This is a genomic window from Candidatus Omnitrophota bacterium (assembly GCA_040755155.1).
Taxonomy (GTDB): Bacteria; Hinthialibacterota; Hinthialibacteria; order Hinthialibacterales; family Hinthialibacteraceae; genus JBFMBP01.
Genome location: JBFMBP010000097.1, coordinates 66,102 through 109,884, shown reverse-complemented (window position 1 = coordinate 109,884; position 43,783 = coordinate 66,102). Strand labels below are relative to the sequence as shown.

Here is a 43,783-nt window from a genome sequence, read left to right as displayed (position 1 = left end):
GGGGACGGGGTGCATGGTCTGACGACCTTTTGCCACGACGCTGGAAACGGCTGATACATCGGAAGTCGTTGACCTAAACATTACCGCACCTGCTCCTTACTCGGCGATTCAACGCGACGATCATAATTGACTCCTCCAACTATTTCTTTCGCATAACAAGGATTAATGTAGAAAGAATAGCCGCAAGATATTCGTCCTGATTTATTCTCTTCTCATATAAACTGCAAACGCAACCGCTGCTCCGCCCGCAAGCAGTGACGCGATGAGGAGGGCGTAAGCGTAGCTGGCCGTCGCATCGTAGATCCAGCCGCCCGTTGTGGGGCCAAGAGGACCTGAGAGGCCATAGGAGAGGAAGACGAGAGGATAGATTCTTCCCACGCTGTTCTCGCCGAAGCGATTGGCCGCCGCCGCTGCGTAGATGACGAAATTGCCCCCGAATCCGAAGCCGATCAACGACGCCAGGATCACGAACGGCCAGCCGAAATGGGACAAGGGAATCATGGAGAACATAAATATGCTTAACAATCCCAACAAAAGCGGAATCGATTTTTCTTTGATGCGGTCGGCGATCAATCCCCATATAATACGGCCAGATGCGTTGCCAATGGCGAAGGAACTGATCGACAACGCCGCCAGTGATTGAGAAACCCCGCCCGCCAGGCCGATAAGTTTCAGGTTGGAAACGGTCATCAAACCGGAAAACGTGCCAGCGAATAGGCCGAGAGACAACATCCAAATTTTCGGATGGCGCAACAAAAGATAATATGGAATGTCAGTTTGCATAATCGTGGAAGATTTCTTTGGAATGGATAACAGCATGGAAGCAATGACGATGAGGGCGCCGTCTACTATGCCGATCCAACGGAAAATGGAGAGAACCTCCCACCCCCTCGCAAAGAGAATATCCGCTATATATGAAAGAACGATGGCGCCGCCGCCGAAACCGGCTACGGCGAAGCCTGCGGCCATGCCCTTGCGTTCGGGAAACCAACGGATGCAGGAAGCGATGGGGCAAACGTAGGCGAAGCCGATGCCAGCCCCGGCGATAACGCCGCATCCTAAGAACAACGGAACGAAGCGTCCGCCGGAAAACGAAGCGGCGAAATATCCGCCGCCGAAGAGCAATCCGCCTAAAGCGGAAATCCAGCGCGGGCCGAATCGATCCTGCAACCTTCCGGCGAAAATCATCATCAGCGTGAAAGCGGCGATGCAAACGCCGAATACCGCTTGGATGCGCGCCATCGACAATCCGAAGTGTTCATGCAGCGGAGCAGCGAAGGCGCTCCAGGCGTATATGCCGCCAAGCCCAGCCTGGATGATGATGGACGCGATAAGAACAAGATATCTTCTCATATAATCGTTCGCTCAAATTCACTGCGCCGCCGCGCCTGCCTGGCGTCCGAAACGCAATGGGAGACGGCCCAATTCGAAAGCGCCGAGATCCGGCGCTTTTCCGGCGTAATCGTCATTGAAACCGGGAATCGGCGTTCCGGCGTCGATGATGGGATTAGGAACGACGATCACGGGATCGGTGATATGGATTTCTTTACCGCCGCGTTTAAATGGAATCCGGCCCCATTGAATCGCCGTCGTCGTAGGAGCGGGATAAAACTCCAGCGATCTGGACGGCTCGATAGCCGGTTTGCCGTGAAGGCCGTGCGGCTCCTTGGCCAGTCCCTTATCCATGCCGGTAAAGAGATCGTAATCGTAATCGCCGGGAGGATCGGCGGGCGTCCTTGATGCAAGCTGACCGGGACAATGGAAAATATTATTGCGCGTTACGACGTTTGGCGCGATATGGCCGCTGAAGGCGCTAAACGCGCCTCGAGGCTGGAGCGCCGTGTTGTGAAAAATGAAGCGCCGTCCGCCGCCGAATTCGTCCCGTTCGCCGGTTTTTATCATGGCCCCGCCCAAGGGATCGGCGTGGGTGCGGCGGCTGACGCCGAAGATGTTGCGGAAAATGTAAATGGGGCCTTTGGATACGCAGGCGGTGGCGATGGGATGATAGTAATAATCGAGGAAATTGCCCCAGATGCGGACATTCATATTGGCGCCCTCGCTTTCGATGGCGTCGTCCCATACGTTGGTGATGATATTGCCGTAGATATCCGAGTCGCGGTTGGGGCTGCCCTCGAAGCTGAAATTGGAACCGCCGCCGAAGCCGTCGTTGAAGCCGTGATCCTCCGTTGAACGGAGTTCGTTCCAGCGGATGACGTTGCCGCCGCTGGAATCGATCAGCGATATGCCTTGCGGGCCGTTGGGATGTCCTGTATCCCAATCGTTGGATGCGCCGCGAGGATGTTCGATCAGGTTGCGTTGGATGGTTAGATTCCCTGCGCCTTTTTCCGCGAAGACCCCGCTGTCCATGATGCCGTCGTTGCCGTAGGTTATTGGGCCGCCCATGCGTCCCCAACCCGTGATGCGGCAATCTTCCACGACGATGTCATGGCGTCCGCGCTTGATTAATACGCCATGCCGCTCGGCGTTTTTCAACTCCAAGCCGCGCAAGACGATATAGTCCGCGTCGATGACGACGTTGCAATCTTCGGAGTTCATTACGTCGATGACGGCCGTCTCGCCCGATGCCGAAGCGATGAGATGATATGCGCCGGGAACTCCCGATTCGGAAATCGACAATGGAACTGGACTCACGCCGCCGGATAGAACCGTTGTTTGTCCAATGGGGATATGGTTGTTTTTCGTGCGGCATTTTAGAGATGGACGCTCGTTTCCGCTAATCAATTCGATCTCATATTCCGCATCCGGCGTCAGTCCAACCAGGCTGCCCCGATATTCTCCATCTCTCTTGTCGTAAACCAGGCCAAGGCTTTCCCGCCACGAATCCTTTCCCCCCCGGCGATAACGGATTCGGCATTCGCCGCGATCGGGAGATTGATAATAGACGCCGATGCACTCGTAAGTCGGAACGGCGTATGGATTATCGTCAGCGGCGGCGGTATATGGAATTAAACAAAACACGATGACGAGTAGTATTGGCGCTGTTTTATCAATATACATAAGAGCATCCTCCTATCGTAATATTTTATGAAAATGATTGCATCCAAAGATAGTACTAGATAAAATCGTCCATTGTATTATTGCATTTCATAGGCAAAAGCAAAGGATGGAAGGCGAGGCAACGCGGCGAATCTGGAAATCGGCTGAGAATGGCTGGATATCCAAAAAAAACCCCCGTCTTTGGACGAGGGGCGCACTAGCAGGATTCAGTGCATTGTGAAATCAGGCAATGCCAACTTTTGATGGAGAATCGCGGCATTAGATGAAAGTAACAGTATGGAAAAAAAAGATACCGCCTAATCGGTGGAATGATGGGGACGCGGAGGGCAAAGCGATCGTTAACGCGTGGAACGCTTCATTTGCATTCGATTTATAATGTAAGGGGAATGATCCACATCAATGCTTTTCGCCCTATGCTCCCTTACAATGCAATGTCAGTCATTACATGCGCAATCGATTCCGGCCATGCGCCTTCCCCGGAATCCATTCATTGATCTTTTACGCCAAATAATTTAAAAGAACATCCCCCACCATGCCCTTCGATCCGTCGTTGCGGGTAAAAGACGCCGTCTTGACCAAGCGGTTGCCGCCGGAGATCGTTTCATCCACAGATCGATCGTTAAGGCTTATGGATTGGATATTCGCTTCTACAAGCGACCGTAGTTCGTTGAATTGAGAAACGCCGTCGCGGTTGATATCGTTATAAAGCAGGAGATTGTTGTAAGCGGCGTCATTGACATCGATGACGCCATCCTGGTTTTCGTCCAATTTTCTTAGTTCTTCGAAACCATCCTGAGCGCCGTTTTGATCGCCGAAAAGTTCCTTGCCGTTATCGATGCGCCCATTGCGGTTGCGGTCAATCGCCAAAAAAGCGTCGCCGCTGGCGACGAAAGCGGTTTGGCTGGCTTGTCCCGTTCCCGCGATATCGAAAGAGACGCCTTCCTCTGCGCTTGTCAGATCGACGCCGCCGCCATCAAGATCGAGAACCAAAGGATCGGATGTTTGGATTTGCTGCTGCTGCGTCTGACGAATTTGAGCGGAAACAGCTTCGACAGATTGGCCGTCGGCATAATGAACTTCTAGTTTGGCCTGAAGCTCTTGCGCGCTCATCGCGGCGAATTGGATTGTCGAGGAGGAACTTGCCGCGCCTGAGGTTGTGCTGGAGCCGATATTGGCGGACGCCTCGACGCGATCGATGAATTCCTGGACGGAAGCGTCATCCTTGGACAATTGCTTGATCATTTCCAAATAGGCGGCGAGATCGGGAGGCAGGTTGGTGGTCAATGACTCCGCCGCCGCATTGGACGAGACGGCGGCGCTAGGAGAATCTACGGCGAAAAGGGGTAGTTGCGTATTATCGACTCCGGAAAGCGGCGCCATCGATTCCGTGATGTTGGCGTCTATCTCTTGCGGAAGAGTATTTTCAACTTCGCCGGCGAGGCTACGAAGATCAATGGGAGTATCGCTGGCGGCGTCATCCGCGGCCGCCCGAGTTTGCGCAAGCCATTGCGCTTGCTCCGAGACGGAGTATTGACCTTCAACGGTTAGACGGACGCCGCTGTTCACTCGGCTTATGACGGGTTCAAGGTCATTAGTGAGAGCGACAGTGTCTGTAGGAGGGGGTGAAGATTCCTGACCGCTTTCTTCACCACTCGGTTTTAAAGATACAGGATTTGCGCCTAGTTGTTTTGAAAAGAGACGTTCGCTTGGAAGATGGTCAAACTTACCAGAACGGACATCGATTGCAGGCAGCGGCTCCATTTTTCCCTCGTACCCTCGACCGGCAAAGATCCGTCCCTGGATCCCTTACAAGCCTTCCCTGGCTAAGTCTCTACTACTATCGTCAACTTGAAGGAAACCTTTAGAGCGGGAAGCAAAAATAGCAAAAAGAGGACGCATTTAACTGGCGTCCGATTGAGGATTTGAACGTCATGCCGTTAGCGCCGCTTATAGTCGTTCTTTCGGCGCAGCAAATATGGATTGGAAGCCGCCCATAGAGGCGGCAAGATGAGAAGTGCTTTTTGGTTGGGGGATTATACTTTTCCTTCCTCGACAAGTTGCGTTAATTTCTTCTTTACGCTGCTGGGATTGGCGGAATGATGTTTGAAAAGCCGCTTGTTGGTTTCCTTGGCGTAACTGGCCGCTTGCAGAATGCCCGGATCGGCGATGGAAGCGAGCGTTACGATCAGGTCGGCGCGGTCGACGGCCTCGTTGATCTCATCCTTCGATTTATTGTCCATTTCGAGATGCCATTCGCAGGTTCCGCCCAACTCTTTTACGATTTTTTGATACTCTTTTTCATGCTTCTTTTCGCCGCCAAGGAGCAGGATGCGGTCGCCATTGAAAATCTTCTTCGATCCGCTTTTTTTCTCTTCTTTATCCAGTTCTTGCAGAACATCGAGATCCAGACCGAGATCGTCTCCCAACGATTCTTCGCTAATCTCTTCGCCTAGGAGCGCCTCATCCAAGGCGTCTTCGTCCAGTTCTCCCATTTCCAAGGAATCCTCGCCTAAATCGAGGGCATCAAGATCCAGTTCATCTTCCCCCCCAGCGATTTCTTCTTCCTCCTCCGATTCCGCTGCCGTATCTGCTTCTTCTTCCTCCTCGCCCATTTCGACGAGAGCATCCAAGTCCAATTCGTCCAGATTCAAATCGTTTCCTGGCAATTCCAAATCTTCGGAGACTTCTTCTTCTAACGATTCCGCCATCTCATCGTCGGCTTCTTCTTCAGCGGTCTCCGTCTCTTCCTCAAGAAGTGCGTCGAGATCGCCGCCGATATCTTCGGATAGAAGTTCGTCCAGCGCCGAAACTCCACTCTCTTCCTCTTCTTCCAGCGATTCATCCAAAACCGCCTGGGGAATTTCCTCAGGCAGAGGTTCAAGCTCTTCCGTCTCAATGTCGTCAAGAGAGAGAGCCTCTTCGGCGATATCGCCTTCCATTTCCTTCTCCGGTTCCGGCTCTTTCGCTTTGGGGAGAGGCGGAGGGGTTGGAATTACTATGGGAGCGGCGGGAAGAGGCGGACGATGGACGAGAGATTCGATCCGCTTCTCCAATTCGACGATTTTGCGATTCATTCCATCGATGGCGCTCGGACCCGCTTGGCGGGGAGAAACGATTTCCGCTTCCAAATCCGGTCCCACCCAAGGAGGCAGAGACGTCTTGGTAATGGCGTTGCTGACGACGGAAAGCCCTGTTTGTTTGCCTGTAAATACTATAATGCCAGCGGAGAGCAAATCGGGATCGGGAACGAGTTCCACTTCTTCGTCGTGAATTTTGGACAGAGCGGCCCGTAGACTGACGGGAGAAATATCGATTGGCTCGCCCGATTGTTCGTAGGAAGTCTGTGCGGGTTCGATCTTATAGCGAGGTCCCTGAAGAACATAGAGGCCGCATCGTTTTCCGATGACGACGATCTTGTCCTGGCGGGTAAGGTTTTCATCCGTGACCAGCTCGACGGGTTCGTTGAAGACGCGTTCGCATGCTCGTTGAAGCGAATCGAGAGAAATCTCTACTCCGCCGATAGGAACGGTGGTTACGCCTTTTCGGACGGACGATTTATCCTCTTCTTCCAAAGCGGCGATCAATTTGTCCACTTCTTCCATTCCTCGCGACATTTCTTCGTCGATGCTTATGGGAGATATGTCTTCTTCTTCCTCTACGAGTCGATCGGATAGATCCAAATCGATCGATTCTTCATCTTCGTCAAGAAGAGATTCGTCGATCAATCCGGCTATATCCGGCTCTTCTTCGATATCCGGCTCCACATCGAGAATTTCGATATTTTCCAAGGCTTCCTCTTCCGGAAATTCGATTTCCACGCTGGAATCTTCCTCATCCGGCGCAGTCTTTCGTTCTTCCTGTTCCAATTCGGCCAGAATGCGCTCCATATCCAAGTCTTCGTCGGAAAGATCAGGTTCGTAAGCATTTTCTTCCTGTTCCTCGAAACGAAGTTCTTCCGGTTCTTCCGCTTCTTCCCGATCTTCTTCGATCTCTTCCGAGATTTCATCCAAAATTTCACGGGCTTCGGGTGAAAAACTCCCCATATTGAAATCGATGACGGCCTCCTCTTCTTCTTTTATTTGGGATTCGGTGAATTGAACCGCGATTTCTCGGGCGAGCGTGCGCGCGCTTAACCGGTCGTCGCGCAAGAGCGCCCATAAAATCAGGCCGAGTTTTCTGCCTGGCTCCAAAAAATCGACGGAAAAGCCGCTGCGCAGTTCGCGGGCGGACATAGAGCGAATCTTCTCGCGTTGATTTTCCGATTCCCGGTCGAGAATGCCGGCGATTTCGGCGCCCGCCTCGCTATCGTTTAAAATCGCCTCCACCGCCGAATCGATCAATTTCCGTCCCTTAGAGACGTCGTGAAGAATTCGTTGCAGCTTTTGAGGGGTAAAACAGTTTTGGAGAATGAGCCGTAGTTCGGTTGTTTCCATCTTCAAATGAAACCACCTTTCTCCCTCATTGGATATCGTTTTTCTTCAGCAGCGAAGCGGACTGTTTTTTCAGCAGGGATAGCCGTTCCGTTACTTCGATGATCTTAGGATGCGCAAGAGCGACAATCGCGGTAACTTGCAAACAATTGAAGAGTATATATAACCATGGATTATCGATCTCCCCTTTACCCTGATACGTTTTCCATATTCGGTCTAAAACCGTAACGACGATATCAATTTCCAATAAGCGGCAAAGGGCGACTCTTGCCCACTTATGATAACGGAAAAGCCAGATCGAGCAAACAATCACTCCATTCCAGACGACGATATTATAGAAATTCATGGCCAAATAAGGAAATGGAGACTGCTGGACCTCCTCAAAAATAGAGTACATTTTCGGATACAGAGCGGGGTCGACTTTTCCCGCCAAATAAGCCCAATAATAAAAAAGGCCAACGACGGAATCCAGGACGCTGAAAGCGGCGAGATAAAAACAGACGATAATAATGGCGTGTAGCCATATCGCCGCCTCGAAACCGGTTCGATCCTCATCCATATCCAATCTCCGTCTCAGAATTTCTCGAAGATATACTTTTTCCGCTTGCGCTAAATATCACCTGCCAGGAGGGACGCCGCCGCAATTCGTTCTATTGTCTTACGGCGCATCCTCCATGCCATGAATGTTCGATGCTTATAAATTATAAACTAATTTTGCAGAGATTCATGAGGTTGTCGCCGTCTTCTTCCGTCTCCTTATAAACGAAGATTTTTCGACCGGCGGATTCCCCTCGGCGTCATCCCATTCATTATCGGAGCGCATCGTAATATATTTATACTTAATCCATACGATTGCTAGGCGTTATTGACAATAACTGTTGTTTTAATCCGTTTCGTTCTAGGCAACGGCGAAGCAAATAGTAAGGCCAATAATTTTTAAGCCATCGAACTTTCATGTCTATCGATTGAATTGATTCGGCGGCTTGCAAACAGAAAAATGTATAACGATCATCGCAAAATCGGTTTAGCCATCACCGGCGCCAGCGGCGTTATTTACGGTTTGCGCTTGTTGGAAGAACTGGCGCAAAGAAACGCCGTCGTCCATCTCACCATCAGCGAAAACGCCCGGCATACGGCGCGGTTGGAGATGGGCGTGGAGATCGACTTGGAAAATGGCAGGATTGCGGGATTGGACGACCGCTTGTACGAATGGGTGATTTATCATCACTATTCCCATGTGGGCGCTGCGCCCGCTTCCGGCTCCTACGGCCTGGATGCGGCGGCGATCGTTCCTTGCAGCATGGGGACGTTGGGACGCATCGCGGCGGGCGTTTCCGAGACCTTGATCGGACGGATGGCGGACGTGATGCTCAAAGAACGCCGTCCCTTGATCCTTGTTCCCCGGGAAACGCCGTATAATCTAATCCATTTGCAAAACATGCTGACGTTGACGCAGGCTGGAGCGACGATTCTGCCCGCTAGTCCCGGTTTTTACCATCAACCCCGCACGATCCGGGATTTGGCGGATTTCATCGTGGGAAGAGTATTGGAGCATTTGGGATTCGATGGGCGTCCTCTGATTCAAGGCGGATGGGGAGAAATCCATCCCACAGCGACAAAGCCCCATATCGAGCCGCGCAACGCAAAACCTCACAGCGAAGAAGGCGGCTGAAAATTGCATAAAAAAATCAATCATGCTAAAACAATTATGAACGGCGGAATCTTTGCCTCATCAATGGAAAGGCTGAAAAATTACCTGGGCTTGGTGCGTTTTTCCCACACCGTCTTTGCGCTCCCCTTCGCTCTCGCCAGCGCGGCGGCGGCGGCGCGCGGGATTCCCGGCTGGCGGGAGACGGGATGGATCTTGTTCTGCATGATCGCGGCGCGCACCAGCGCCATGACCTTCAACCGGATCGTGGATTGCGATATCGACTGGCAAAATCCGCGCACCCAAATGCGGCATCTGCCCGCCGGAATTGTTACGAAGAAAGAAGCGATTCTTCTATGGTTATTCTCTTCATTGCTTTTCGTCCTGGGAGCGTATTGTTTGAATGCATTGGCCTTCCGGCTTTCTCCGTTAGCGCTGGCGATAATTTGCGGCTATTCCTATTGCAAGCGCTTCACATCCCTCTCGCATTTCGTGCTGGGCTTGTCGCTGGGCATTGCGCCGATTGGCGCGTGGGTGGGCGTAACGGGAACCATTGGCTGGACATCCATCGCTCTGGCGGGAGGCGTGCTGTTATGGGTGGCGGGTTTCGACGTGATCTATGCGTTGATGGACGAAGAATTCGACCGGCGCATAGGTCTGAACTCGCTGGTGGTGCGGTTCGGAAAACGCGACGCGCTGCGCATCGCCTTCGTTTTGCACATCCTCAGCGCCGGATTGATTTTCCTCTTTGGATGGCTGGCGGGATTGAGTTGGATATTTTTCGTTGGGGCCGCACTTTTCGCCGCCCTGATTCTCTACGAACATAGTTTAGTAAAGCCGGACGATCTATCCAAAGTGAACATCGCCTTCTTCAACGTCAACGGAATCGTCAGCATCGGCTTGTTCGTCTTTACGCTGGCGGATGTTTTGTGGAGGGGGTAATGCGAATGGAAGGAAATATGTTTTGAGTTTATTGATTCATTTGGTTGTGGATGCTTTGCAAAGACGATTTTAAATTAGGAAGATCGTTTTGGATAATTCGCCAAACGAGCATGGAATCGATTCCAAAATACTCATGTACGATTCGGTGGCGCAAACCAATAATCTTTCGCCATTCGATCATAGGATATTGCTCTAAGAAACTATCTGGCATCCTATTGGCAGCTTCTCCAATGATTTCCAAATTCCAAGTTACCGCATTCGAAGTTTTATCATCCATTAAATACTCCTTAAAGGATAAGTTTTGCGTAAAGCGTTCGATTCTTTCGATCGCATCCAATATATCTTCCAATAAGAGTATGACGGACCGTTTAGACATAAATCAGGTCGTTTTCAATCTCTTTCCAATAGCGTAGTTTGATCGCCCTTTTGGATACGACGTCAGCAGGTACTCCCAACGAAGATTCAATGCTATCCGCTAAAGTTACGAACTCTAGACCGATGCTTGGATCGACCTCGACCAGTATGTCAACATCGCTTTGCTCAAGTTGATCCCCGCGGGCGAACGAACCGAAAAGAGCCAGGCTTTTGAGTTGGAAACGCTTTTCCCATTCCGGCTTCTTTTGGGATAATATCGCTATAATCTCTTCACGGGTTTTCATCATTTGCCTCATGACTTGGACGAATCGCATTCCCCGCTCGCTTTGAGCTTACGGCCAGAGTACGCCATAAAACCGCTGACGCTCAAAAGAATCAAACCCGCGCCTAAGTTCGTTATTTTTCCGATGAACGTATCCGTAAAGAAAATCGAAAGCAAAACAATAAGGGAGAAGAAACACAAAAAACATCCCATCGCTATGTATATTTTTCCCAAACTGATATTATGCTCCGTATTCTCGTTCATTGCGGTCTTTCCCATTCTGTTTGGCTTTTCTTTTGTCTCTATGATATCGATTTTTTGTTTAATGTATATTCTCGCATGAACACTAAAAAAGCGCATATACCGCTAAGATGAAAATCAAATCGCCGATAGCCCAGATTTTAATATTATGATACCATCGCGGATTTTCGACTCCTTCGTAAATCGATTCTTTAGGTATAAACAAAACCAATATGCCGATGACGACGAATAAAATATAAAAAATCCATTTCGCTTCGGCGGTGGATACGCCGATCAACCAATCGAAATTCAACATGCGGCTTCTCCTTTTTCAGGCGGAATGGCGGTTGTCCACCAACTGATAAATCAAGCCGTACAGTCTTTCCCGCGGATGGGGCTGCGTAAATAAGGAAACCGCGACGGCGATGAAGAAGGCGGCGACGAAAGACCACCAGGAAATATAAAGAAACGGATCTTGAATCGTAAAATAATCGCTTTGAAAAATATGCAAATAAAGAGAGATCAACATCCCGCCCGTCAAGCCAAATAATCCGCCCCACTGCGTCGTTCTCGTCCAGAAAATGCCTAGCAAAAGAATAGCGAAGGTCGGCCCTTGGAAAAAGGAAAGAAACGTTTGGACGGCAATGTATATCCCTTCGAACATCGTGCTGACGGGCGCCGTAATCACGGCGAAAATAAACAACAGCGCCGTCGTAACTTGGCCCACGCGCAAATAGTGTTTGTCCGTCGCGTTCTTGTTGATATATTTTTCGTAAATATCTTTCGTCCATAAAGTCGCCGTGGAATTAACCAGCGAACTGATGCTCGACATGAGTCCCGCCAGAAAAGCGGCGAACATTAATCCCAACAAGCCGGGAGGCAAGACGGCGCGGATCAATTCGGGAAAGGCCTGGTCGCCTTCCGCGAGGTTGGGATGCGTTACGTTCGCGATGAGGCCGGGCAGCAAGACCAGCACGGGAATGAACATCTTCCAAAAAGCCCCGGTAATCATGCCCATCTTGGCGTGCCATTCGTTCTTGGCGGAAAGGCAGCGCTGGACGATGGCTTGATTGCCGATCATGTACGCATTGGACATGACCAGCGTCAATCCAAACAATATGCCGGTCCACGGAAACGGCGTATTCGTATCGGCGGGCAGGATCAAATCGAAATGGCTTTGATAGTCCGCTCCCATGGCGTGGACTTTATCGTACAATCCCACGAAGCCGCCGACGTGATAAAGCCCCAAAAAGACGACGGCGATGCCGCCTACATACATAATAACGAATTGCACTACGTCCGTCATCATGACGGCGGTCAATCCGCCGAGGAAGGTGTAAATTCCCGTAACGAGCGCCGTCGAAACAATCGAAAACCATATGTTCCAACCCATGATGGACTCGAAGACTAAAGCGCTGGCCCAAAGCATTATTCCAAGATCGAAAGCGAAAAACACGATCCACGTCAACGAAGCGATCAAGCGCACGCCTTCATTGTAGCGTTTGCCTAAATATTCGGGGATCGTGTACATGCCCCCTTTCCAGAAATAGGGGATGAAGACGAATCCGGCCAACAACATGGCGGGAACGGAGCCGATCCAATCGAAGTTGGCGGCGGAGATTCCGTAACGATAAGCTTGGCCTGAAACCGCTACGAAATCCTGCGCTCCGATGTCGGTAGCGACGATGGACATGCCGATCACCCAAAAGGAGTGCATTTTGCCGCCCAAAAAGAAATCCTGCGAGGAACTAACGAATTTCCCCAAGTACATCCCCAGAACCAGAATCCCGATCAAATACCCAAATACCACTACATAATCGATTCCATTTAACATAAACGAAGGCTCCCGATATAAGTTCGATCCAATGCGGATACTATATCGATTTAATTGAATTCAGGAAGAGTATTGTCTTAAGCCTATCTCGCAGCAACCGGCGATTATTCTTTCTTTGGCGATTCGACTTTCTTTCCCCATAGAAGGATATCGTCGACATCGCCTGTATCGTCGAAGGAGCCGACGCCAATGCGGCCAGACGAATAGGTTTTATCTTCCGCCAACATAATGGGATTCTTCATATCCTCAAAGAAGACTTTGATCGTTCCCGTTTCCACTTGGCGCTCCACTCTTACCGAGTAATAAGTATTATCGCGCCATTCCGTCCCATTATTGCGCTTGGCGGCGATGGATTTGCGCGGTTCGCCGTTAACGAGGAAAATGGAATTGGCGTGCGGGTCCGTATCGGGCGCGGGGGCGATGTGGACGTAATAGAAATGGGAAACGTCCCGCCAGCCAAAAATTACGCACATGTCGCGATGGCCATACTGGCGTCCGGTGGATTTCATTTTCGCGTCCAAAACGAAATCAGATACCCATATATCCTTCGCCAACGATATATTGAATGGCGAACGGACAGGCGGTTCGTAATGGCTCTGCTTGAACAGCGAATAGATCGAGTTGCCATTTTCCACAACCACTTTCCAAGCGTCTTTGTCTGTCGGTTCCCAACGGTCGCATCCCTGCGAGAAATTCTCTTCCAGGAGTAAGGGCAAACCGTTCTTTTCCTTGGGAATTGCTTCTTTTTCGGCGGCTTGCGTCCAAGAGACAGCGCCGATGGCAAGGAATAGAGATAGAAAGACGATGCTTTTCTTCTTCATGTTTCTTTCTCCTTTTCGTATTGACAAAATCGCCAAGATTGCCGAACCTGGAGTATAACATATACGACGGGAATAAATAAACAGGAGGAGGACATGAATCATGACGCGATGCGATCGGCGCGGCTTTTTGCGAACCGCCGCCTGTGGAACGGCGGCGGCTCTTTCGGGATGGCGGACAGAAGCGGCGGAAAAGCCGAATGTAATCATTTTCTTCGCCGACGATTTGGGATACAACGACATTGGATGCTATGGCGCGGAGGATATGCGAACGCCCAACATAGACGCTCTCGCTGCGGCGGGGACGTATTTCACCCAGTGGTATTCCAACGCGCCGGTCTGTTCCCCTTCGCGGGCGGCGCTGCTGACAGGCCGTTACCCGCAACGCACCGGCGTAGCGAACAACGTGCCCTCCGGACTCGATTCGGCGGGCTTGAAGCCGGATGAAATCACCCTGGCGGAAGCGATGAGGGGACTGGATTACCGCACCGGCCTCTTTGGCAAATGGCACCAAGGCAGCCGCCAAGATTCGCGTCCTCAGGCGCAGGGCTTCGAGGAAAGTTTTGGATTTCTCAGCGGCTGCGTCGATTATTACTCCCATATTTATTATTGGCATCAATCGGGATATCAGGTTCCTTATCATGACCTATGGCGCAATGGCGAAGAGGTCTGGGAAAATGGAGAATACCTGACCCACCTCATCGCGCGGGAAGCGTCGCGTTTCGTTCGGGAGAATAAAGAACGTCCCTTCTTCCTCTACATCCCCTTCAACGCGCCCCATTATCCCATGCATGCGCCGAAGGAGTATTTCGAACGGGTGAAGCATATCAACGATCCGCAACGGCGGACGCAAGCGGCGATGGCGGCGGCGCTCGACGATTCCATCGGGTCGGTCATGAAGGAATTGGATCGGCAAGGCTTGCGCGATAAGACGTTGATTCTCTTCATCAGCGATAATGGCCCCTCCAGCGAGCCGCGCAATCTGCTGGACGATTCGCGGCAAAAATATCATGGCGGGAGAGCCTATCCTTTTAAAGGCTGCAAGGGCGGGCTGCATGAGGGCGGCATCCGCGAACCCGCCATCGTTCATTGGCCTGGGGTTATTCCCAGCGGTCAGGTTATTGACGAGGTTGGGGCAACTATGGACGTTTTCCCCACCGTTCTCAAATTAGCTGGCGGCGAATTGCCCACCGACCGTCCCATCGACGGCAAAGATATTTTTCCCATGATAACGCAAAAAGCTAAAAGCCCGCATGAGGAAATTTTTTGGGGCTTGGGCGAACAACGCGCGGTCAGAGCCGGGGATTGGAAATTATTGCTCAATGGAAAACTCGATTTCGAAGAAAAGAGCGAAAGCCCCGTTCTTTTGTATAATCTAAAAGACGATCCCGGCGAAACCAAGGACTTGAAGGAGCAACATCCCGATTTAGTCGAAAAATTAAAACAACGCATCGCGTTTTGGGAAAAAGATGTGGGAGCGGGATCATGAAAGGGCGTACGCGCCGCCGGATTCTTCGGTCTTGATTGCAGCGTCGAAAGGGGCGAATTCGTCCCTCGAGATTAGAGACGAAGAATTGTCGAGTATCCGCCGGAGGAGTGACGATTATTATGAAATTTAGAATACAACTCAAAAAACTCCCTTCCGGCGGGTATATCGCCCGCTCGATCGACAAACCGGAATGCTCCGTTCAAGGAACGACGCGGGAAGAAGCGCTAAACGCAATCAAAGAAGAAATCCGCTACCGCTGGGAATTCTGCGCCTGCGCCTGGGTAGAAGAAGATTTCGTGGAATTGGCGGTAGAAGAAATTAGGAATGATGAATGATGAAAAGGGGATTTAGGAAGAGATTTTATTCTTGGGAAAATTCCAATTCGAATTTTTTTTTCGGACCGTCGCATGTTAAAATATACTGAGATAAGATGTCGCGGCCTATCAGGCCGTATTCGGGATTATCGGATCCAATGATTTCCCTATCCATAAATGTGTTTCCAAGAATCTTAAGGTTTACTACAAATAACGGCATACTTTTTTTATCCCCGTTATAATCGAAGCAATTGATATCTTTTATTTTTCTTAAATTGATAAATTCATTTAAAATCTTTTTTGGAATTACTGTCCGGGAGGAACCCGTATCAATTTTCATCATAACTGTTGTACTGGTATTTGTTGCAGCATTACATATTTCTATTTCAAGGCATGGACCTGGCTGGATGTCGTTTATTAATGTAACATAGTTTTTCTGTTGAGAGAGCATGAGTTTTCTTAGCTAATTGGAAAATCGATATATTCAATTCGATCTTCGCCAGGAACCGATGCGTAAAAGGGAATATTTCCATATTGACGGTAAATCCGGCCTGCTAAAGACCCAAGTTCTTTTCCTGTATAAAGAATCATGTCGTTATGAACGGCGACATAGAGTCCAGGATGTTTTTCTTTCCATTCTTGTTCATGGTTTTGGAAATAAGCGCGATTATTTTCCCATACGGCGTCGGCATCCGTTGCTGTAGCCGGTTTTTGTTTAGGCATGGGCGAACCATCCGGCGTTGATTCGCTTACATTAGCTTTAGATTGCTCTTCAAGTAAGCGCTTCAATACGATTTTTTGATGGGATTCATCCATATCGAGAATCATATTTACAATAGTATCAATTGTATTTTCTCTTGCGTCATCGATGTTCTGGCGCAAATGATTTATTAGCCATTCGTAGGTTGGAATCGTTTTTGCCATGACAATTATCTCTACGATAGTATAACCGAATAACGATGCGCATCGATGAGAAACAAAATCAATAGCGCCTATAATTTATATATAACTCAATTGTTTCATTTCATCAAGCAAAGACCGTAAAAAGCCTTCATTTCAGCGCATCGGCGATGATTTGCCGATGGTCGAAGCCGATATCCAGCTTTTTGTACTCTTCGCTCTGCGGGTGGACCCAGAGCACCTCTCCGGCATCGTCGCCCGCTAGGGCTTTTTGCGCTTCGATCATTACGATGGGCTTGGCGAGGTAGGCGGCAGTAACGTTGTGCCAGCGCGGATCGCGTTTGGGGTGGGAGTAGACGCCGATGAGGCGGTCGATCTCGACCTTCAGGCCGGTTTCTTCTTCCGCTTCCCGCAAGGCGCATTCTTCCACCGTCTCCTGGTGCACTTCCAGAAAGCCGCCGGGGATGGCGTAACAGCCCTTATAGGGATCGTTATTGCGCTTGATGAGCAGGATTTCGCCTTTCTCGTTGGGGATGAGCATATCGGCGGTAACGTTGGGGCGGGGAAATACTTTTTCCGTCATGACAATAGTTCCCGAGTCTCTTTCGCAAAGAAAAAATAGGACAGCGTTCCCGCCAGGGGAAGAACAGTAATTACAACCGTCCAAAATAACTTTTGGGAAAAGGGCAGGGAACTCCTCCAACACGAAACGGCACCAATGGCGAGGCAAAGCAACAGAAAAATATAGGTTCCCAATGCCCAAATATCCATGAGCCGTTATTCGTCCATCGCCGGCGCAGGCGTTGAGGATTCCGCAGGCGCGTCATTACCGTTATCCCGCGAGGCGGCGTTGGAGTACTTCTCGATGAATTTTTTGATGAAATCGGCGCCTTCGCCCGGCCGATCGTCCTGGCGCGAATAATTGCAGCCTTTTTGGGGACATTTGATCGTGGGGCCTTTCCGCTTGTAGTCTTTTTTGACCAAGAACAGATTGCCGCATTTGGGACAAGTTTCGACGATCGGATAATCCCAGGCGGCGAAATCGCAGTCGGGATATTTGTCGCAGCCGTAGAACAGTTTGCCAAAGCGGGAGCGCCGTTGGACGATATTGCCGCCGCAGTCCGGCTTGGGGCAGATAAGACCCGATGGAATCGGCTTGGTCGTCTTGCAGTCCGGATAGGCGGAGCAGCCGAGGAATGGGCCATATTTTCCCGGACGAATCACCATTATCTTTCCGCATTTATCGCAGGGAATGTCGGTGGGGATGACCTCGGTCTCTTCCAACGGGGCGGTATAGTCGCAGTCAGGGTAGTTGGTGCAGGCGATGAACCAACTTGTCCGTCCCCATTTTTTGACCAACTTGTTTTGGCATTTGGGACAGATTTTATCTTCGATGGGCTGCTGCAAATTGCGCAATACCTCCCCCATGCCTTTAGGAGCGTTGGAGAGGTCTTTTTCGAACGGTTCGTAAAAGTTTTTGAGCAGCGAAACCCAGTCCGCTTTGCCCTCTTCGACTTCATCCAGCTTAGCCTCCACTCCCGCCGTAAATCCCACTTCGAAGATGTCGGGGAAATTCTTCACCAGCAGTTTGTTGACGATTTCGCCAAGATCGGAGGGATAAAAGCGCTTCTCCTTGCGTTCGATATAACGCCGATCGACCAGGGTTTTGACGATGGAGGCGTAGGTGCTGGGGCGTCCGATGCCTTCGCTTTCCAACTCTTTGATGAGAGAGGCGTCGTTGTAGCGGGCGGGCGGGCGCGTAAAATGCTGATCGGAATCCAACTCCATCATATCCAGTTTTTCTCCCTCTTTCATCGGAGGCAACAGCTGATCCGTATCGTCATCGGGATCGCGATAGATGCGCATGAAGCCGTCGAACGTCAGCACCGAGCCAGTGGCGCGGAAGACGAAGCGATCGTCAACGATAGTGATTGTAGTGGCGAGGTATTCCGCCGAAGCCATCTGGCAGGCGAGAAAACGCTTCCAGATTAGATCGTACAATTTCGCCTGATCGGATTTAAGATGTTTTGAGACCTTATGAGGGGTATGGGAATCGTCGAGGATGGTAGGCCGGATGGCTTCGTGCGCTTCTTGCGCCGATTTGCTGCTTTTGAAAAAATTGGGTTTGTCGGGTACGTACTCTTGGCCGTATTTATGAGAAACGTATTCCCGGCATTTGGCGACGGCTTCCCCGGCGATGCGGACGGAGTCCGTTCTCATATAAGTAATCAAACCTACGGTTTCAGAGCCGATGTCCACGCCTTCGTAAAGCGCTTGGGCGGCGCGCATGGTGCGGTCGCCGGTGAAGCCGAGAAGGCGCGAGGCGTCCTGTTGCAGCGTGCTGGTGATATACGGAGCGGGAGGGCGACGGGTGCGCTTGCGGCTGTCGATCTGGCCGATGGAATAAACGGCCTTATGTAAGGCTTCGATCAATTCCTGGGCTTGCTGCTCGTTTTGAATGTGGAATGTTTCTTTGTCTTCTTTTTCTTTGCCTTCGCCTTGATGGTTGATTTTATCGCCGCCGACGCTGTACAGTTCGGCTTGAATTTCCACGCCGTCGGCGTTCTTGAATTTTCCTAGAATCGTCCAATACTCCACGGGAACGAAAGCGCGGATTTCCTCTTCCCGCTCGCAGATCAGGCGCAAGGCTACCGATTGCACCCGCCCCGCTGATAGCGCGCTTTTATTGCGCGTAACCAGGCGGGTTAGCAAGGGGCTGATTTTATAACCCACCAGCCGGTCGAGAATCCGGCGCGCCTGCTGGGCGTTGACGCGATCCATATCGATCTCGCCGGGATGCAGGATGGCGTTTTGGATGGCTTGTTTGGTAATTTCGTTGAAGGTAACGCGCCGAATCGTTTGGCCGTTCAGTTTCGGCCCCAATATCTCCGCCAAATGCCAGGAGATGGCTTCGCCTTCGCGGTCGGGATCAGGCGCGAGGTAGATGGTTTCGCTTTTTTTGGCGAGTTTATGCAATTCCCGGATGGTTTTTTCTTTATCCGGCGATGTTTCGTAAGTGGGTTGGAAATTGTTGTCTACGTCGACTCCTAATGCCTTGGGCGGCAAATCGCGGATATGGCCCATCGACGCCGTCACTTGGAAATCCGGTCCCAAGAATTTATTTATGGTCTTCGCTTTCGCGGGAGATTCGACGATTACTAACGATTTCGGCACAGTATACTCTCCATGAGGCAATAGGTTATGAATGGACGATGGAAGACTAGAGCAGTTTCTTTTATGCGGATTGGCAATTTCAAAGGCGGAAAAGATGTTACCCTTTTCCCCCGGCCTTGATTTCCATACGCCCGCTTCCTCACCATTATACTTTCTGAGGAAGCAATTCAAGCCCGCGAAGTATGGCGCGAAAAAAAAGCCGGGTCAAAGGGTTAGAATCAATCGCCCAGATGGAAGACGGTTTGCGTTTCCTCCGTCGTCAGCGTTCTCCAGGCGCCGGATGGCAAATCTCCTAATTCAATCGGACCCACGGAAAGGCGTTTCAGGGATAGAATATTCAATCCGGCGGCGGCGCACATCCTGCGTATTTGCCGGTTGCGTCCTTCGCGGATGGAGAGGTGAAAAACGGTTCCGCTGCATGAATCTTTTGCAGGATGCGATACGCGGGCGGGTAAAGTAGTTTTTTCTTCCAGTTTGACGCCTTGGGAGAATTTTTTGCGAATGGTTTCCGTCATAGGTTTATCGGTTTGCACCCGGTATTTTTTCCAGACGATATGGCGGGGATGAAGCAGAATCTGGCTCCAATCACCATCGTTGGTTATGAGCAGCAAGCCCTCGGAATCGTGATCCAACCTCCCCACGGGAAAAACTCCCGCCTTTCTATGTTCCGGGGATAAAAGATCCATGACCGTTCTACGGCCTTGGGGATCCTGGCGAGTGGTTACTACGCCTTTGGGTTTATTGAGAGCGATGTAATAGATAGCGGGCCGTTCGGTTAAGAGTACGCCATCCACCGCAATTTGCTGCGTTTCCGGATCCACGGCGGCTCCCAATTGACGGCATACGAGTCCATTGATGGAGACGCGCCCCGCCGCAATCCACTCGTCCGCCTTGCGGCGGGAGCAAAGGCCATATTGTGCCAGAAGCCTATTCAATCGGATCGACTGGTTATCGCCGGGATTATTCTTCATTATCTTGCGGAGAATTGAAATTCTCCTCCTGAGATTCTTCAGCGTCGCTTTCGACATTTGCTGATTCGTGGAGGTTTTCTTCCGGGGCGCCGGAATCATCTCCAGTAATCTCTTCGATTTCGTTATCCAAAGCGGAAACGCTGGAGAAGGTTTCAGAGATGTCTTCGATAGGGGGCAGGTCCTTGAGCGAGGAGATGCCGAAATATTCCAAAAAATACTTGGTCGTGCCGTAAAGATTGGGGCGTCCGGGAACCTCTTTGACTCCTTTTACCTTTACAAGCCGCTTATCCAACAGCGATTTCAGTACGCCGTCGATGCCGACGCCGCGAATGGCTTCGATCTCAGCGCGGGTGATCGGTTGTTTATAGGCGATGATGGCCAGGGTTTCCAGCGCGGGACCGCTGAGGGTAGTTTTCCGCTTGCGTTCCAAAAAACGGTTGATGTGAACGCTGTAAACGGGACGAGTGCGCAATTGAAAACCGCCCGCCACTTCCATAATTTGCAGGGCGGAAGCGTTTTCCGCATAACGTTCGCTTAAGGCGTCGACCGCTCCCTTAATCTCTGTCTCTTCTTTTTCCAGCAGTTCCGCCAGCCGTTTCAGAGGCACGGGATCGCCGGAAACGAAGATCAACGCTTCGACGGCGCCGATGAGGTTTTCTTGTTCCATAGTCATATTCAAATGTAAATTAAATATTCGATTCGATCAAACGCGATAGGCGGCAAGGGATTATGCCTTAGTAACTCATGTTACGCAGTTAGTACTATCACGCCATCGAAAAATCGTTCATGAGAAGCGTCAAGGTTTTTATGTTCTTTGCGCTTTTGAATCGCGAAAAGGGTCAATTGCCCGAAATTCCTCATCCCAGCCTTGAACGGCTGGGCTACTTTAAATGCCCCTTTAAAGGGGCAAATGACAATAGCCCGCCGTTTCAACGGCGGGTTTGCTTTATCCATTCTATTATAACTCGTCTTCGCCGTTTTCGTCCTTCGTTTCGTCATCCAATTCGTCTTCATCCATAAGAGGGATTTTCTTTTCGCCTTTTTCCAAGAAAATTTCACCGTGGGTGCTTTCCTGCATCGCCCGTATTTCTCTCAAACGAATCATTTCCAACAGGGCGAGGAAGACGACGATAATTTCCAGTTTCGAATTCAGCGTTATTAAATAATCCGAAAGAACGATGCGGCTATTATGGGCGATCAATGCTTCGATTTCCAGGATTTTTTCGTCTACGGAGTAGGTTTCGCCCGCGACGAGATGAGATTCTTCCGTTCCGATATCTTCCAGGATTTTCTGGAAAGTGCGGAATAAATCGTAAACGCTGACCTCGGTATATTCAACCACCTGCGCCGGACCTTCCGGCGAGGGGCCTACTCGCGGGAAATAATCGGCGTTTTCCTCTTCCCGCTGCCGCAGCCGATTGGCCAGTTCCCGGAAGCGTTCGTATTCACGCCGCCGTTGTTCCAGAACTTGATCGGAAATTTCTTCTTCTTCCGGCTCCGTTTCCTCGCGAGGAATCAAAGCCCGCGCTTTATAACGGATCAGGGCAGCTGCTAGAACCAGATATTCCCCCGCAAGATCGAGGTCTTTATTCTCCCAGTTATTGATGATATCAAGGTATTCCTGAGTAATGGCAGATATAGAGATGGAACAAACGTCGAACTCATGCTTGGAGATGAGATGGACAAGCAGTTCCAACGGACCGGAGAAGCCGGGAGCAGAAACGGGCAGCCGGACAACGGCGGATTCCGGCGCATTTTCCGCATCCACTGCATCGGTCGCCGATTCCTGGGCCGTCTCGGATGTTGTCTGCGGCGTAGGGGCGGCTGTTTGTTCGGGCGTATTCTCCATGAAAACGTTCCTGATTATTAAGTAGGCGATGGAGCAGTGTAGCTATGATGTAGGGTGGGCTCAAAGCGAAGCGTAGCCCACCATTCTTCTACCCACTTTGTCTTCTTGGCTCACCCCGGTTTCTTCCTGTATTCGCCGAGATATTTCTCGGTTAGTGGGTTGCTCATTAAAAGGGGAGTCTATCCGCAAGTGGGTATTTAAACGTTTTTTTTGAAATTGGGTAGGTGCGTCCCCATGTGCGTATATCAAAAAACATAGGAAATAAGCAATCGAAGGAGGCTCTTGCAAAATTAATAAAATCCGCTTTTAATTCTCCCCCCAAGTTTGGGGGGAGTTAGAGGGGGGTTGATTTTATTAGACTTAAAACAACCCCCTCCTAACCTACCCCAGGCTTGGGGGAGGAATAATAGAGTTTTGCAAGAGGCTCGAAGATTAACAATTAATTTCCTGAAATCGATGATCGTAAATAATTGATTCTTAAACAAATCTATCAATGCGAGAGGTATAAATGTTTAAAAATGAAATAATTATCATAGTGATTACATTGTGGTTAATCTTTTCCGTTCCGGCATTCTCTCAGAAATTCAATCCGGAGAAATATCATGGTCAGCCGCAAAGCGTCATGAAAATCAAAATTGCCAGCGCTTCTTTTTTACCCGTTAAATGGGAGAAGGAAAAAAATTGGCGTGATATCGAATATTACGTCCGTAAGGCGGCGGGGGAATATGGAGCGGATGTTATTGTAACTCCAGAAGGCGTTCTTGAAGGTTACGTCATCAACGAAGTCAACCGCGAAGAGGATGCGGAAAAAAAGAACAAGCTGCGCGAACTATTTTTCGATTTGGGCGAACCGATGGATGGTCCGTACATCGCCAAAACCTGCCGCCTGGTAGATGAACTCAACATTTTTCTCGTTTTTTGTTTCCTGGAAAGACGGGATGGCCTTCTTTTTAACACTGCCGTTCTGATCGATCCCGACGGCGATATCATTGGACGTTACAGCAAAACTCATTTCGCGCAAGGTTATGAAATCAATCCCGATTTCTATCGTCCCGGAAGCGATTATCCCGTTTTTGACACTCCATTCGGTAAGGCGGGAATTTTGATTTGCTACGACCGCCAACCGCCCGAACCCGCCCGCATCTTGGCTTTAAAGGGAGCGCAAATTCTGTTTCTTCCTTCTTATGGCAGTTACGATGCGGGAGAGGGGTGGAATACGGCGTTATTGAGGACTCGCGCCTATGAAAACCGTTTTCCCTTGATTTTTTGCCACCCGATGCAGAGTATGCTGATATCCCGGCATGGAAAAGTGGAGGCGTCGGGCAGGTCAGGGGAAATCGTCAGCTGCGAAGTGGACTTATCGCCGGATTATATAAAAGACCGTTTTCGAAACCGCCGTCCGGAAACGTATGGAGAAATGACTGAAAAAGAAAGGCTTCAGAAATGAAATAAATGGTATTTCATATTGACAATTTTCTTTAATGATTGCATATTAAATATATAATTGTTAAAGCGATATGGTTTGTTAGACGGATGATTCTAACCATCCGCGCAGGGGAATGAAATGAAAGTGCTGGTCGTTGACGATTCCGTCGCCATGCGCAGGATTATTATCAATGCCCTTTCTTCTATGTCGGGAGAAAAACTCCAGTTCGATGAGGCAGGCGACGGGAAGGAAGCAGTCGATAAAATTAAAGTTTTCAATTACGACATGATTATGATGGATTGGAATATGCCCAATATGTCAGGATTGGCGGCGGTGCAAAAAATCCGCTCCTTCAAAGTCAAAACTCCTATTATTATGGTAACGACCAATACCGATAAAGCCAACGTTATCACCGCCTTGAAAGCGGGAGCCAACAATTATATCGCCAAACCTTTCACGAACGATACACTTGTTCAAAAATTCCGCGATACCATGACGTTTTCTGCGCAAAATCCGGCGTAAAATAGCTGAAAAACATTCCTCCGGCGGCTTTCTTCCTAAGAGCAAGCCCCTCGCAATTTGCGCACTATATCAGGCAGAAAAAGTAGACCCGCGTGGGGAAGGATTTCTCGCTATCGCTCGAAATGACAGAGTTGCAGCATGACAGAGTCGCAGCATGACAGAGTTGCAGCAGGGGAAAGACCATGATTAACGGTTTTTTTCCCCTGCGTCCCGAATTGCGCCCGGTATCGCGCCCTTGTCATTTCGAGGGAGCGCAGCGACCGAGAAATCTTCAATCCGCTTGAGGAAGGATTTCTCGCTATCGCTCGAAATGACAGAATCGCAGCATGACAGAGTTGCAGCATGACAGAGTCGCAACGTGACGGAGTCGCAGCATGACAGGGTCTCTGCAGGGGAAAGACCATGATTAACGGTTTTTTTCCCCTGCGTCCCGAATTGCGCCCGGCATCGCGCTATGTCATTTCGAGGGAGCGCAGCGACCGAGAAATCTTCAACCCCCTCTGTGCCATCTTGGCTCTTTCCCTGCAAGAGGCTGGAAGCCTCTTCTACTCTGGCGTTTCTGAAGAGCATGGAAGGCGGATGTTTATTCCCATTCGATGGTGCTGGGAGGCTTGGAGGAGATATCGTAAACCACGCGGTTTACGCCGCGCACTTCGTTGATGATGCGATTGGCGGTTCTTCGCAGCGTTTCGTCAGGCATGGGATACCAATCGGCAGTCATGTAATCGCTAGTTTGCACGGCTCGCAAAGCGACGACTTGTTCGTACGTCCGGTTGTCGCCCATGACGCCGACGGATTTGATCGGCAGGAGCACGGCGAAGGCTTGTCCGATTTTGCGGTAAAGGCCCGCCATGCGGATTTCGTCAAGATAGATCGCGTCAGCCCGGCGCAGGATCTCCAAGCGCTCGCGGGTTACTTCGCCAAGAATGCGAATGGCGAGACCAGGGCCGGGAAACGGTTGGCGATAGACGCTGTCTTCATCCAATCCCAGTTTCAAACCCAGCTGGCGCACTTCGTCTTTGAAGAGCTCGCGCAGCGGCTCGATCAATTTCAATTTCATGTTTTCTAAAAGGCCGCCGACATTGTGATGGGTTTTAATTGTGGCGGATGGACCTTTGAAGGAGATGGATTCGATCACGTCGGGATAAAGGGTGCCTTGCAGCAGAAATTCCGCTCCGCCTAATTTGCGGGCTTCTTGTTCGAAGACTTCGATAAAGGCGTTGCCGATGATCTTGCGTTTTTGTTCCGGATCGATAATCCCTCTCAGGCGCTCCAGAAACAAATCGCTGGCGTCGACCAGCGTCAGGTTGATGCCCAGGCGGTCTCGTAACCGCTGTATGACCTGTTGGGCTTCATGGAGGCGCAGTACGCCGTTGTCCACTAGAAAACCATGAAACTTATCGCCGATGGCGCGGTGCATGAGCAGGGCGGCCACGGTGGAATCGACGCCGCCGCTGACGGCGCCGATAACGGTCCCGCCGCTAGTTTGCCGCTTTATTCGTCCAATAGCTTCTTCCACGAATGAGCTCATGCTCCAATCGTCGCGGCAGCCGCAGATGGATAGCGCGAAATTCTTCAGAATGGTCTTTCCCAATGGAGTGTGGCTGACTTCGGGATGAAATTGGATGCCGTAGAATCGTCGGCGAGGATCGGCGGCGGCCGCATGTTCCGAATTTCCGGTGCGGGCGATGTCATGAAAGCCGCTGGGCAGGCGCAATACTTTATCGCCGTGGCTCATCCACGCCTGGAAGCGTTCGGGAAGGTCGCGGAAAAGTTCGTTATCTTCGATTTTCTCCAGTTCCGCATGGCCGTATTCCCGTTTTACTCCCGCCGCCACTTCGCCGCCGAAAGCCCACGCCATTTCTTGCAAGCCGTAGCAGATGCCGAGAATGGGCAATCCCATGTTCCATATTTCTTTGACGGCATGAGGGGAACCGGCGCCGTAAACGGAATAAGGGCCGCCGGAGAAAATGATGCCCTTGGGAGCGATGGCCAAGATTTGTTCATGCGCGATGGTGCAGGGATGAAGTTCGCAATATACGCCCAACTCGCGCACTCGGCGGGCGATAAGATGGCTGTATTGAGAGCCGAAATCGAGAATAAGAATCGTATCGTAGCGCATGGAGCGGCTCAATCCTGTAGAATGTAGAATTTATAAAAATATCTTAGCAAGAAAGAAAGTCAACCCGCAATGCGAACCGCCATCCTATCTTTTCTTGCTTCGGACTGGGTTGGTTGGTATACTCCTAATCGTCGTAAATAGGGAAAAACGGGACGATATCGATGCTTCACGATTATTTTCCAATTCTGTTGATGGCGATGGCGGCTTTCGCATTTGCGGCGGGAAACGTCATTTTCTCTTTTCTTATCGGTCCCCGCGTGGAGAAAAGCGGCAAACTCGACCCCTACGAATGCGGCATGGAGCCTGTCGGCAATCCCTTGGAACCGTTCAATGTGAAATATTTTCTACCGGCGATGGCGTTCGTTATCTTCGATATCGAGGTAGTTTTTCTTTTTCTCTGGGCGGTGATCTTCAAGCGGCTGGGCTGGTTTGGATTGGCGGAAATGGCTATTTTTCTGGCTATGTTGGCGCTCGCTCTGGTTTATGCATGGAAGAAAGGAGTACTCGAATGGGGATCGAAAACCGAATCGTCGATTTCCTCGGCAGCGATGTCGTCACGACTACCGTCGAAAAAGTAATCAACTGGTCGCGCAAGAACGCCATCTGGCCGCTGACGATGGGCTTATCCTGCTGCGCCATCGAAATGATGGCGACGGGCGCCTCGCGCTACGATATGGCCCGCTTTGGAGCGGAAGTCTTCCGCGCCTCGCCGCGCCAAGCCGATTTGATGATCGTCGCCGGAACATTGACCAAGAAAATGGCGCCGGTGGTGCGCAAGATTTACGACCAGATGACGGAGCCGAAATGGGTGATCTCGATGGGCGCCTGCGCCTCCTGCGGCGGCATGTTCAACGTCTACAGCGTCGTCCAAGGCGTGGACGAGGTCATACCCGTTGACGTCTACATCCCCGGCTGCCCCCCCCGCCCCGAAGCGCTGCTCTACGGCGTTATGCAACTGCAACGCAAAATCGACGAGATGAAACTAGGCAAAAAGCGCAAAGAAATGTCGCCTGCGATTATCGGCGGGAACAAGGACGAGAATCGGCTGCAGATGAGGATGCGAGATTAAATTCAATTTTGGGGATTATTTTTCGATATTATGCCAAAAACTGTTAAATGTAAAAATGCGCCAGCTCCATTTACTCGATTGAATGGCAAAAAGAAACTAATACCATTCGGATGGTATGGAGGTAAGTTTTCGCATTTATCATGGCTGCTTCCATTACTTCCCGAATGTCATCATTATTGCGAACCTTTTGGCGGCGCGGGATCGGTACTTTTGAATCGCGAACCATCCCCTGTTGAAACTTACAACGATATTGATGGCGAAGTAGTCAATTTCTTTCGAGTTTTACGAGAAGAAAAAGATAAACTAATTGAATCCATAGGTTTGACTCCTTTTTCCAGAGAAGAATTTATAACGTCTTGCGAAATTGATCCGGATTTGCTTCCTTTGGAAAGGGCGAGGCGTTTTTTTGTAAGAGCCAGGCAAGTGAGAACAGGACTTGCGCAAACCGCCTCTCCGGGACGATGGGCGAATTGCATAAACACATCTCGAGCAGGAATGAGCGGTGTTGTTAGTCGATGGCTTGGCTCGATCGAATCTCTCCCGCAAATTGCGGAGCGGCTTTTAAGAGTTCAAATCGAAAATCGACCAGCGATTGAGACAATCCAGCTTTACGATTCCCCCGATACCCTTTTCTACTGCGATCCTCCCTATGTCCATTTAACTAGAGGCGATCAAAGCGCGTATGGCTACGAGATGAGCGATGACGAGCATAGAGAGATAGCGAAAGCGTTAAATTCAGTTCAAGGCATGGTCGCAATCTCGAACTATGAATGCGAAATGATGAATATACTTTATCCTCCTCCAAAATGGAAAAAGCAGGTAAGTTCGCCAAAAACTATCCATTCCACCAAAAAGAAAAGAGTTGAAATTTTGTGGACTAATTACGAACTGGCGGGCAATAAGAACGATTTATTCGAAGGAATAAACGATTGTTATGGAACCGAATGATATTTTGCGAAGCGCATTAGAGAGTGTCAAGAAAAATTTATTGCAACCAAGAATAGATGATGCTCATATCATTGAGCGCATAAATTATATTTGCCATTGCTTAAATAACCGTGCTGGCGTAAGATTGGTTTTATCCTGCGCTTTGGCGAAAATTCATAAATCCGAAATCGATCCAAGAAAACCTTATACCGAAATTGGAAGCGACGATTCGTTTTCTGGAAGATGGTACGATGAAAACTTCATTGCCCATTTTATTAATGAGAATCGCCTTCCGTGCAATCCCACAACAGCGTTCTTAACTCCTGCATTAAGAAATATAGACAGACCGTTAACTCCTGATATAGAAATTATTGGCAGACCTAGACGGTTATATCAAGACGCCATTCGATTGCTTGACGATATGTTTCAGAATCGCGCATCCCCTGAATTCGTTCTGGAAGATATCATCCGTTCTCTAATACAAATTAGAGAAGACAATGATATTCGCATTCGTTCTTTATTGCGTAGTCTAAAAGAAAACGAAGATGCTTTCCCTCTTTCTGTTGAAGGAATTATCGTTCTTATCCAACAGCATTTAGATTGCAAAGGCGCGAGTCGTTTGCCTGTTCTTATCGTCGCCGCCGCCTATCAAGCGGCTTCCGAAAGGTTAAAAGAGAAGGCGTTTCCGATTCAATCGCATAACGCGGCGGATGAGCAAACGGGCGCTATTGGAGATATTGAAATTTGTCTTGAGAACGACGACAAAATCGTTACCGTCTATGAAATGAAGAATAAAAGAATCTTGCCGGACGATATCGATAGAGCGCTTCAAAAAATCGCTGAGCATGATAATCGGATTGACAATTATATTTTTATAACAACAGACCCTATTGATGAACGAGTGAGAGATTACGCGAAAAGTCTTTACCAAAAAACTTATGGGATAGAAATTGCGATTCTGGATTGTATTGGATTTCTTCGACATTTTTTGCATTTGTTTACTCGATTACGGATAACTTTTCTGGATATTTATCAAAATTTGGTTCTTAGCGATCCGGATAGCGCTGTAAGTCAACCTTTAAAGGAAGCCTTTCTTGCGTTGCGGCGTTCTGCGGAATCCGGAGAGAGCGATTGAACAATACAAAGAAATCAAGGCCTTCCCATGACCATCCCCATCGTTTCCCAACCCATCGAGGAGATTATCACCGCTATTCCCGAATTGTTCCGGGAGGCGGTGGAGCGTTATTCCGAGTTTCGCGGCGAGTTGACGTTGTACGTTAAAAACGAAGCCATCTTTGACGTATGCCGGGCGTTGAAGGGCGATCCTGATTTACGATTCGATTTTCTCGCTGACCTGACCGCCGTCGATCGTCTCAAGGAGATGAAAGAGGGCGAGCCGCGTTTTTACGTGGTTTATCATCTCTTTTCCACTTCGACTAAGCGCCGGATCCGTTTGAAGGCGCCCGCGCAGGGCGAGCCGCCCTCTATCGCCTCGATAACGCCGGTTTGGTTCGGCGCCGATTGGCACGAACGCGAATGTTACGACATGTTCGGCATCCGCTTCGAAGGCCATCCCGATTTGCGTCGCATCCTGATGCCGGAAGATTGGGAAGGCCATCCCTTGCGCAAAGATTACCCCGTTTACGATCAAGAACCCTACGAATATCTAAAAAAACAACTGGCGGACGAATAAGGGAAACGGTTAGCCAGAGGAAAAGAAAGTATGCCTTATAAACTTGAGTTTGAAACCGACGTCCAGATCGCCCAGAAATTGAAAGAACGCGATCCGAAACACATGGTGCTGAATATGGGGCCGCAACATCCCAGCACGCACGGCGTATTGCGTCTGGTTCTCGAATTGGACGGCGAACGGATCGTGGAAGTCGTTCCCGACATCGGCTATCTCCATCGCGGCATGGAGAAATTAGCCGAGGCCAAAGGCTATCACCGCTTCATTCCTTTTACCGATCGGCTCGATTACCTTTCGCCCATGTCCAACAATACGGCGTTGGTATTGGCGGTGGAAAAACTGATCGGGATCGAGGCCCCCCCGCGCGCGCAATACCTGCGCGTCATTCTCTGTGAGCTGGCCCGCATCTCTTCCCATCTGCTTTGGCTGGGAACCAGCGCTCTCGACATCGGCGCCATGTCGGTCTTTCTCTACACCTTCCGCGAAAGAGAGACGATTTACGATATTTTCGAAGACGTTTGTGGAGCGCGGTTCACCGTGTCTTATATGCGCGTAGGCGGCGTTTCCGTGGATGTTCCCGAACATTTTATAAGAACCGTGCAATCCTTTCTCGACGATTTTGGAGGGAAGATCGACGAATACGAATCGCTGCTCACCGACAACAAGATTTGGCGCATGAGAACGGAGGGCATCGGCGCGATTTCCGCCGAACGGGCGATCGAATATGGCCTTTCAGGCCCTTGCCTGCGGGGCAGCGGCGTGGATGTGGACTTGCGCCGCGACAATCCTTATCTCGTATACGACCGCTTGGATTTCGACATCCCTCTGGGCGAAAATGGCGATACCTTCGACCGCTACTTAGTGCGCATGGAGGAAATGCGCCAATCGCGCCGCATCGTTCAACAGGCGCTGGATCAACTGCCGGGCGGCCCCATCAAGATAGAAGACAATAAAATTTCCTATCCCGCCCGTGAAACCCTCAAAAGTTCGATGGAAACGCTAATCCATCACTTCCTTTTGGCATCCGAGGGTGTGAAGGCTCCGGCAGGCGAAGTTTATTCGCCCATCGAAGCGCCCAAGGGCGAGTTGGGCATCTATATCGTCGGAGACGGGACCGGCTATCCTAAGCGGCTGCGCATCCGCTCTCCCTCTTTCGTCAACCTTTCCGCCTTGCCGGAAATGGCCAGGGGACACATGATCGCCGACCTCGTCGCCATCATCGGAACGATCGATCTGGTGTTGGGCGACTGCGACCGATAAGCGGCGGGGGAAAAGCAATAAGCGGATGGTTAGTTATTTTTTTGTTAAAAATCTTTCGCTAAATCCAATAAAACCTATTTACATCGGTAAAAATCTTTAGTAAGATTGAATTGTTCGAATTTTATAAGCATTATCGCAATGAGCGACGCCAAGATCATAGAGAGGGGTTCAGACTCCTTTCGAGCCTGAAAGACGGTTTCAGGCATCACGCTCGGCAAAATGGGGACCGCTGAGTAGCAGTTGGGGAGGAAAGGCGTTGCTTGAAGTGAAAACCATCCTATTGTATTAGGATGGTTTTTTTTCTAGTAATTCCACCAAAAAATACCCTAAAAAAACGATAATTTTTACTCTATACAATCTGAATCCCTTGGTTGTCCGCTTTCATCACGCGGCATTCCGAATCCATGTCATAATTGGCGAAAGCGTTTTGCATGGCTTGGGCCACTTCCTCCCGGTTTTTCAACGTCAACGCCATAACCGTCGAGCCGGATCCGCTGAGGTAGCCTCCTAGGGCGCCCGCCTTTTGAGCCGCCTGGATAACCTCATATAAAGGATTGAGCGCCGGGATGCTTTTTTGACGATAGGGTTGATGGAGTCGGTCTTCGAAAAGATTTTCCATAGCGGCATAATCGCGGGAGGCGAACGCCATCGCTAAAAGAATGCCCCGAGAAAGGGTGTATATGGCGTCTTTGCGGGGGATTAAATCGGGAAAGACTCGCGCCTTATCCGTTTCTACTGGCGTGGAAGGAGAAACCGCCACGAAATCGATATCATTGGGGACATCGCAGCGTTGATAAACGAGCCGGTTGTTGATGATGCCCGAAGCAGTCATGCCGCCGAAAAACGAGGCGGCGACATTGTCCGAACACGCCTCCAGTTCGGAAGCCCATTGCACGATTGTTTCGCTGAGAACTCCAGTTTTCCGCAATTGGTTTAATCCATGCAGAGCCGCGAGTCTGATTGTGGCGCTGCTGCCCAAACCTCTGGCGATAGGAATATGGTTTTCGAATCGGATGGCAAAGGGGATTTCTTCCAATCCCGCCCGCTGATGGAAATGGCTCGAGGCGGCTTTGAACATTTCCAGGCACATATCTTTAAATGCTGGATCAATGCCTTGAATCTGAATTAATTCCGTTTTTGATCCAATAAGTTCCAAATCTATATAATTATGGCGGTTTAGCGCAATCGCCATAGTATCAAATCCTGGTCCCAGATTGGCGCTGGAACAAGGAACGCGAAGACGGATTTTGTTATTCATGATAAAAGGAGCCTTGATGTAATGATATAAAATTATTGGAAGGGATAATACCAATCACCATTGAATTTGTCGCTTTTAAAATCCCTCTCCCAAGATTGGGAGAGGTTAGGTGAGGGTTGATATGATTAGACTTATTATCCCCTCACCCTTGCCCTCTCCCATAGGGCGAGGGAATTTTAAGGTACAAATTTATTAGAACATGGGAAAATATCATCGCTCGATGAATTGCTTCATGCGGCGCAAGCCTTCCCTAATGTTTTCCATCGATGTAGCGAAAGAAAGCCGGATGTATTCACGATCTTCTCCCGCATTTTTGCGGCCAAAGCAAGTACGGGGCAGTACGGCGACTCCTGCCTGATGCAGCATTTCCCGCTGCAATTCGTTCGCCGATCTCAATCCCAAGCGTCGGCAGGCGCCGGTTACGTTGGAAAAGAGATAAAATGCGCCTTGAGCGGGCAGGCAACGGACTCCGTCGATCTGGTTTAGTCCATCAACCAAAACCTTGGCGCGTTCCTTGAATTGCTCCACCATGACGAACGATTCGTGCTGCGGTCCTTCCAAAGCGTGGACTCCAGCGATCTGGGAGAAAGTACAAGTGCAACTGTCGATATTGGTCTCGATCTTTGCCGCTTGGACGGCTAAATCTTTATTCATCACGCCGTATCCCAACCGCCAACCGGTCATGGCGTAAGTCTTGGAAAAGCCGTCCACGATAATAACCCGTTCCTTCATGCCGGGATAACTGGCGATGGAATGGAATTCCGCATCGAAAACGATTTGGGAATAAACCTCGTCGGCGATGACCCACAGGTTGCGATCGATCGCCAAATCGGCGATTTCTTTAAGCAATTCCGGCTTCAGCAGCGTTCCCGTGGGATTGCCCGGCGTATTGAGCACAATCATCTTGGTTTTCGCCGTGATTAAGCGCGCCAGATCGTCGATGGCAAATCCCCACTCTCTTTCTTCCAATAACGGCAAAGGAACGGATGCGCCGCCAATCCAATCGATGACGGATTCGTAAATGGGATAGCCGGGATTGGGATAAATCACTTCGTCGCCGGGATTAATCAGCGACATCATCACGTCGAACATGATAGGCTTAGCGCCCGGCGTAACCACCACTTCGGCGGGATCGACGGGGATGCGGCGCGTGCGTTGAACGTATCGGGCGATAGCTTCGCGGATTTGGGGAATTCCAGCGCTGGGAGCGTAATGGGTTTCGTTCTTATCCAACGCTTTTTTGGCCGCATCCTTGATATGGCTTGGCGTATCGAAATCAGGTTCGCCTAGGCCAAAAGAAATAATGTCCCGTCCTTCCGCCCGCAGTCGATTCACTTGGGCAAGAACGTCGAAAGCGGTTTCCGTCCCCAATTTCGCCATTCGATTTGCTATGGGAGGCAAAACGCAGCCGCTGCGCGCCGGTTCGAATAAGGCGGCGCCCGTTAGCGGAGCCACGATCCATAACAGCGCCTCGTTTCGGCGCGAAGAGCAAAAGACGGTTTCCAATTTTTCGAGCGTAAGTTCGCCGGGAGACTCGATGCGCCAGCGATGTGAGTCCAAAGGCGGTTCGGGGCATAAAACAGCGGCGTCAACTTGAAAGGCATCGACGAGTTTAGGAAAATTCCCCGCATCAGCGGCTTCCAGCAATGCGAATATGCGGCGAGGCCGCGTAATAGAAGGTGATCGTCCCGTCCAAAGATTCAATCCCGCCGGAGGAACGCTAGATTCTGCACATCCAGCCAGTCGATACGCTTGTCTAACCGTATCGCCATAGCGGGCGGAATAGATCAAAACATCGCCGCCGCTCCATTGCGGATTCGCCGGATCGAGGCGCATTTCCCGAAAAAGCAGATAAGCAACCGCCGCCGCCAATGAGGGCGGAGTCTGCGGAGATTGGAGTATGGAAAGATTTGTTCTTAAATCCATTGTTTTATTATCAGTCTGCGAGCAGTACTGCGTAGATATTCACTTTTATTTCAACGTTTTGAATTCAACCGGTATTCGCCGCTTCCATCTGTTGATAAGCCAATTCGGCGAGTTGGGCTTTCTCCTTGGCATGTTCGATCGTCATGCTAACCAAGTTGCCGTATTTATCTAAATCGATATAAATATTTTCGTTAATCTCCTGCGTTTCTTGGACTTCGCTGTCAATGAATTCGAGGAGGGCGGTATCCGTATCGGAAAAATACTTGATCTTCATTAAATCGAGCCTCTTACAAAATTCCATTATTCCTCCCCCAAGCCTGGGGGAGGTTAGGAGGGGGTTGCTTTAAGCCTAATAAAATCAACCCCCCTCTAACTCCCCCCAAATTTGGGGGGAGAATTAAAGCGTAGATTTTATCCATTTTGCAAAAACCTCAATCTATTCCCTCGGCAAAAGGTCCATCTTACATCCGCGCAGGGCGGCGATGGTCTTGACGGCTTCGTTGGCCGACGCGCCTTTGTTGACGATTTCGCATATTCCCTCGGCCACCGCCGCCGGATCGTCGTCGCCGGGGTAAAGCACGTTTCGCCCCACCATCGCGCCGCGTACGTTCTGCCCCTCGCCCAGGCCGCGGGCGAATTGCTCGATAACCGAAATGGGATTGCCCAGCGATTCGCCGCCCAGCATGAGAATCGGACCGGAAAAGGCTTGGACTACGCGATGGTATTCCTCGACGTAGGGGATTTTAAGCCACAAATTGGCGGAGGAATGAGACAATCCCGAAGCCACGCCGATGACGCGGATGAGGTCGTCCGCTTCCAGGATCAGTTTATATTTGCCGTCGATCTGACGCACGGGAAGCGGTTCGAGAAATACCGGTAGGTTGTGTTCGTTGCAGGCTTCGACGCCTTTGGAGCATTCCTCCATCGTTTGGATGCAATAGCGGTCGTAAGGATCGGGCACGGCCAGGCGCAGCAGCAACTTGGCGCCGTCCAGTTTCAAGTCGATGATTTTCTTCACGTCGCGATAGGCCGTCAGCCGGTCAAGCATCTCGTATTTGGCCCCGGCAAGGCCGCTGCGGTTCATGCAAGCGATGAGGACGCGCTCTTCCAGAAAACTCTTGCCCGATTTTCCCTGATAAAGATGATCGAGCAGGACCAGGTCTTCAATCACGTCGGCGGTGGCCATTAAGCCATCCACCGAGGAAACCATCAAGACGCGAGCGCATCGGCCCAGGTAATCGAAGCGGTCGCCCATAGCCACGGCGTCGTCTCCTACATTGGTCACCATGCGCGCCGGATGATCGGCGGCCAGGATAGTTAATTTACCTGACGGGGCGATGACTTGACGCTGCTTGCGCGCTTTCATGCGCTCAACGATCAGCTTCGGCTGCTTGACGCGCAGATCGGCGAGTTTGTCCCATAATTCTTCCGTAAAAAATTTGCGCGTCTGGTAGACGTAATTTTTCTTAATCGCGTAATTGACTTCGATGCGGTTGCGGCTGGCGAAATAAAAAGATTGGGCGGTTGCGGCGGCGTCTTCGGGAATTTCGCTGCCAATGGGTTTGATTTCGAAAGCCAGTGTATTTTGGTAATCCGCTTCGGATAACGCCTTCAAATAATCCGCGAGAACCGCTTCCGTCAACTCGCCGTCAGGAACATGAAAAGCGGGATGAACGTCGCCATAACGACATTCACCGTTGGCGGCGTTGCGGTTCAATACGACATTGGCGATGTGAAAGTGAATAAGATATGGCGCAAGTTTCTTAATAACGTCGGCGCCTTCTCCGGATATGAGCATGTGGCTCGCATCCAACATCAAGCCGAATTCTTTATGTCCATAAAAATTACGGATATATTCCGCTAACGCTTCGGCGCGCGGAGCGGGGCCGATTAATGATTCTTTAAAAAACGATGCGCCTTGAGGATTGATCCGGCAATCGAAGATTTCCAAGATGGGAACCATTTTCCCTTGCGAACGTTCACGGACGAATTCGCAGATTTCATGGATCGAGCGGCGCAATTGCGAAAGGGATTCTATGTGCGCTGCTTCCGCTTCCGATCCTTGCAAACCGTTAAGAATCGACGGGTCTTTGCCGCTGTAAAAAGCGAACTTATCGCAGTTATATTCGCAGGCTTCCTCAACGCATTCCTTCAGGCGATTAACAGATTTGCTGCGTTCGTTCTCGTCAAGCGAACAGATGTCGGACGGCGGGACGATGTTGTCTTCGTTGATAAGTTGTACGGGCTGCGCGGAGAAGACAATCTCGCGGATCGCGCCGTCCTTGCGGGCTTTTTTGAGCAGTTTGATCGCTTCCCGCCGGATGGATGGCGATTTAATGCGAGTGATTTCAATGGATTGAAAATGGGGATCGTCCGCGATCCATTGCAGCGTTTTGAGGACATATTCTTTCGGTCCTTCGCCGCGCATGACGGAGTTTGCGTTTCCGGGACCGGGAAAGAGAACGCAATGCGCGATTCCAAGGAGGTTTTGTTCCAGAGCCACTTTGGTATTCTCCTGAATAGATATGCGATTTACGGGAAAATAGTTTACAAAGTATAGGTTAGAAGGAGAAAAATTGCAAATGCCGCTGGGCGTATTTATGAGGCAAAATATTTTTGCTGGATTATCATTCTAATAGGAATCCTCTTTTGGAAAAATGAAATAGGACTTGACGCTGAGTGGGATTCAAATAAAATTAGCGTCAAGATTTTAACCTTTACATGTTCTTCGAGCCGATCATGGAGAGTTTGGAAGAGAAACAGACGATATCCCTTTTGTTGGATATGTATGGAAGTCTTCTAACAGACAGGCAAAGCGACTTTATAGACCTCCATTACAACGAAGACCTCTCCTTCGGGGAGATTGCCGAGAGCGAGAATATCTCCCGCCAGGCGGTTCATGACGCCATCCAACATGGCAAAAAAATGCTGGAAAAGTTAGAAGAACATTTGGGTCTCGTGCGGTTGAAAATATCCGGCGCTGCTCCTGGCGATGGGGTGGATTTGGACGCCGTTAGGAAAGAAATCGCCGAAATCAACCATTTATTGCGCGACGATATTCTTTACGATACCGGGCCGCTGAAGCGGAAGATCAAGAATTTGATGAAACTAGTTGGCGCTTCGGAATAAACGCGGCGAAACGAATCCTCAAGACGCCGGACGAGAGGAGAGGAAGCGTGTTCGAAAATTTACAAGGCCGATTTCAAAATATATTCCGCAATTTGACGGGCAAAGCCCGCCTCGATGAGAAAAGCGTCAAGGAAGCGTTGCGCGAAGTGCGCAAGGCGTTTTTGGAAGCGGACGTCAATTATAAAGTCGCCAAGGAGTTTTGCGAGAAGGTCGAAAAACGCGCCCTGGGCGCCGAGATTCTCAAAAGCCTGACGCCGGGACAACAGGTCATCAAGATCGTCAACGAGGAGATGATCGAACTTCTGGGCGGCAAGGAAAGCAAACTGGAACTGCTGCCCGGCGAAGCGCGCATCATGCTCGTGGGGCTTCAAGGTTCGGGAAAAACCACCACCGCCGCCAAGCTGGCCAAGAAACTTATGGGCGAAGGGCGCAAGCCTCTGCTCTGCGCCGGAGACATTTACCGCCCCGCCGCCATCAAGCAGTTGGAAGTCGTCGGCGATCAGGTCGGCGTTCCCGTCTTTCAAATGGGAACGGAAGCCGATCCTGTGGACATCGCCCGCCAAGGCTCCAGGCAAGCCCATCGCGATGGCTTGGATACGGTGATTCTCGATACCGCCGGACGATTGCATATCGACGAAGAGATGATGGCCGAGGTCAAGCGCGTCCAACGCGCCTGGCGGCCTACCCACGTCATCCTAGTTGTCGATTCAATGGTGGGGCAGGACGCCATCAACCAAGCACAACGCTTCAATGAAGAACTCAGCATTACCGGCGCTATCCTCACGAAGCTGGACAGCGACGCGCGCGGCGGCGCGGCCATTTCCATCCGCCAAGTAACCGGCAAGCCGATTCTCTACGCCGGTATGGGCGAAAAACTGGACGACTTGGAGTTCTTCTATCCCGACCGCATGGCCTCGCGCATTCTCGGCATGGGCGACGTGCTGACGCTGATCGAAAAAGCGCAGCAGACCATCAACGAAGAAGAAGCGCTGCAACTGCAAAAGAAGATTCTCGATCAAACCTATACCTTCGACGATTTCTTGAATCAGATTCAACAAGTCAAAAAGATGGGCGGCATCGGCAGTATGCTTTCCATGCTGCCGGGCATGGGTACTTCCGACATGATGAAGGAAATCGACATGAGCGGCGACGAGATGAAGTACGTGGAAGCCATTATCTATTCCATGACTCCTCAAGAGCGCGTTATGCCCAACCTCATTAATGGCAATCGCAAACGCCGCATCGCCAAAGGCAGCGGGACCTCCATGCAGGAAGTCAATCGCCTCTTGAAGCAATTCGCCCAAACCAAGCAGATGATGAGCATGATGGCGGGCGCCGGAAAGCGTAAAATCAAGGGCAAAAAAACCAAGATGAACAAAAAGATGATGAAGAAAATGATGAACATGCGCGGCATGTTTCCCGGAATGTAGGCGAGAATATCTTATAATTCCCTCGCCCTCTGGGAGAGGGTTTAGGGTGAGGGAATATTAGCTAAATATATCAACCCTCACCTAACCTCTCCCAATCTTGGGAGAGGAATTTTGATAGCGGCAAATTTAAAGGCGATAGGTATTATTCTCGCTGAATGAATTATATCGAAAAGAACTGGAGCGCAGGAGGAAATTAATGGCTCTAAAAATCCGTCTCAAAAGGTTGGGAAAAAAGAATCTGCCTTTTTACCGGCTGGTGGTCGTGGATTCGCATTGGCGCCGCGATGGAAAAACCATCTCCGATGTGGGTTGGTACGATCCCGTAAAACAGCCGGCGCAGATATCCTTGAAAGAAGAAGAAATTTTGCAATGGCTGCAAAAGGGCGTCCAATTGAGCGAAACCGTCCGCTCTATGTTGAAGAAACATGGAATTCTAGAAAAATTTCAATCCGGCGCATATAAAGACGGCTCCGTCAAAATCGAAGCGGTCGTAAAAACGGCCCCTGCGGCGCCCGTCATCGTGGACCCGGAAACGACGATCGTCGGACAGTTGGATCCTGTCAAGGAAGAAGACTAAAGGGGGGCGCAAGAGCGCGTCGCCCGGCGAAAGCCAAGCGGGGGAACGAATGGTCGAAAGTCGTTCCCATCGGCGTAAAGGCGCGCGTCCCTGCGTTCTTCGGGAAGGGCTGCAAAAACATGAAGGATTTTTTAATTTATCTCGCCAAGTCGCTGGTGCGGTTTCCCGACGACGTGACGATTACGGAAAAGACGCTCAACGACGGCGCCATTGAGTACGTCCTGCGCGTTAATCCGGAAGATATGGGCAAGATCATCGGCCGCAGCGGCAGAACCGCACAGGCCTTGAGGCAAATGGCGTCGGCGAGAGCCGCGCTGGAAAATAAGCGGGTTCATGTGGAAATCGCCGAAGAGAACGAATAAAGCGAGATCGGTTCCAATCCGCCGTAGGGCGTTTGAGCGGTGAGCGTATGGTCATTCGGCGGCGGAAAGCTAAACTGAGGGACGATCGCATCTACCTCGGAAAAATTACTAAGCCTCACGCTTTGAAAGGCGAGCTGAAATTCCAGCCTTTCGGCTGCGATCCTCGGCTTATAGAGCATTTGAAGCGCGTGCATCTGGAATCGCCCGATTTGGTACTGGAAGTGGACTATGTGCGCGGTTCCTTAAAATCGCCGATCGTCAAGTTCAAGACTGTGGACGGCCGCGACGCTTCGGAAAAACTGATCGGTTCACTTCTATGGTTGGACGAAGCCGAATTGCCGGAACTTCAGTATCCCGGCGAGTATTACGAAGCCGATTTTCTGTATGCTCGCGTAGTGACGGAATCGGGCGAGGATTTAGGCCGCATCGAAGAAGTGCTCGAAACCGGCGAATGCGACGTGTTGGTCGTGCGGGGATCGAACGGCGAAGAACGATTGCTGCCTGCGATTCTCGACGTGATTAAGGAAGTGCGGAAACAGGAACAAACCATCGTCGTAACTCTGCAAGAGGAAATGGATTGATTTAGCGTCCGGCGGATTGAGAAAGCCATCTTTGAAAGGAGCGCGAACATACCATGCGAATCGATATTCTTACGACATTCGTAGACATGTTTTCCGGTCCATTCGAGGAGAGCATCGTCAAACGGGCGCGCGAATCCAGCCTTGTCGAGATCGCGGTTCGCAATCTGCGCGATTGGACCCATGACCGTCACCATAAAACCGACGACGAACAATTCGGCGGCGGCGACGGCATGGTTATGAAGGCCGAACCTTTGATCGAAGCGGTGGAAGACCTGAAAAACGAATCCTCCCATATTATCTTGACAACGCCGCAAGGAAGAACCTTTTGCCAGGCGACGGCGGAAAGGCTTTCGCAAAAGGAGCATCTCGTCATTATCTGCGGCCATTATAAAGGGGTGGATCAAAGAGTGTTCGACTATTTCCATCCCGACGAAATCTCCATCGGCGATTTCGTGCTCACCGGCGGCGAAATTCCCGCGATGGCCATTGTAGACGCCGTTGTGCGTTTAATTCCCGGCGCGGTCAATTCGATGGGTTCGGTGGAAGAGGATTCATTTACGTCCGGCCTTTTGGATTGCCCCCGCTACACTCGTCCCCAAACCGTGCGGGGGATGGAGGCGCCGGAGATTCTTCTCAGCGGCAATCACGCCGAAATCGCCAAATGGCGGTTGGAGCAATCGCTGATGCGCACCATGATCCGGCGTCCCGATCTCTATTCCGATTATTTGCGAGATCAGGCAAAAAAGCGCGAAGCGGGAGGCCGTGGATGAGCGCGCCTCTCTACGCCGCGCTGTTGCATTACCCGGTCTACAAAAAAAACGGCGAGATTATCACCACTTCGATAACGCCGTTGGACTTGCATGACATCGCCCGTTCCTGTTTGACGTTTGGCGTGAAGAAATACTACGTTGTCAATCATTTGGCGATTATGAAGCATCTCGCCGGGCGCATTGCGGAATTTTGGAAAAGCGAGTACGGCGTCAATTACAACAAAACCCGCACTGACGCTTTAACCATCATGTCGATCAAAGATCATCTCGAAGATTGCGTCGAGGAGATCGCCCAGACTCACGGCGCCAGGCCGATTCTTGCGGCGACATCGGCCCGCCGCAGCGAACGGACGACGAGTTACTTCGAACTGGCGGAGCGTTTGGCGCGGGAAGAGAGGCCGTATCTCCTTCTCTTCGGAACCGGATGGGGTTTGATCGACGAGTTCATCCGCCGCTGCGATCTTCTCTTGGAACCGATCGAAGGCGCGGGAGAGTACAACCATCTTTCCGTACGCAGCGCCGCGGCGATCGTACTTGACAGGCTTTGCGGGAATAGAAAAAGAGATTAAAATACTTTTTTTGTATTTCTTGTAATTCAATTTATGTCGTAGCTTGCCATCTTCATCTTGGGATGGATTAATGATAAGGGAAATAAAGCAAGTTGTTTTTGATTGATCGAAATCTAAAGAAATTCTATTAATAGCCGGGGCTTTGCCGCCGGATGAAGGAGTTGAAAATGGAAAATCCCGCTTTGACCGCTTTTGAAAAACAGCAATTGAAGAGCGACATCCCGTTTTTCCAGCCGGGGGATACCGTCCGCGTGAATACGCGCGTTATCGAAGGCGAAAAAGAGAGAATCCAGGCCTATGAAGGCATCGTGATCGCCCGCACCGGCGGCGGACTCGGCGAGTCGTTCACCGTGCGCAAGATTTCCTATGGCGTCGGCGTCGAACGCAACTTTCCGCTCCACTCCCCCCGCATCGAATCCATCAAAGTCGTGCGCCGGGGACGCGTGCGCCGGGCCAAGTTGTATTATCTGCGGGATCGCGTCGGCAAAGCCACCCGCATCAAGGCGCGCCGCAAATCCATCAAGAAGGAATTGACGGAAGGCGTCGATCCTCGTCTGGTCCTGGCGGAAAGCGCTATGGAGATGGAACCGGCAACGGTCGAGACGAACGAATAAACCGCCGTAGTATTCCTGCGTTATCTGGCAAAAAATATTCCCCGCCTTTTCGATCTCTTCATCGAAGGGCGGGGGATTTTTTTATCAGGCATAACTCTATTTTATCGCGCTATCGTTGCTTCTTGCGTTTATATATGATATATTGGTATGAGTATGGAGTATGATTATATGACGATGCGCGCTACGTTTACAATAGACGACGATGTTCATGCGTTCCTGACGGAGGTTGGCGGCGCAAACCGCAGCGCTTTTATCAACCAACTTCTCAAGAGAGAAAAACAACGCCTGTTAGAGGCCGCCATCCGGAAAGCCAATCAAGAAGAAGCGGAAGATACGGAGTATCAAAAAGAATTATCCGATTGGGACGAAACTCTCTCCGATGGCTTGTCGTCATAAGGGCGCCATGTACAAGCGGCTGGAAATATATTGGATTGATTTGGAACCAACGCGAGGCGCGGAAACCAAGAAAAAAAGACCGTGCGTCATTTTGCAATGCGATCTAGTAAACAAGGGATCGAAGACGCTCTTGATAGCCCCTATCCTTCCCGACCATAAAAACTGGCCTTTTGTTGTGAATATCTCTCCTACCAAAGAAAACGGCTTGGATAAGAATCGTCATATCAACTTGAAACAATTGAGGGCTGTCGATGCGTCTCGCATCTATAATAAACAAGGAGCGCTGGAAAAGCACTATCTGATTTCGATTTATGGCGCCTTAAAAATCGTATTCGGCATGGATTGAGATGAGCCGTACTATCCTGATCCATTTTCTCCAAAGCGAATATCGCATCCGATTTTAATCGAATCTGCGATTCGATCGATAGGAATTGATGCGCTGGGAAAATCAGAATTCTTTTCGTTCGACGTGATTTTCAGATGAATTAACGGTTATAATGAACTTAACGCTTCGATAGAAAAGAGAAGGAAATTGTTGCAAGGTTTGAAAAAGGGCGATTACGTCAGGCTTCCAAGCGGCTCCATATTGATGAAAGAGGGAGAGATGGGCAATTGCGCCTATCTCTTGGTGGAAGGGCGCTTGCAAGTGGAGAAGGAAATCGATGGGGAAAACGTCCCCGTGGGCGTCATTGCGCCCATCGATCTAGTTGGCGAAATCGCCATATTGTGCGAACGTCCCCGTTCGGCGACCGTGATCGCTTTGGAGGATGTGGGATTGATTCAAATCAACCGCCACCGCCTGAAGCAGATTATCCGCCGCTCTCCCGATATCGCGGAAACCATCATCAAAATCCTCAGCAGCCGCGTCGTAACGGTTTCCGACAACCTGGC

45 protein-coding genes and 2 pseudogenes (1 of these 47 running past the window's edge) are annotated in these 43,783 nt (G+C 50.4%); 23 read left to right on the top strand and 24 right to left on the bottom strand.

Going from position 1 to position 43,783, the window contains the following annotated elements:
• Positions 1-201: 201 nt before the first annotated feature.
• From AB1656_14525 to AB1656_14505, 5 genes are all read right to left on the bottom strand, one after another.
• A complete protein-coding gene (locus tag AB1656_14525; GenBank protein ID MEW6236596.1) occupies positions 202-1,353 on the bottom strand; it encodes an MFS transporter in 1,152 nt (383 codons plus the stop codon).
• An 18-nt stretch (positions 1,354-1,371) separates the two neighbouring features.
• Positions 1,372-3,018: a right-handed parallel beta-helix repeat-containing protein gene (locus AB1656_14520; GenBank protein MEW6236595.1), complete on the bottom strand. Its 1,647-nt coding sequence runs from the start codon at positions 3,016-3,018 to the stop codon at positions 1,372-1,374.
• Between the two features lie 498 nt (positions 3,019-3,516).
• Positions 3,517-4,779, bottom strand: a complete 1,263-nt coding sequence (locus AB1656_14515; GenBank protein ID MEW6236594.1) for a hypothetical protein — start codon at positions 4,777-4,779, stop codon at positions 3,517-3,519.
• A gap of 272 nt (positions 4,780-5,051) precedes the next feature.
• Positions 5,052-7,451, bottom strand: a complete 2,400-nt coding sequence (locus AB1656_14510; protein ID MEW6236593.1) for a DUF2325 domain-containing protein — start codon at positions 7,449-7,451, stop codon at positions 5,052-5,054.
• 25 nt (positions 7,452-7,476) lie between these two features.
• Complete coding sequence (locus AB1656_14505) at positions 7,477-8,007, bottom strand: hypothetical protein (protein MEW6236592.1); 531 nt, start codon at positions 8,005-8,007, stop codon at positions 7,477-7,479.
• 438 nt (positions 8,008-8,445) lie between these two features.
• Between AB1656_14505 and AB1656_14500 the strand changes: the two genes are divergently transcribed.
• Positions 8,446-9,120 carry a flavin prenyltransferase UbiX gene (locus tag AB1656_14500; GenBank protein MEW6236591.1) on the top strand — a complete coding sequence of 225 codons (675 nt, stop codon included), beginning with the start codon at positions 8,446-8,448 and terminating at the stop codon, positions 9,118-9,120.
• A 63-nt stretch (positions 9,121-9,183) separates the two neighbouring features.
• On the top strand, positions 9,184-10,038 hold the full coding sequence (locus AB1656_14495) for a UbiA-like polyprenyltransferase (GenBank protein ID MEW6236590.1): 855 nt from the start codon (positions 9,184-9,186) through the stop codon (positions 10,036-10,038).
• Positions 10,039-10,066: 28 nt separating this feature from the next.
• Here the strand turns inward: AB1656_14495 and AB1656_14490 are convergent, their stop codons facing one another.
• From AB1656_14490 to AB1656_14470, 5 genes are all read right to left on the bottom strand, one after another.
• The gene (locus AB1656_14490) at positions 10,067-10,375 is read right to left on the bottom strand and encodes a DUF86 domain-containing protein (GenBank protein ID MEW6236589.1); all 309 of its coding nucleotides are present in this window, start codon (positions 10,373-10,375) and stop codon (positions 10,067-10,069) included.
• Between the two features lie 31 nt (positions 10,376-10,406).
• Positions 10,407-10,727 (bottom strand): nucleotidyltransferase family protein, encoded by a 321-nt coding sequence (locus AB1656_14485; protein ID MEW6236588.1) that lies wholly within the window; start codon positions 10,725-10,727, stop codon positions 10,407-10,409.
• 294 nt (positions 10,728-11,021) lie between these two features.
• Positions 11,022-11,231 (bottom strand): hypothetical protein, encoded by a 210-nt coding sequence (locus tag AB1656_14480; GenBank protein MEW6236587.1) that lies wholly within the window; start codon positions 11,229-11,231, stop codon positions 11,022-11,024.
• A 15-nt stretch (positions 11,232-11,246) separates the two neighbouring features.
• The gene (locus AB1656_14475; protein ID MEW6236586.1) at positions 11,247-12,749 is read right to left on the bottom strand and encodes a sodium/solute symporter; all 1,503 of its coding nucleotides are present in this window, start codon (positions 12,747-12,749) and stop codon (positions 11,247-11,249) included.
• Positions 12,750-12,853: 104 nt separating this feature from the next.
• Positions 12,854-13,570 (bottom strand): hypothetical protein, encoded by a 717-nt coding sequence (locus AB1656_14470; protein MEW6236585.1) that lies wholly within the window; start codon positions 13,568-13,570, stop codon positions 12,854-12,856.
• 100 nt (positions 13,571-13,670) lie between these two features.
• On the opposite strand from AB1656_14470, the gene AB1656_14465 reads away from it, so the two are divergent.
• Together AB1656_14465 and AB1656_14460 are read left to right on the top strand one after the other, a co-directional pair.
• The gene (locus AB1656_14465) at positions 13,671-15,056 is read left to right on the top strand and encodes a sulfatase-like hydrolase/transferase (protein MEW6236584.1); all 1,386 of its coding nucleotides are present in this window, start codon (positions 13,671-13,673) and stop codon (positions 15,054-15,056) included.
• A 119-nt stretch (positions 15,057-15,175) separates the two neighbouring features.
• Entirely contained in the window at positions 15,176-15,391 is a 216-nt protein-coding gene (locus AB1656_14460; protein MEW6236583.1) for a hypothetical protein, read from the top strand.
• A 25-nt stretch (positions 15,392-15,416) separates the two neighbouring features.
• Here the strand turns inward: AB1656_14460 and AB1656_14455 are convergent, their stop codons facing one another.
• From AB1656_14455 to AB1656_14415, 9 genes are all read right to left on the bottom strand, one after another.
• Positions 15,417-15,821 (bottom strand): hypothetical protein, encoded by a 405-nt coding sequence (locus AB1656_14455; protein ID MEW6236582.1) that lies wholly within the window; start codon positions 15,819-15,821, stop codon positions 15,417-15,419.
• Between the two features lie 8 nt (positions 15,822-15,829).
• On the bottom strand, positions 15,830-16,294 hold the full coding sequence (locus tag AB1656_14450; GenBank protein MEW6236581.1) for a hypothetical protein: 465 nt from the start codon (positions 16,292-16,294) through the stop codon (positions 15,830-15,832).
• A gap of 127 nt (positions 16,295-16,421) precedes the next feature.
• Positions 16,422-16,853, bottom strand: a complete 432-nt coding sequence (locus tag AB1656_14445; protein MEW6236580.1) for an NUDIX hydrolase — start codon at positions 16,851-16,853, stop codon at positions 16,422-16,424.
• The gene (locus AB1656_14440; GenBank protein MEW6236579.1) at positions 16,850-17,041 is read right to left on the bottom strand and encodes a PLDc N-terminal domain-containing protein; all 192 of its coding nucleotides are present in this window, start codon (positions 17,039-17,041) and stop codon (positions 16,850-16,852) included. The genes AB1656_14445 and AB1656_14440 overlap by 4 nt, the downstream gene beginning before the upstream one ends.
• A 6-nt stretch (positions 17,042-17,047) precedes the next feature.
• Positions 17,048-19,444 (bottom strand): type I DNA topoisomerase, encoded by a 2,397-nt coding sequence (gene topA / locus AB1656_14435; protein MEW6236578.1) that lies wholly within the window; start codon positions 19,442-19,444, stop codon positions 17,048-17,050.
• A 218-nt stretch (positions 19,445-19,662) separates the two neighbouring features.
• Positions 19,663-20,415, bottom strand: coding sequence for a pseudouridine synthase (locus AB1656_14430; protein MEW6236577.1), 753 nt, complete (start codon positions 20,413-20,415; stop codon positions 19,663-19,665).
• Entirely contained in the window at positions 20,405-21,082 is a 678-nt protein-coding gene (scpB, locus tag AB1656_14425) for an SMC-Scp complex subunit ScpB (protein MEW6236576.1), read from the bottom strand. Before scpB ends, AB1656_14430 begins: the two co-directional genes overlap by 11 nt.
• Positions 21,083-21,162: 80 nt before the next feature.
• Positions 21,163-21,369, bottom strand: a complete 207-nt coding sequence (locus AB1656_14420; GenBank protein ID MEW6236575.1) for a hypothetical protein — start codon at positions 21,367-21,369, stop codon at positions 21,163-21,165.
• A gap of 4 nt (positions 21,370-21,373) precedes the next feature.
• On the bottom strand, positions 21,374-22,264 hold the full coding sequence (locus tag AB1656_14415) for a segregation/condensation protein A (GenBank protein ID MEW6236574.1): 891 nt from the start codon (positions 22,262-22,264) through the stop codon (positions 21,374-21,376).
• 508 nt (positions 22,265-22,772) lie between these two features.
• Between AB1656_14415 and AB1656_14410 the strand changes: the two genes are divergently transcribed.
• Together AB1656_14410 and AB1656_14405 are read left to right on the top strand one after the other, a co-directional pair.
• Entirely contained in the window at positions 22,773-23,711 is a 939-nt protein-coding gene (locus AB1656_14410) for a carbon-nitrogen hydrolase family protein (protein ID MEW6236573.1), read from the top strand.
• 117 nt (positions 23,712-23,828) lie between these two features.
• Positions 23,829-24,212 carry a response regulator gene (locus tag AB1656_14405; protein MEW6236572.1) on the top strand — a complete coding sequence of 128 codons (384 nt, stop codon included), beginning with the start codon at positions 23,829-23,831 and terminating at the stop codon, positions 24,210-24,212.
• 583 nt (positions 24,213-24,795) lie between these two features.
• Here AB1656_14405 and guaA read toward each other — a convergent pair.
• Positions 24,796-26,334: a glutamine-hydrolyzing GMP synthase gene (guaA, locus tag AB1656_14400; protein ID MEW6236571.1), complete on the bottom strand. Its 1,539-nt coding sequence runs from the start codon at positions 26,332-26,334 to the stop codon at positions 24,796-24,798.
• A gap of 161 nt (positions 26,335-26,495) precedes the next feature.
• Between guaA and AB1656_14395 the strand changes: the two genes are divergently transcribed.
• The 6 genes from AB1656_14395 to nuoD all read left to right on the top strand — a co-directional run bounded on the left by AB1656_14395 (position 26,496) and on the right by nuoD (position 31,280).
• A complete protein-coding gene (locus tag AB1656_14395; GenBank protein ID MEW6236570.1) occupies positions 26,496-26,912 on the top strand; it encodes an NADH-quinone oxidoreductase subunit A in 417 nt (138 codons plus the stop codon).
• Positions 26,843-27,403 (top strand): NADH-quinone oxidoreductase subunit B family protein, encoded by a 561-nt coding sequence (locus AB1656_14390; protein ID MEW6236569.1) that lies wholly within the window; start codon positions 26,843-26,845, stop codon positions 27,401-27,403. The genes AB1656_14395 and AB1656_14390 overlap by 70 nt, the downstream gene beginning before the upstream one ends.
• Before the next feature lie 30 nt (positions 27,404-27,433).
• Positions 27,434-28,351, top strand: a complete 918-nt coding sequence (locus AB1656_14385) for a DNA adenine methylase (protein ID MEW6236568.1) — start codon at positions 27,434-27,436, stop codon at positions 28,349-28,351.
• On the top strand, positions 28,338-29,465 hold the full coding sequence (locus AB1656_14380; GenBank protein MEW6236567.1) for a restriction endonuclease, SacI family: 1,128 nt from the start codon (positions 28,338-28,340) through the stop codon (positions 29,463-29,465). Before AB1656_14385 ends, AB1656_14380 begins: the two co-directional genes overlap by 14 nt.
• A gap of 27 nt (positions 29,466-29,492) precedes the next feature.
• Positions 29,493-30,023, top strand: coding sequence for an NADH-quinone oxidoreductase subunit C (locus AB1656_14375; GenBank protein ID MEW6236566.1), 531 nt, complete (start codon positions 29,493-29,495; stop codon positions 30,021-30,023).
• Positions 30,024-30,125: 102 nt separating this feature from the next.
• A complete protein-coding gene (nuoD, locus tag AB1656_14370; GenBank protein ID MEW6236565.1) occupies positions 30,126-31,280 on the top strand; it encodes an NADH dehydrogenase (quinone) subunit D in 1,155 nt (384 codons plus the stop codon).
• A 349-nt stretch (positions 31,281-31,629) separates the two neighbouring features.
• Here the strand turns inward: nuoD and thrB are convergent, their stop codons facing one another.
• The 4 genes from thrB to AB1656_14350 form a co-directional block, all read right to left on the bottom strand.
• Entirely contained in the window at positions 31,630-32,538 is a 909-nt protein-coding gene (gene thrB, locus AB1656_14365; protein ID MEW6236564.1) for a homoserine kinase, read from the bottom strand.
• A gap of 210 nt (positions 32,539-32,748) precedes the next feature.
• Positions 32,749-34,464 (bottom strand): aminotransferase class I/II-fold pyridoxal phosphate-dependent enzyme, encoded by a 1,716-nt coding sequence (locus tag AB1656_14360; protein ID MEW6236563.1) that lies wholly within the window; start codon positions 34,462-34,464, stop codon positions 32,749-32,751.
• Between the two features lie 64 nt (positions 34,465-34,528).
• Positions 34,529-34,738: a DUF2283 domain-containing protein gene (locus AB1656_14355; GenBank protein MEW6236562.1), complete on the bottom strand. Its 210-nt coding sequence runs from the start codon at positions 34,736-34,738 to the stop codon at positions 34,529-34,531.
• A 162-nt stretch (positions 34,739-34,900) separates the two neighbouring features.
• Positions 34,901-36,967 (bottom strand): TIM barrel protein, encoded by a 2,067-nt coding sequence (locus AB1656_14350; protein MEW6236561.1) that lies wholly within the window; start codon positions 36,965-36,967, stop codon positions 34,901-34,903.
• A gap of 236 nt (positions 36,968-37,203) precedes the next feature.
• Between AB1656_14350 and ylxM the strand changes: the two genes are divergently transcribed.
• The 11 genes and pseudogenes from ylxM to AB1656_14295 form a co-directional block, all read left to right on the top strand.
• Positions 37,204-37,593 carry a YlxM family DNA-binding protein gene (ylxM, locus tag AB1656_14345; GenBank protein ID MEW6236560.1) on the top strand — a complete coding sequence of 130 codons (390 nt, stop codon included), beginning with the start codon at positions 37,204-37,206 and terminating at the stop codon, positions 37,591-37,593.
• A 47-nt stretch (positions 37,594-37,640) separates the two neighbouring features.
• A complete protein-coding gene (gene ffh / locus AB1656_14340; protein ID MEW6236559.1) occupies positions 37,641-39,023 on the top strand; it encodes a signal recognition particle protein in 1,383 nt (460 codons plus the stop codon).
• 196 nt (positions 39,024-39,219) lie between these two features.
• Positions 39,220-39,474 (top strand): annotated as a pseudogene (gene rpsP, locus AB1656_14335) (30S ribosomal protein S16).
• Positions 39,475-39,719: 245 nt separating this feature from the next.
• Complete coding sequence (locus AB1656_14330; protein MEW6236558.1) at positions 39,720-39,962, top strand: KH domain-containing protein; 243 nt, start codon at positions 39,720-39,722, stop codon at positions 39,960-39,962.
• Positions 39,963-40,009: 47 nt separating this feature from the next.
• Entirely contained in the window at positions 40,010-40,543 is a 534-nt protein-coding gene (rimM, locus tag AB1656_14325) for a ribosome maturation factor RimM (GenBank protein ID MEW6236557.1), read from the top strand.
• 53 nt (positions 40,544-40,596) lie between these two features.
• Complete coding sequence (gene trmD, locus AB1656_14320) at positions 40,597-41,313, top strand: tRNA (guanosine(37)-N1)-methyltransferase TrmD (GenBank protein MEW6236556.1); 717 nt, start codon at positions 40,597-40,599, stop codon at positions 41,311-41,313.
• Positions 41,310-41,882, top strand: coding sequence for an RNA methyltransferase (locus AB1656_14315; protein MEW6236555.1), 573 nt, complete (start codon positions 41,310-41,312; stop codon positions 41,880-41,882). The genes trmD and AB1656_14315 overlap by 4 nt, the downstream gene beginning before the upstream one ends.
• Positions 41,883-42,049: 167 nt before the next feature.
• A pseudogene (gene rplS, locus AB1656_14310) lies at positions 42,050-42,394 on the top strand (50S ribosomal protein L19).
• A gap of 270 nt (positions 42,395-42,664) precedes the next feature.
• Positions 42,665-42,892 carry a CopG family transcriptional regulator gene (locus AB1656_14305; GenBank protein ID MEW6236554.1) on the top strand — a complete coding sequence of 76 codons (228 nt, stop codon included), beginning with the start codon at positions 42,665-42,667 and terminating at the stop codon, positions 42,890-42,892.
• On the top strand, positions 42,876-43,238 hold the full coding sequence (locus tag AB1656_14300; GenBank protein ID MEW6236553.1) for a type II toxin-antitoxin system PemK/MazF family toxin: 363 nt from the start codon (positions 42,876-42,878) through the stop codon (positions 43,236-43,238). The genes AB1656_14305 and AB1656_14300 overlap by 17 nt, the downstream gene beginning before the upstream one ends.
• A 186-nt stretch (positions 43,239-43,424) precedes the next feature.
• Positions 43,425-43,783: the 5' portion of a cyclic nucleotide-binding domain-containing protein gene (locus tag AB1656_14295; protein MEW6236552.1), read on the top strand. It continues 235 nt past the right edge of the window; only the first 359 of its 594 coding nucleotides appear in the window; it begins with the start codon at positions 43,425-43,427; its stop codon lies beyond the right edge, outside the window.

Bases quoted from the DNA above. Each gene is read 5' to 3' on its own strand.
- AB1656_14525 (MEW6236596.1), bottom strand. From the start codon at position 1,353: ATGAGAAGATATCTTGTTCTTATCGCGTCCATCATCATCCAGGCTGGG.
- AB1656_14520 (MEW6236595.1), bottom strand. From the start codon at position 3,018: ATGTATATTGATAAAACAGCGCCAATACTACTCGTCATCGTGTTTTGT.
- AB1656_14515 (MEW6236594.1), bottom strand. From the start codon at position 4,779: ATGGAGCCGCTGCCTGCAATCGATGTCCGTTCTGGTAAGTTTGACCAT.
- AB1656_14510 (MEW6236593.1), bottom strand. From the start codon at position 7,451: ATGGAAACAACCGAACTACGGCTCATTCTCCAAAACTGTTTTACCCCT.
- AB1656_14505 (MEW6236592.1), bottom strand. From the start codon at position 8,007: ATGGATGAGGATCGAACCGGTTTCGAGGCGGCGATATGGCTACACGCC.
- AB1656_14500 (MEW6236591.1), top strand. From the start codon at position 8,446: ATGTATAACGATCATCGCAAAATCGGTTTAGCCATCACCGGCGCCAGC.
- AB1656_14495 (MEW6236590.1), top strand. From the start codon at position 9,184: ATGGAAAGGCTGAAAAATTACCTGGGCTTGGTGCGTTTTTCCCACACC.
- AB1656_14485 (MEW6236588.1), bottom strand. From the start codon at position 10,727: ATGCGATTCGTCCAAGTCATGAGGCAAATGATGAAAACCCGTGAAGAG.
- AB1656_14480 (MEW6236587.1), bottom strand. From the start codon at position 11,231: ATGTTGAATTTCGATTGGTTGATCGGCGTATCCACCGCCGAAGCGAAA.
- AB1656_14475 (MEW6236586.1), bottom strand. From the start codon at position 12,749: ATGTTAAATGGAATCGATTATGTAGTGGTATTTGGGTATTTGATCGGG.
- AB1656_14470 (MEW6236585.1), bottom strand. From the start codon at position 13,570: ATGAAGAAGAAAAGCATCGTCTTTCTATCTCTATTCCTTGCCATCGGC.
- AB1656_14465 (MEW6236584.1), top strand. From the start codon at position 13,671: ATGACGCGATGCGATCGGCGCGGCTTTTTGCGAACCGCCGCCTGTGGA.
- AB1656_14460 (MEW6236583.1), top strand. From the start codon at position 15,176: ATGAAATTTAGAATACAACTCAAAAAACTCCCTTCCGGCGGGTATATC.
- AB1656_14455 (MEW6236582.1), bottom strand. From the start codon at position 15,821: ATGCTCTCTCAACAGAAAAACTATGTTACATTAATAAACGACATCCAG.
- AB1656_14450 (MEW6236581.1), bottom strand. From the start codon at position 16,294: ATGGCAAAAACGATTCCAACCTACGAATGGCTAATAAATCATTTGCGC.
- AB1656_14445 (MEW6236580.1), bottom strand. From the start codon at position 16,853: ATGACGGAAAAAGTATTTCCCCGCCCCAACGTTACCGCCGATATGCTC.
- AB1656_14440 (MEW6236579.1), bottom strand. From the start codon at position 17,041: ATGGATATTTGGGCATTGGGAACCTATATTTTTCTGTTGCTTTGCCTC.
- AB1656_14430 (MEW6236577.1), bottom strand. From the start codon at position 20,415: ATGAAGAATAATCCCGGCGATAACCAGTCGATCCGATTGAATAGGCTT.
- scpB (MEW6236576.1), bottom strand. From the start codon at position 21,082: ATGGAACAAGAAAACCTCATCGGCGCCGTCGAAGCGTTGATCTTCGTT.
- AB1656_14420 (MEW6236575.1), bottom strand. From the start codon at position 21,369: ATGGATAAAGCAAACCCGCCGTTGAAACGGCGGGCTATTGTCATTTGC.
- AB1656_14415 (MEW6236574.1), bottom strand. From the start codon at position 22,264: ATGGAGAATACGCCCGAACAAACAGCCGCCCCTACGCCGCAGACAACA.
- AB1656_14410 (MEW6236573.1), top strand. From the start codon at position 22,773: ATGTTTAAAAATGAAATAATTATCATAGTGATTACATTGTGGTTAATC.
- AB1656_14405 (MEW6236572.1), top strand. From the start codon at position 23,829: ATGAAAGTGCTGGTCGTTGACGATTCCGTCGCCATGCGCAGGATTATT.
- guaA (MEW6236571.1), bottom strand. From the start codon at position 26,334: ATGCGCTACGATACGATTCTTATTCTCGATTTCGGCTCTCAATACAGC.
- AB1656_14395 (MEW6236570.1), top strand. From the start codon at position 26,496: ATGCTTCACGATTATTTTCCAATTCTGTTGATGGCGATGGCGGCTTTC.
- AB1656_14390 (MEW6236569.1), top strand. From the start codon at position 26,843: ATGGGGATCGAAAACCGAATCGTCGATTTCCTCGGCAGCGATGTCGTC.
- AB1656_14385 (MEW6236568.1), top strand. From the start codon at position 27,434: ATGCCAAAAACTGTTAAATGTAAAAATGCGCCAGCTCCATTTACTCGA.
- AB1656_14380 (MEW6236567.1), top strand. From the start codon at position 28,338: ATGGAACCGAATGATATTTTGCGAAGCGCATTAGAGAGTGTCAAGAAA.
- AB1656_14375 (MEW6236566.1), top strand. From the start codon at position 29,493: ATGACCATCCCCATCGTTTCCCAACCCATCGAGGAGATTATCACCGCT.
- nuoD (MEW6236565.1), top strand. From the start codon at position 30,126: ATGGTGCTGAATATGGGGCCGCAACATCCCAGCACGCACGGCGTATTG.
- thrB (MEW6236564.1), bottom strand. From the start codon at position 32,538: ATGAATAACAAAATCCGTCTTCGCGTTCCTTGTTCCAGCGCCAATCTG.
- AB1656_14360 (MEW6236563.1), bottom strand. From the start codon at position 34,464: ATGGATTTAAGAACAAATCTTTCCATACTCCAATCTCCGCAGACTCCG.
- AB1656_14355 (MEW6236562.1), bottom strand. From the start codon at position 34,738: ATGAAGATCAAGTATTTTTCCGATACGGATACCGCCCTCCTCGAATTC.
- ylxM (MEW6236560.1), top strand. From the start codon at position 37,204: ATGGAGAGTTTGGAAGAGAAACAGACGATATCCCTTTTGTTGGATATG.
- AB1656_14330 (MEW6236558.1), top strand. From the start codon at position 39,720: ATGAAGGATTTTTTAATTTATCTCGCCAAGTCGCTGGTGCGGTTTCCC.
- rimM (MEW6236557.1), top strand. From the start codon at position 40,010: ATGGTCATTCGGCGGCGGAAAGCTAAACTGAGGGACGATCGCATCTAC.
- trmD (MEW6236556.1), top strand. From the start codon at position 40,597: ATGCGAATCGATATTCTTACGACATTCGTAGACATGTTTTCCGGTCCA.
- AB1656_14315 (MEW6236555.1), top strand. From the start codon at position 41,310: ATGAGCGCGCCTCTCTACGCCGCGCTGTTGCATTACCCGGTCTACAAA.
- AB1656_14305 (MEW6236554.1), top strand. From the start codon at position 42,665: ATGACGATGCGCGCTACGTTTACAATAGACGACGATGTTCATGCGTTC.
- AB1656_14300 (MEW6236553.1), top strand. From the start codon at position 42,876: ATGGCTTGTCGTCATAAGGGCGCCATGTACAAGCGGCTGGAAATATAT.